We start from the raw sequence: 48,832 nt of genomic DNA on the forward strand, positions 1-48,832 counted from the left end.
GAATAGGGGCGTCAGTCGTCAGAAGAAGAATTCTCAAAGCCAGAATTTAGAAGAAATTCTTCATTCTGTAGGCGCGTAGCGACTTCCGCAGGTATTCTGTATTCTTCTTCAATTACAGCTTGGGCATAATTTCTGATAATAAATGACCAGGAATTTTTGATAAAGCAAGATTTTGTCCTTTAATTCCTAACTCATTATGAAAAGCGCGAATTGTTTTGACAATATAAGTAAATGTAGTTTGATAAGATTCCTGTTGTTTATTAAGTCCATTTAAGGCTTGTAAATGATTTTCTAATGCTGCTTCCAAATGTTGGGAACGAGAGGCTTTGTCTCCATTTAAATACTGATCTGTTGCTAGTTGATAATGAGCTAATCCTAAATTATTGTGAGTGGCAAATATATCAAAACTTAAACTCTCTTCATTCAGTGAATGAGCAAGAGTTGTGCATTCTTCATAAGCTTTGACGCACAGTATTAAGAACTGCTGACGTTCTTCTTTTGTTGTTTGAGGTTGGTTTGCTAACTGCCAATAAGCAGTACCAAGATTATTTTGCGTGGCAGCACAAGCGGCGGGAACATTAGCAGGAGTGCGATATTTTAAAGCTTCTGCGTATGCTTGCACCGCCAGTCGCAAATGTTCTGTTGGATGATCGTACTGTGCTAAATTCCAATGGGCAGTGCCGATGTTGTTTTGAATCATGCCGTATTTCAACGGTTCTTGCTCCGGATGATAGTAATTTAGGGCAAGACTATAAGCTGCGATCGCTTTGTGCAAGTTTTCCGCCGATTGAGTGTGTTGCGCCAAATGCCAATAAGCAGTACCCAAATTATTCTGGGTGGCAGCGTACTTCAATGGTTCCATATTGTTACGCAAGCGCACTACTTCAGTGTAAGCTGCGATCGCTAGTTGCCAGTTTTTGACTGGATTCTTAAAGCGTGCTAAATCACCATAAGCTGTGCCTAAATTATTTTGCACGCGAATGTAAGTTTCTGAGTGTGTTTCGGGCGAAATTAATTTTAAAGCTAACTGATAAAATTCAATTCCCTGCTCGATGTAAGATTGTCCTTCTTCAGAATTGGGTGGTGTGCGGTACAACATCCAGTACAGTGTTCCCAAATCATTTAAGATATCTGGCACATGAGGTGAAGTCTCATCATATGTAATTGCCTCTTGATATGCCAAAATCGCTACCATCATGTTTTCTAAGTTTGCCTGCCCTTGCTCGATCCGCAGGCGATATAAGTTCCCCAAGCGATGATAAGCTGCTGCTATTGTCTCTGGTAAAGCTTGTTTTAAGTGCAATCCATCAATTTCTTCCAAAAGTTGCTGCACTTGCACGCTCTCATCTCGATTTTGAGCGATCGCAGGATCGATATTATTAATTGTGGTTTGGATTAACTCCGTTAATTCCTTACTGATGTGCGTCAATTCTGGCTGCGAACGAGTTTCACTAACACTGACTTGATGTGTTTGTTCTTCCTGCGGTGCTTCTGGCATCAAGATTTCTGATGTACTCACAGGAGTTTCTGGGATTTTTTGTCCGCGATTAACTGGTGATTGTGACTGAAAATCAAAATCTAACTGGGAGAGAGATTCTTCCAACCCAGATTGATCCAAACTACCTAAATCCAAACTTTTATAACTAGATAAACGTTCTTGTGAACTTCTGTTATTGGTAGTTGGTGTTGGTTCTCCAGCAAAAACAAACACACCTGTACGGCAACGCCAAAATTGTGGCGCTGACTGTTGGATCGCATATAACCAAGGGCGCGGTACCCACAACAGTAAACTTGATTCTAAAAAACGGCTTGATTCTGGGCTTGATAAATGCTGTTCGGTTAAACGTAGATAATGTAAAAATAAACGTTGTATTGCGACTGGTTGCCTAGTTAGCTGCTCAACACCCACAATTTGAAAGCCTGGTATGGGTAAAGATTTTCCAGGACTATCTTTTGATGCTCCTACAATTGGTGGTGGATAATTAAGCAGCCATTGATTGATTTGCGCGATGGGGTTAGGATCGCTTAAGTTCAATCGTAAAGTGACTAATCGCGGATAAGCTGGTGTGCTGTCTTCTTGCGCCTCTGAAGGCTGATATAGTACTTGCCCAACCGGATAAGCCAAAGTTGAATGCAAACGTGCCGCCACTTGATTTCTCAAGTTTAAATCATCACATATTGCTAAAAAAAATTGTCGTCGCAAGCCAAGACTGAGGGCAAGTTTTAGGCGATTGTATACTTGCCGATTCCATACAAATTTATCTGAATGTGTTGTTTCATTCACGCTCATGGCGGCTAAAGAGCCAAAATTCAGTGTAATTTCCCTTTAGGGACATATACAAGCGGCTTGTAAATCTGATTTTGACTAAGATTTGTAAATATATTGTGATTTTACTCAGGATAAATCAATTGTTTTAGGTATAAATTCAAAAGTATAAAAATATACTTTTCTATATCTTTAATTGTAACAAATAAAAAACCAGGTTCCGATAGAATTTGGAACCTGACAGGAGATATCTAAAGTCAATTAATTTATTAATACAATTTTTATTAACTGAGATTGGAAACAGAGAAGGCAACGAAAACTAAACCACCCACCAGAACCATTGCGGCAATTCCCAAAAATATATAATTGCGCTTTTGCTGTTGAGTAGGAGGTTCTGCTTGATAAACTTTGGGTTCACGCGCAAAATTATTTAAACGGCCGCCTTCTTCAGTCGTATAGGGCATGAATTATTTCCTTACTCTTCTCGTTTTTTTAATGTTACATAAATGCAATATATGCTCTTACTTATCGAGATAATTCGTTACAAAAGTTTAGGGACTAGAGGCTAGGGGCTAGAAGGGGACAAGGGGACAAGGAGAGGATATGGCTGGAGGCGGCAGCCCACAAAACCTCGTTACCAGGTTGAACGAGAAATCTAAAATCCCCACTACCTAATCCCTAGTCCCTAGTCCCTAGCCTTTAATTCGTGACTGTTCCTGTCATGGGTGAAGAGGGGCTGGCATAGTCTTTTGTTGGCATTCTACCAGCAAGATATGCTAAACGACCTGCGATCGCTGCCATATTCATTGCGCGTGCCATGACGGGTGGGTTTTTGGCTAAGGCGATCGCGCTATTAATCAACAATGCATCTGCGCCCATTTCCATTGCTTGGGCTGCTTCAGATGGCGCTCCAATGCCAGCGTCTACCACTACGGGTACATTTGCATTTTCGATGATGATTTGAATGTTAGCGGCGGTTTTTAGCCCTTGCCCAGAACCGATGGGTGCTGCTAAGGGCATGACGGTAGCGCAACCTACTTCTTCTAAATGCTTTGCCAGTATGGGATCGGCGTTGATGTAGGGTAAAACAGCAAAGCCTTCTTTGACTAGCTGTTCTGCTGCTTGGAGAGTGCCAATCGGATCTGGCAGTAAATATTTAGAATCAGGAATAACCTCTAACTTAACAAAATTATTATCTTCCTGTCCAAGCAGTTTCGCCATTTCCCTTCCCAAACGGGCTACACGAATTGCCTCTTCTGCTGTTTTGCATCCAGCAGTATTAGGTAACATCCAAATTTTAGTCCAATCTAGTGCTTCGGCTAAACCTTCATGTCCGGGAGCATTGGTTTGCACGCGTCTAACGGCAACGGTAACAATTTGACAGCCGCTCTCTACGACACTTTGCTGCATTTCCTCAATACTGCGATATTTGCCCGTTCCTGTCATTAAGCGAGAGGTAAAAGATTTGCCAGCGATGACAAGTGGTGAATCTTGAATGGGGAGTACAGAGGCAACTTGCTGTAATGGTGAGTGAGGAGTAGAGAGTGTAAGCATTTGGCTGGGGGTAGATGACTGAGTCTGAAAGCGCGAATAGTGGAAGTGAGAAAGAAGGGAATCGGATTTTTGTTCCCAAATCAAATCGGCTATCAATGCTGCCGTGATGGGTGCGAGAAGAATACCATTACGATAATGCCCAGTAGCCAGAGTTAAATTTTTACAGTTACTACTCCCCAGTATCGGTAATTCGTCAGGAGTAGCAGGGCGAAATCCCCACCATAATTCCTCAATCGGATAATGCTGAATTTGGGGATATAGCCGAATTGCTTGTTGTAATAAGGTTTGAATTCCTATGGGCGTATTGTAGGGGGTAAAGCCAACATCCTCTACGGTAGCTCCAATCATGATCCGGCGATCGCGTCTGGGCACAATATAAATTTCATTACCAAACAAAATACGTGACAAAGGCAATTCTGTCACAAATTCTGGCACTCGCACGCTCAACATTTGCCCTTTTTTTTGGGCGCACGGGTAGGGGGAATAATTGGTTTGACCAAGCACCTGTGGCTAAGATATAATGTTCGGCACGCAAAACTCCAGCATTAGTTTGTACACCCACAACCTGTCCCTGCTGCTGCTGAAGTCCTTCTACTGTAGTTCCTTCTTTCAACTCAACACCCAAAGATTGTGCTGCACTCAGTAGAGCTTTTGCTAGAGCACGATTATCGACTTGAGCATCTTCGGGATACCACCAACCACCGATTACTTCTTCACCCAATCCTGATTGATATTGGTTAATAGTTTCTTTGTCTAGCCAATAGGCAGGAGAGGAGGAGTGAGGGAATGGGAGAGTAGGGGATGAGGAGAAATTGTTATTTTTCCCCCCCTTTCCCTGTCTCCCTTTCTCCCCCTCTTCTTCCAAGGCTGGTGTTAAAATTCCACAAGGCCAGTAACCAGTATTCAAGCCAGTAATTTGTTCTAGTTTTTGTGTCCAGTTAGCATAAATAGAACGCGATCGCCAACACAACTCCTGCATTGCTGTATTAGTTATCTTTTCGGCATCTGGTGCTAACATTCCAGCAGCAGCATGAGTGGCGGCAGAGTGGAAGTCGCGACTTAAGACGCTGACTGTTGCTCCGCGCAGTTTCATTTCAATAGCGATGGCTAAACCTATAATGCCGCCACCAATAATCAAAACATCTTTATTCATTATTCAATAGTTAATAGTCAAGAGTTAGTAGGGGTGATGAAATTTCTTGTGTCAGTGGTAAGGCAAACATAATTATCTCGTTCAAAGCACCCACAAAAGAGTTAAGTAGTCAAGAATCAATAGTTACGGTTTTTGACTGCTGACTATGGACTGTTGACTAAATAACTCCTAACTCCTAACTCATCACTCATAGCAGGTAACTCATAAGTGCTAACCAATAACTGGCAAGCGTTACCACAAAGCTGGAATTGGTTCGTTGCTTTGATTTGTAGTGTTTGATTGAGTGTCGTCTGTGGTGCTAATTGAGTCAGTTGTGTTTTGAGCAGTTGTAGTTTCAGTTACTGTGTCATCAGCAGTATTATTCTGTAACTCCCTACTCCCAGTGTTGTTTTCAGAAGCAGTACCAGCCGCTGTACTATTAACATTAATATTGGCGGGCAGAACTCGCGAGGTTTTACCTCCATTTCCCGGAGCTTGAGCAGTGTTTTGTCCGCCCATTGGAAAGTTAATACCCAGCAAAGTACCTAGCAATATTGCTAAACCTCCAGCCATCAAAATTAATGGTGTCCATCTACCCATGTTGTTTTTCTCCTTTTAGTATCCAGACTAATTAAGAACCTACGCTCCAAACATCCATCAAACTTTGTAATCAAGTGGCAAATTACTTATAACCTGAGTTTGATAGTCTCAACACAGGTTTATTGTAGGAGAATGAGGAGGTGGGGAGCGCCGCTTTTGCCAGCGCCAATATGTTGTTTTCTTTTGCTTGACTTTTGAGTCAAACTGCGTACAACAACTGCTAATTCCCTGATAGTTAATTACCTTAGCACCGCTATTGTAGAGGTCAATACTATTTTGCAGCAAAATTTTCTTCACATTGGCTCCGCGCAAGCACTCAATTTTATTTCCTTGAGCTAGTATCTTGAGCATCTTGGATGACTAAACTGGCTGTTTTTTAGGTATTGACACATAGTCTTAAAGTTATCTTTCAAGTCACAGTTTTATGACCGGAAATTCTTCGCCCCAACTTTGGATCTACGACACCACTTTACGAGATGGCACTCAGCGTGAAGGCTTATCGGTATCGATTGAAGATAAGTTACGCATCGCCAGAAGGCTGGATCAACTGGGTATTCCTTTCATAGAAGGTGGTTGGCCTGGGGCAAATCCCAAAGATGTACAATTTTTTTGGCAGTTGCAAGAAGAACCACTCCAGCAAGCTGAAGTTGTAGCTTTTTGCTCGACTCGCCGTCCTCATAAAATTGCAGCATCCGAACCAATGCTGCAAGCAATCCTTGCTGCTGGTACCCATTGGGTAACAATATTTGGTAAGTCTTGGGATTTACACGTGACAGAAGGACTCAAGACTACTTTAGCAGAAAATTTGGCGATGATCCGCGATACTATCGAGTATTTACGTGCTCAAGGACGTCGCATTATCTACGATGCAGAACACTGGTTTGATGGTTACAAGCACAACCCCAGTTATGCTCTTCAGACTTTAGAGACAGCGATCGCTGCTGGTGCTGAGTGGTTAGTTTTATGTGATACCAATGGCGGCACATTGCCCCATGAAATTATGCAAATAGTTACAGATGTCATCAAGACTACTTCCAGCGATATTCAAATCGGAATTCACACTCACAATGATTCTGATACGGCTGTTGCCAACGCTCTCGCAGCCGTGATGGCAGGAGCAAACATGGTACAAGGTACGATGAATGGATACGGCGAACGCTGCGGCAATGCCAATCTTTGTTCGTTAATTCCCAACTTACAGGTGAAACTTGGTTATAAATGTATAGAAGATAACCAACTTCTGCAACTAACTGAAACCAGCCGCTTTGTCAGTGAGGTTGTCAATCTTGCCCCTGATGAACACGCGCCATTTGTCGGCAGATCGGCGTTTGCTCACAAAGGTGGCATACACGTATCAGCGGTGGAACGCAACCCCCTGACTTACGAACACATTCAACCAGAACAGGTAGGAAACCGCCGTCGCATTGTCATTTCCGAACAGTCTGGAGTCAGTAATGTTTTAGCGAAAGCCCGCTGTTTTGGAATTCAATTAGACAAGCACAACCCAACGACGCAGCGAATTCTCGAACGTTTAAAGGAATTGGAAAGTGAAGGATACCAATTTGAAGCGGCTGAAGCAAGTTTTGAGTTGTTAATGCGCCAAGCCTTAGGTAACCGTCAGCAATTTTTTGAAATCAAAGGTTTTCAGGTTCACTGTGACTTGGTGCAGGAAGAAGAAACTACAAGTTCTCTTGCCACAGTCAAAGTCGCTGTCAATGGTAAGGATATTTTAGAAGCAGCCGAAGGAAACGGCCCGGTTGCAGCTTTGGATGCAGCTTTACGCAAAGCTTTGGTGAATTTTTATCCCCAAATCGCTAGTTTTGAACTAACAGATTACAAAGTGCGAATTCTCAACGGGCATACGGGCACATCAGCAAAAACCCGCGTTATGGTTGAGTCTGGCAATAGCCACCAACGTTGGACGACTGTTGGGGTTTCCACAAATATTCTGGCGGCTTCCTATCAAGCAGTAGTGGAAGGACTAGAATACGGTTTGTTGCTACATTCACAAGCTGAAGCGATTGTGAGGGCGTCAAGTTAAAATTTAACCTGTAAAGTGCCAATCCCAGATACGTATTATGATTTATACTCCCACACCACAAAGGGTGATTGGCAACTTTTGCTAATTTGGAACTACTTTACGGCACGGTGGCAAAACAATCTTAATCTTGATGCCGTGCCTTAATTAAGCACTTTCAGAGAAACTTTTCCAGGCTTGAGCTACGACTTGACTGAGCCAACGCCGTTGTTGCTGATCCAGCACGCTATCTTCAGCTAATACTTGAGCGGTTAATTCGTCTAAGGATTGCCCTTGAGCGCGGACAATTTTGACTACACCAGCGATCGCCCTGGCAACTAATTCTTCATCTATTGGCTTTTGCCGTAAGGCAATGATTTCTTGAGTGCTATCTGGGATGGGATAATTCATGGCGGAAGTTTATTGAAAAAAAATGAACAGTGATTTTGACAAACTTTTAAAATTTCTTTACTGAATTTTCATTCAAGAATTAGGGCGCATTTTATCGCAAATTGGCTCTCTTTTTAATCTGTCTGAGTGAATATCTTTGTCGGAGATGAGAAAAAAGATGAAAGAGATACTTTACCTAGAAATCCCTGTCCCCGATACATCAGCTGTACGCCAATGGCTGCAAGCTGAATTTGAACCGGGAACTGGGGAAAAAGTCCTGACACCGGATGGCTTTCGTCTGAGAATGATGGGAAATACAGTTAGTCAGGGGAGTATTTCGGAAAACTTACCCCCTGAACTTTCTATTTTTGTCTGGTCAGTGCAGCGAACAACCTATTTAAAAGCGTTTCGTTGGTCAAGTCAACCCTTTCCTCAAGAAAAGCAAATACTCAAACGCCTGACTAATGAAATCAGAAATCGCTTTCCACATCACTATCCTGAACCACCAGCAATTGATTTGTCTAAGCAATCTATTTTTGAGGCGCTAGCTCCCTATTATCCCCTTACTGTCAAGTACTTTCAGAAAATACCGAATGGAGAATACGATCTCAAACGGGCATACTGGTGGGAGCAACGCTGGCGTCAAGGTGTGCGCAATCCCCAGAAGCCGCGACAGGTAGTGTTTTCTCATCGTGGGGATAGGGAGTTAGGGGCAGAGGAGCAGAAGGGCAATCCCCAATACGATCTCATCTATATCGGTGGCGCACTGGGTGTGATCCATGCGGCGGTGATGGCAAAACTGGGTTATAAAGTTTTATTGGTGGAAAGATTACCTTTTGGACGCATGAACCGGGAATGGAATATTTCCCGCGATGAAATTCAAAGCTTGATAAATTTGGGTTTGCTTACTCCTGCCGAAGTTGAATCAATAATCGCGCGGGAGTACAAAGACGGATTTAATAAATTTTTTGATGCTTATGTTCCCCAAAATCTCAAAGCGCCTGTATTGCACACTCCCACAGTATTAAATTTGGCTTTAAATTCCGAAAAATTACTGCATCTGTGTGGACAAAAGCTACGAACAGCAGGTGGTGAAATTTGGGATGAAACAGAGTTTGTAAAAGCTGATATTTATACTTCGGAAGTTGTCGTTACGGTTCAAAATTTAGGCGATCGCACACAGAAGCAAGTTAGTGGAAGATTACTGGTAGATGCGATGGGAACAGCCTCGCCGATCGCTTGGCAATTAAATGGTAGTCGTGCTTTTGACAGTGTATGCCCGACGGTGGGGGCAGTTGTTGAGCGTGGATTTGAACCAGGGGTTTGGGATTCTCAGTACGGAGATGTTTTGAACAGTCACGGTGATATTTCCAGGGGCAGGCAGTTAATTTGGGAATTGTTTCCCGGAGCAGATGAAGAATTGACAATTTATTTATTTCACTACCACCAAGTCAATGCTCAAAATCCCGGTTCTTTATTGGAAATGTACGAAGACTTTTTTACGATTTTGCCAGAATATCGACGCTGCGATCTGGACAAATTGGTGTGGAAGAAGGCGACATTTGGATATATTCCGGGGCATTTTAGTGTTGATAGTCGCGATCGCACAGTTGCATTCGATAGATTGATTGCCATTGGTGATGCGGCATCGCTTCAGTCTCCTCTCGTGTTCACGGGCTTTGGTTCCCTAGTTCGCAATTTAGCACGCCTCACCACTCTTTTAGATGTCGCCCTCAAACATAACCTGCTTTCTGCGCAACACCTGAACCGAATTCGTGCCTTCCAAAATAATATTGCCGTGACTTGGATGTTTTCTAAAGGCATGATGGTGCCAACTGGAAAAAATTTACCACCAGAGCGCATCAATACTATGCTCAATAACTTCTTTGGGTTATTAGCAGACGAATCAAAAGAAGTCGCAGACGATTTTATTAAAGATAGATTTGATTGGTTGACATTTAATCGATTAGCGCTGAAAGCAGCTCGGAAAAATCCCGCTTTACTGCTGTGGATCTGGGAGTTAGCTGGAGCTAAGGATTTACTGCGGTGGACAAGTAACTATTTTGACTTTACCCGTCATTCTCTAGTCAGCACCCTGTTAAGTGGATGGTTGCCAAATTTACTGCGCAGGTTCCGTCCTTGGTTAGAACCCCGTTATCCAGCATTATGGTTGCAACTATTAGCAATTAACTATAGTCTGATTGCAGGTAAAGGTCGCCCTGATAACAAAGTAGTAAAAATTACCACCGAGCAACAACTTCAAAAGTCAATTGTTAATTAGTCAATAGTCTATATATCCAAAAATTTTTAGGCGTTGCTGATTCAAAGTATGAATTTGCCTCACGCAGAGGAGCCAGTGCGTTGGGGAGACAGTGCGTTGCGCGGGTTAAGCGCGTTGTAGCAACTGTCGTCGGCTCTGCTGACTTAAAGCAACTGGCGTTCGCAGAGAGTAAGAGTTTTAAATGCCTGATTTTTAAATTTCATGCCTCAATTCAGCAACGCCGATTTTTACTAATGACAAATGACTATTGACTATTTGGGCTTGGGCGAAAATTCGGCAGTTCCACAGATGCCAAAGACGTTCGCTTTTTGGGTGGACGCTGGGGATAAAGTAGTGGAGAAGGCGAATTAGAATGGGCAGAGTCGTCAGTAACTGGTTGTGTAGGCACAGATGTTGCTGGTAACTGCTGGGGTGATAATTGCAAAGTTTCTACCAAGTCATCCTGATTGTCGTCAGAGTTAGTCTCAGGGTTGGTGATAATGTTATTTACTAATTCCTCGCTATCATCCAAAGCTGTGGCAAAACTTTCTGAACTTTGCACCATAACTTCCTCACCGTCTTCTACATCTATATCATCATCATCTGCTACATCTTTTTCTTGGGTAGGCTGTGGTGATGCAGGTTGAGCAGTAAAAAATGTTTGGAAGAGGTTATTTAGTTGTTCTTCTAAATTTGACTGCTCTGAAGGTGAAACTGGTGTTGATGGGGTGGAGCTATCGATTTCTGGCTGAATGTTTGGTTGGTTTGCTGTGGATTGAGCTTCCTGAATTGATGTATTTATAATCGGTGATTGGATAGGAGGAGTAGAATGTTCCCATCGATGGAGCGGTAGGTTAAATTCCTTCCATACATTGTTAGGTTCATCCTCTAAGGATTCTGATTCTGCTGTCCAAGGTCGAATTGGTCGTTGATTGGAGAAAATAGAGTTAGCTTGCTTAGAGTGCGTAGTGTTTCTATTACCTACACTGCTTTGAGGATTATCCTCTAACGAATCATAGCTGGGGACTGTAGTGTCCAAACATTTTTCCAAAGCTGCTTTAAATTGTAGAGTTTGGCGTTGCTGCCGCATCAGCCGAGAACGTAACTCTCGATTAGAATTTTCTGATTGCAATAGCTGGTGAGATTGTTCGTTGTATTTAGTTTGAAGTAAGGCACATTCCCGCTCTAGCTGGGCGAGGCGATTCTGGCTAATTTCTAGCTGCCCTTTAGAACTTTCAATAAAAATTTCCTGAGTTTGAACGGTAGAGACAGCAGTTTCCAATTGCTCAAACAGCGACTTGATTTGCTCTTGGGCAGCAGCAAGCTCTTGAGCTTGTTGCTTGAGCATTGTTTCTGCAATTGTTGAGCGCTTGCTCTGCAACTGCAAAGCTTCTTCTGACTCAGTTAAGGCTGCTTTTAAATGTTCTACTTGTTCGTATAATTCATTATTGGCAGAACGCAATTCCTCATTTAATGCTAGCAGTTGCTGAAATTCAGCTCCTACTAGTTCTTGTTCTTGTTGATCGGGTTCAGCAACCCAATCTTGCTCAGGTTCAGGCTGCTGTAATGGTGGTTGAGTGAATTCCAGTACGCGATCGCTTGCTACCTGCGTGTTGGCAACTGATAACGAACTAGTGTGTGAAAGTAACTCTTCGGCAGTCGGGGTGCGATCGCAATCTGTTTCATCAATTACCTCTGCTTGAGATTGCCGAGCTTCTGCTGGTGCCAGTAGTGGTAAGTACGATATTGTCTTGTTTGTAGGATGCCCAACAAAATCAAAAGGACAACTGGCTTGTTGTGGTTGTGCCACATTGGCAGAATTAAGGGGTTTAAGGAAATTCCCGTTATTTGGGGTGTCTGCTTCATTCATCACTGTTCACCCACCAGCTTCAAACTAATTGATTGGAGAATCCGAGAGCACGACTGAATTGTCAGTGCTGTATTTTCAAAATTTACTCTAGAAGGCAAGTTCGCCTGCTCCCCAGAAAGAGTTGTCTTAATTAAATTAGTTATAACTTTCTCTCACCACGACCAGCAAAAAAACAAAATTTGACAATCTGCCATTTTTGATGATTTTACGGGTGCTAATTTCAAGATCTGGGTGATTAGGAGAATCAGCGAACAATCACAACCCCTCATTATTAGGGAAGCCAACGGGGATGAAATCCAACTAAAGGAAGTTGTTCTGGTTTTAGTTCTGCAGTCTCCTGAGAATCAATTATGGGCAATAAGGGCATCAACCACAAGCTACTGGTAGCAATCGCTTCTCCATCTTCGGTGGTGAGAACTTGGGCATCTGGTGATGTGACAGGAGTTGTCTGCGATACTACTTGGTCAAATAATAGTCCCAAACCATCAGGAGATAAACTCATTTGTACGTTCCGCTGATCGGGCGGTAGTACTAACAATGGTTTCTGCTTGCCTGTTTTGAGATCGATTGCCACTAGATATGGCTGTTCTTGATAAAATTCTCCTGGTAATAGCTGTGTGAGCAAGCAGTAAAGGGTGGGAGAAGCTGTATCAAACTGGCACTTGACTATGGAACCTTTTGTAGTTAACAGTTTTTTTTGAACACCTTGGTTGGTGACTAAAAATAAGTCTCGCGTATAATCTGTATTAAACTTCACCATTGCAGCTTGAGAACCATCTGGTGAAAAAGCTTGTACTAATCCAAACTGCGGGAAAAAATCTAGGGGTTTTGTACCATCAGCCTGGAGGGGCAAAATAGCTGTTCCCTGCCCTTGGGCAACTGCTACGGCTTTACTGTCTGGCGTAATCATAAAGTCTCCCCCCGGTTGGCTTTGCAGACGTTGTGGGGTATTCCCAGTATCTCGATTTACTGGAATAAACCATAAGCCAAAATCGTTGGGATTAGTTTTATTTCCCCGTTGAATGACGATAGTTTGCCCATCGGGTGATAAGTCAAATTTCAGGTTTTGATAATCTTTATTATCTAAAATTAAATCAATTTTACTGGCAGATTCTGCATTTTGATGATGTGGGGCGGAGAAACCAGTAGTAACCGTGTATAATTGAGCCGACAATATATCCTGGTTGTTGGCAGGGCGAGCAGAAAATAAAATTTTCTCCCCATCTGGAAATGGCTGAAAGTCAAGTACAACTAAATCTTTCGGAGTAAGTATCTTTTTTTGCTCTTGTGTCAAGTTGTAGAGAACTAATCTTCCTTGATCTTCTTGCTCTGCTCCGATGTAAAGAAGAATGCGATCGCGTGTGCTAAAAGTGGTGCTAAAAGGTTGCATTACACCCTTTTTCCCACCTTGAACAGCAAATTTATCCTTTGCATCCTTTAGTTGCACTTTATAAGTTGTTCCATAGGGTGCTGGGGTGATAAAGGTATAACCCATGCGTCGCCCTGCCCAACTGATTGTACCTGCTAAGGGAGGCTCGATTTTCAAATTTTCCTCTACGCTTTTAGTGTCCATTGGGCGACTAAAGGTAAGGATAAAGGTTTTATATTCTGCTCCAATTTTTTTATCTTGGGAGGCATCATTCGTTAATATATCTTTTTCTTCTGTTTGAACGTGCTTCCAAGTAAATTCCCTGACATTTGCTTTAACTGCATTACCTTGGGAGATGAGTAGCCCAATTATCAAAATTAATAGCAACATCAGGGCGATCGCGATCCGATCTAGTGGTTGGAAAATTGCTTTTTTAGTAGTCATTAGTCATTTGTTATTAGTCATTTGTCATTAGTCATTTGTCATTAGTCAAATTACTTTGAATTGTCTACTTTGGACTAATAACTAATAACTATAGGGATTTTTGGGTTGAGGAATTTTTTTAAGTGAGTTAGCAACAATTGTCAGTTGGCGTTTGCCCGCTAGTGTTTCTGTAGCCATTTGCCCTTCTACTTCCAACCATGTATCAGGAGGGTACTGTTCGCGAGTTTCTGACAATTTGACAGGTAATCCTACAGGATAAGCATCTGCTGCACAACAAGTCAGAACAAATCGCGCTAATAATAAATGTTCTTTTCCTAGCTGTGGTGGATGAATCACAAATCCCTGTACCTTGACTTTATTTCCTTGATATCTATCTGGTTCTGGATAGACATTTAGCATCCGTACCCAATCTACTAGCGATCGCTCTTCAGGAGGAACGGCAGCACGAAATGCCTGTGGTTTAACACGCGTTGAACCCAATAACTCACTCAAATCCCGTTGCAGTGCTTTGTCGCTAGCAAAAACTTGGGGTGTGATCATGAAGCCCAAAATCGCTGATGTTAATAGGAAAGTACTACCCCAGCCTGGAGGAAATAAAGTTATATGTTGAACATTGGTATTCGCTTCACGACGAGACAACTGTAATAGTTCTTTGGCTCTGAAAATACTGATAATCAGCAAGCATAAAGCAGCTGCAATTACCAATCCAAAAAAATTTGGATGGATCAACAAATTCAGTTTGTTAGTTAACCAATATTTCAACATCAAAATGCCCCAGGCTGCAATCGCTAAAACATCCAGCCAGGGAAGTAACCTGTTTGTAATTTTATTTCTACGGTTTTGATTATTAGTCATTGGTTATTAGTCATTTGTCATTAGTTATTGGTAAAAACAAAAGACTAGTTAAAAGATGTACAAGTTAAGCGTAAGAGTGAACAAGAATGTCAATAGTGCTGGTAAAGCAAATAAGTAAAAAATCGCTTGGGGTTTAAATATTGCTAACAAAAGACCAACGGCTTTAATATCAATCATTGGGCCAAATACCAGAAATGCTAATAGGGAACCACTCGTAAAGGTTGAAGCAAAAGAGAGAGCAAAAAAAGAATCGACAGTAGAACAAATTGACACTACTGCGGCTAATACCAACATAGCTGTAATAGAACTAACTGGCCCTGCTCCTAGACTCAGAATCAATTCGCGGGGAGCTAGAACTTGAATCGCAGCGGCAATCGCACTGCCAATCACTAATACCCCTCCTAACTCTCGCAATTCCTGGATAGTATTTTCTACTACTAGCCGTAGTTTAGCTGCTAAGGGTTTACCGTAACTAGAAGCCGTGGCTTCAGCGGCAGCAGTTTCTAAACGCATGGTTTGCCCTACTCCCAGTAAATATGTGCCTGATTGTAGTAAGGCAGGTGTACCCGCTTGCTGCTGCATTTGATAATTTTTAGAGCCGCGTTGGGATTGTGTTCTCAAAGCCGGGTTAAATTTTAAATAACGCGCGATCGTTGGTTGAACAAAAGGAGTCAAGTCTTTTTGAAAGCTAAAGACAAAAGCAACAATAGTGGCAATTAATAGGGAAAACACTACACGTAATACTACTATTTCTGGCTGGTCGTGAAATGCTGTCCAAGTTGCCCAGATGACAATTGGGTTAATTGTGGGTGCTGCTAGCAAAAAGCCAATTGCCACTGGTGTCGGTACTCCCTGTATCAATAATCGCCGCGCCACTGGCACGTTACCGCACTCACATACAGGGAATAAAAAGCCTACCATACTGCCGACTAACGCACCCATGAGCGGGTTTTTAGGCATTTTATCTGCTAAGTTGCGCTCATCAACAAAAAATAGCAGCAAACTGGAGAAAAACACTCCTAGCAGTAGAAAAGGCATCGCCTCGACTAGCAGACTCAGAAATAGAGTAAAACCATTGTTAAGTTGATTCATGGGCGTCGCTGTCAAAAGCGGTTTTGAATTTTAAGGTTCTGCCAAGTCATTCTATCGGAATGGGGATCGTAAACAAGTGCAGATAATTAAAGTTCCATTAAACAATCGGTAAATACTCGGTTTGTCAGGTAATTGTTGAAAGCTTGCAAAGCATTACTGATCATGGATACTTTGTTTTACTTGAGTTTGTTTAGAAATGAATCCTATACATAGATAGCGAAACGTCAAAAATGGTTCCTAGTCTAGAACTTCAGTACATCTACTAATTGATTAGCTTTTCTTATGATTATATTAAACTTACTCAATCTAATGCGATCATCTACGTATTTTCATCAATAGTTTACATTCTTTCAAAAAGGCAGAAATCGCTGTCAGTGATTGCTGATTTTGAGTAAATGGTTATTTTTGCAAACTATGTTTTGAGTTTTTACTACAAAAATTTTCATATCGCAATACCAAAACGCAAAATTTCTAGTGAGTGGAATAATTTGTTTATACAAATAGGCAGAATCTGTATACTTAAGTTCCGAAAGCGTAAAACAATATTAAGATTTATTTTTTAACCAGAAAGAGGCGAGCTGAGATCTGACGCCATTCTCAATAACAGTAAGGTGGAGAGAAGACCTGCAGTGAGGCAGTGCGTTGCGGAGCCAGTGCGTTGCGGAGAGAAGTCTGAGCGGCGGCTTCCGCCGATGGTGCGAGCGGGGATAGCTGTGGTTGCTGTGCAACCACAGCGTCGGCTCTGCCGACAGCAGAAAAATCTCCGATTTTTCTGCCCCCGCCGCACCTGCATGGCAATCAGAACTTCGGAGGGTTCCCCCCGTTGTAGCACCTGGTGTCGGGTTAAGAGCGTTGTAGCAACTGCCGAAAGGGTTTCCCACGCCCAGGGAACTTCGGAGCACTGTACATAACCTAAAAATAAGGGTTTGAGGAAAGTTAGGCAGTGCCCACCCTACAAAAATTGCTTTTGTGTAAAGTCTGTGTTAGCTAAGTATAATTACAAGACATTGTCTTAGTAATTGTATTTAATACTACTTTTATTTATAATTCTCTATTTTTCCTTAATATCCAGGCACAAAGGCTAAAATATTAGCTTATTAGTTCTCTGGAAGATAAGAAATAGGGTGCCCAATGTCACAAAAAGTCAGAGCAGATATATCACCGCCATATTTGTCTAGTGGTAGCGATCGCGATCTCAACTTACAATCTACTCTCCAAGAATTACAGCTTTATAACTTCCAAGTAGAAGCTAGCTGTACAGCCGCAGAGGTGGCGAAAGTGTTTGAAAAATATCCGCTGTTGCCAGGAGCAATTTTAGTAGAAGAAGGAAATTACACTGGCATGATTTCGCGACGGAGATTGCTAGAATTATTTATTCGTCCTTACGGGCAAGAGTTGTTTTTTGAGCAATCATTAGCGATTTTCTACAGCTATGCTCGTACACCAATTTTATTGCTTGCTGATCATACTCCGATTTTAACAGCTATGCAATTGGCAATGAGGCGATCGCCTGAATTGATGACAGAACCAGTGGTTGTAAAAACGGAATCTGACACCTACTCTTTGTTAGATGCGCAGGAATTGAATATTGCTTCCTGGCAAATTCGGGGAATAGAAACTCAAGTACGTTATGAACGCAGCCAAATCCAAATGATTCAAAATGATAAAATGGCGAGCCTCGGAAGATTAGTAGATGGAATTGCCCATGAAATTTTAGATCCGGTAGGTTTTATTTGGGGTAATTTAACTTATATCTCCAAGTACAGCCAAGATTTGCTCAAATTAATAGCAGCTTATGAACAAGAATCTCCCCATCCTACTAAAGAAATAATTTATCTTAAAGAGGAAATTGAATTTGATTTTATAGAAGAAGATTTATCACGGGTACTTACTAGCATATACACTGGTGCAGAAAGGTTAAAAAAACTTGTCACCAGTTTACAAAATTTTTGTCATATTGATGAAGTTTATCCTAAACCAGCAGATTTACACAAGTGTATAGATAATATTTTATTATTAATTAATAGTCGGGTTAAAAAAGAAATTCAAGTTATTAGAAATTACGGTAATCTCCCTCCTGTATATTGCTTTGTTGGACAGTTACATCAAGTATTTATGAATATTTTGAGTCAATCTGTAGATGTTTTACTTGATGAAGCAGTGCGGCTCCAGCTTAACCCCGCTCCGGGTGACAAAGTAGAAATTCCTCGAATTGAAATTAACACATCAGTCATTTCCCAAACTGCTAAGAATCCACAAGTTCCCGATTCTCGTTGGGTTTCAATTCGCATTACCGATAATGGCCCTGGTATGTCTAAAGAATTTCAACAGCAAATAATAGAATCTTTTTCAGTAGAAAAAAGAGCTGATAAAGAAACTAGTTTAGCAGTTAGTTATAGAATTATTACTGCAAGACATGGCGGTAAATTTAATTTACGTTCAGAAGTTGGTGTCGGCACTGAATTTGAAATTTTATTACCCTTGGTATGAGTAATTCAAAATAGGGGCTAGGGACTAGGGGCTAGGGGCTAGAGAAAAAGAGTAGAAACCCTCGTTACCAGGTTCAACCTGGTAACGAGAACTGTTCACTGTTCCCTGTTCCCTGTCACTAGTCCCCAATCACCTGTCTCCTTACCTAATTGAAGTGCGCTCAAACCATTCCTGATATTTTTGTCGGCGTTCTTCATCTTCAACAGAAATAGTTACTCTTACTTTCTTGCAACCGTGATTTTTTTCCAAAGCGATCGCATTTAAAAGAAGACTAGCAATCTTAGGTGAATTAAAATCACCACTTACAGTTAAATTGCCGTCAAGAACATCAACAGTAGCTTGCTCTACTTCTGTCAATGCAATATTAGAAATTTCCTCGTGACCTAAATTAATTTCAGCAAGTTGTCTATGTTCTGGACTAACTTGTTCAACAATAAGTTTCTCATATCGAACTGGTACTTGTACTATCCGAGTTTCAACTTCTTTGCGAACAATTACATCCCCAACTTTTCGCTTACTGCGGTCAACGATTACTTTTTCTCCTAGCAAACGAATAATTTCTTCTTCAGCAATACTTTCTGAAACTTTTGAATCTAAGGTTGTATTTTGAGCCTGGAGATTTACAATTTCAGTAGTATTAGTCTGTTCTAACTTCTGAGTACCGTCTGCTATTTCGGGTTGGTAATATTCTGGCATATGCTCTAACTGTGATTTGTCTATTTCTAGAAATACAGATTTAGTTGCTACGTCGATTTTTTTGATGAGCTTGCTAGGTAATAAAAAGTAGTGGTGACTATCTTCTATGGACTGTGTATCTGTGCTTTGATGCTCTATAATTTCAGAAACCATCAAATTGAGTTGATGATGAGAATCGAGAATTAAATCTCTTACCCTACCTATAAGTTTAATGTGCTTATCTAAGACCGAAAAATTTCTGATTCTTCTAATTAAGTTGTCAGCCAGTGTACTAATATGTTCTTTATGGGAAGTATTAGAATGAGGAAACATACTCTATTAAATCTTTTATAAGTTTTTCATTTATTAGGAATTAGTTACAAATTAGCATTCAAAATATTCCGGAATCCTTTCTTTTAAAATTATAACTATATCCTGCAAGAGCGCGTAAAAATTTTAGCTTCTGTATTCTCAATTTTTTCAGTACAGGTAAAGTTGCTGATTAAACTCTACCTGTACTAATTAAAACTAGTGATGAGTTTGCAGTCTAAAGCCCAAAGTAGTCATTTGATAAACTATAGACTATAAAGTAAGCAAACTGTTTACTTCTATCTATCGCGCTCGTCTATCGGCAAATTAGGAGCGTTGATATCCAATTCTTCCCGACGAACTGTTTCTTGAGCCTGAACAGTATCCTGCTCTACTTCTTTTCTAACTCTGACTTCTTCACGTACTACAGCTTCTTTGCGAATTTCAGGAGTTTCTTCATAGATATCTACACGAGCAACTTCACCTTCGCGGAAGTTAGCTTCACCAGGAGCAACTGTTCTGCCTGCATCTTGTGGAGTGACGCGCTCAACAACTACTCGCTCTTTTTCTACCGGAACAGCAACTCGTGCTGTTTCAGTTTCAACGTGCTTGCCAACTGTAACTTCTCCAACTTTGCGACGTTGTTTGTTAGCAACCAACCGCTCTTCGTACAGTCTTAAAGTTTGATGATTTTGCTCATTCATCTCGTACAAAGATGGTTCCCGTTCGTAGTTGTAGGTATTGCGATCATAAGCGGGAGTAGCAGCGGAAGTATAACCTGTAGATGTAGTAGATGTGGCAGCAGCTTCAAGAGGAGCTGATGATTCTAAAGGAGCAGATCTATCTACTGGCACAGGATTGCGATATACACCGCGTACTCGTTCTTCGTAGTCGTAATCAACGGTTTGGAGTTCGTCGTATTCAGGTAAATTATCTGCTTGCTCTCTTGTCATACCAATGGCATAGACGCGATCGCTAGCACGATCTACGCGGGAACGCCCAACTGGTAACAACACCTTCTTACCAAAAATCCAAAAGCCCATATCCACTACTAGATAGCGGAAACGGCCATTTTCATCTACTAAGACATCGCTAACAGTACCAATCTTCTCGTCACTACCTTCTACATAGACACCCATTCCCTTGATGTCATTGCCGCCAAAGCTATCTTTATAGTCAGGATCAAAATCTGTAAGTTTGTAAAGAGCCATGCTGATTCTCCCAAACGGTTTTATCTTTTCACTACTAGACTAGGCAAATATTAAAATTTACCCATCTTTCTAGCGAAAGAGTTAGTTAATTATAAATGTAATCTCTTGGTATATTTTTGATAATTTTTAGGATATGTAATAGGAAATATATAAATTATTTTAGTTTTGATAATCAAGACTATATCTATATATAAAATTATAATAACAATGCAGGCAGGAATAAATACTTTTCCTACCTGCATCAATAAATTCAAAGTAGAATCTATTTACTAATCTTCTACTTAATTAGAATAACTGAGGTTACATTCTGTCAATTTCATTTATACTAGCATCATTTACAGGTAAATCACCCTCAGTTTTAATATCTAATTCTTCCCGACGAATTGTTTCTTGAGTTTCAACAGTTTCTCTGTCCACAACTTTCTTAACGCGGACTTCTTCACGTACAAATGCCTCTTTATGAATTTCGGGTGTTTCTTCGTAGATTTCTATGCGTGCTACTTCTCCTTCTTGGAATTGAAGTTCGCTGGCATTAACTACTGTTTCTCCTTCTGTAGGAGTAACTCTCTCAATTACGACTCGCTCTCTTTCAATAGGTACGGAAACTTGTGCCGTTTCAGTTTCTATGTGCTTGCCAACAGCTACTTCTCCAGTTTTTACACGATTTTTATTAGCAATTAACCGTTCCTCATACAATCTAATAGTTTGATGTTTCTGCTCGCTTAAATTGTATAAATCTGCATCTTGTTGGTAAGTGTAAGAATCGCGATCGTAATTTATATTAGTTCCTAAAGGGCGATAAGCTCTGCGTACCTGTTCTTCATAATCGTAATCAACAGCCATGTTGTCTCTGTATTCAGGCAACTGCAATACTTGCTCTCTGCTCAGACCATCCACAGTTACGCGCCGAGCATTATAATCTATGTGGGAAAGACCGATAGGTAGTAATATTCTTTTGCTAGTAGCGTCTATTTCACTATCAATTACTAAATAACGAAAACGTCCATCTTCATCAACTAGTGTATCGGTGATTGTACCAATTCTAGTTCCTCCTTGAGTATAGAGAGGCAAACCTTTGATATCATCGCCACCAAAAGTTTCGCGGTAGTTAGGGTCAAAGTCTGCAAGTTTGTAGAGAGGCATAGAATTATTACCAAATTTTCTAGATAAGTTTATACCCTAATTAGCTTAAAAACTCATTTGTTTGTTTTCCTCCCGCTTGCGAATGAAATTGCTGATTTACTTAGTATTCCATAGTCTATATATTTCAATGTTCCATATTCTTGAGTTTTAATCTAATAGCTCTCATCAACACGCAATTAATCGCTCGTATACTGATTTTTTTAATTAAAATCATTTTGATTGTAAAAATCTATCTGTAGTCAGAGGTTTTAATTATCTATTACTTACAACCTCTGAGCTTGCCACATCAATTTAATTTAATGTGGAAGTTTAGTCGCTAAATTTTTCAAATTCACACTTAGTAATGTCAAATCACCCTTGGTTAAATCTAGTGCAAAAACACAAAGCGATCGCAGTGATTCGCGCTTCAAATCTAGAAATTGGACGTCAAATGGCTTTGGCTGTAGCATCTGGGGGAATGCAGTTAATTGAAATTACTTGGAATAGCGCCAATGCCGCTGAGTTAATCGCTAGACTGCGCTTGGAATTACCAGGCTGTTTGATTGGCACGGGAACACTGTTAAGTGTGCAACATTTACATCAAGCAATCTCCGCCGGAGCGCAATTTTTGTTTACACCTCACGTTGACAGGGATATGATTCAAGTTGCGCTTGAGCAAAATCTTCCTATTATCCCAGGAGCACTTTCCCCTACAGAAATTGTGAGCGCGTGGAATTATGGAGCAACCTGCGTCAAGGTATTTCCCGTGCAAGCAGTAGGAGGAGCAAAGTATATAAAAAGTTTACAAGGGCCGTTGGGACATATTCCTTTAATTCCTACTGGTGGCGTCACTTTAGCAAATGCAAGGGAATTTTTACAAGCAGGAGCGATCGCTGTGGGTTTAAGCGGTGAGTTATTTCCCAAACAGTCTGTAGAAGCTGGAGATTGGCAGGCAATCTCTAGGCAGGCGAAAACCTTGATGGATTCACTAGGGGTGTAGCTAAAATCCAACACCCTAGAAGGGTGTCGCTATACAAACAAAGGCTGCCTCCGTAGCCTGTAAAGATTTCAGCCCACTGAGGTGGGCTTTGTTTGTCTAGCCCCAGGCTTCTAGCCTGTGGGCGTGTCTATTTACACTACACCCTTTATTTCGTGGAACTTTCAGTGAGTATGTAATTTTTTGAGCTTGAAAATGGGAACTCTATGAATGAAGAGTATTTGATGCATTCATAGAGGGAAAACCATGCTGAGTAGAAGGCAGAAGGTAAGAAAGTTTTTTCACGCATTCTGGTGTATGCAGTTTATAACCGCTACTTAGCGACTTTAAAGATTCCAGACTACGAAGAAAGCAGGGATGATACCAAACTGGCATAGGAAGTCTTTTAATCCAAAATCCAAAATTGGTATGAATGGCTCTGCTGCTCCTGTTTGTCATTCTGTGCATTTTGACAATTATCAATCTGGACAACTGCTATAGGATGAAATGAGAAAAACTCATGCCTGTTGCAGCAATCGAGTCAAAATCCGAGCGTGAAAAGTAAAATTTTCTCAAAAATTTGTCATCTTGGTGTAACAGTCATGAAAAATCTACTTTCCCTGAATTGGGTGCGTTATTCCAAAACACTCCTGGCTAGTGTGGCATTATCTATAAGTATTTTTAGCATCAGTTCAGAGGGGACATTGGCGCAATCTAAACCTCAGGTAATTAAACAAGCGATCGCCAATCTCCAAACCACTGAGAAACGCTGGATACAAATCAACTTATCAGAACAAAAATTAATCGCTTGGGAAGGTAAAAAACCTGTTTTTGCAGTCATTGTCTCCACAGGCAAAAAATCTACTCCCACTCGTACTGGTGTTTTTCAAATCCAAACTAAACTGAGGAAAACTCGGATGCGCGGTAGAGACTACGATGTTCCTAACGTTCCATATACGATGTTTTATCAAGGAAACTATGCCATTCACGGAGCATACTGGCATCGAAGATTTGGCACACCTGTTAGTCATGGCTGTGTAAATGTTGCACCCAATCACGCTAAATGGCTATTTGATTGGGCATCGATAGGCACGCCAGTCGTTGTGCATAAATAATTTAGAATTTTGGTTTGCGATCGCACTCAAGCTAGAAAGTAATACACAAATGGCAAACTTGGTTGGTAGCAGTTGGGTTGGTTGGTTAGGAGCTTTGTTTGCGTCTGCGGGATTGGTGTTGGGAACTTCTTTTACTCTTTTGAATTCCCGCGTCTCTGTTTCTCACTTTTCCCATCGCTCATTCAACCCCGACTACTTCAGCGAATCCGAAATTGTAAAGCCAGTAAAACCCCGCAAGAAAATTGTGATTGATTTATCCGAGCAACGCTTGTATGCATGGCAAGACAATAAACTTGTTCATTCTATAAGAGTTTCGACTGGAAAACGTTCAACTCCCACAAAAAAAGGTAACTTTCTCATTAGCACTAAATACCGCTCTGCCAGAATGCGGGGGCCGGGCTACGATATTCCTAATGTTCCTTATACTATGTATTTTTTTCGGGGCTATGCCATTCATGGTGCTTTTTGGCATAACCGATTTGGTACTCCTGTGAGCCATGGTTGTGTCAATTTACCAGTAAAGGAGGCTCGCAAAATTTTCAATTGGGCTGAGATTGGAACTTTGGTAGTAGTGCGTAAATAAGGAGTGTTGAAATTAATTCAAAAAAGGTTGGCAGTATGGGTATTGACGGCGTGAAATTGTGAAAACATTAGCATCTGTATCCCACATTCTTGATGTCGACTGGGAAGGATACTTTGAGAGGGCAAAGCTGATTTTGGACTATGCTGGTTTTGAGGACGATGCAGCAAAGGATGTATCAGCTGTTCTCCAAGTTATTCCCAAAGCTTTAGAAAAAGTGAAGGCTGAAGGTGCTGGGCTTCTTGCTGTAACTTCGTGGGGTTGTCCTTAACAGCAGCATAAAATTTGAATAGGGAACTACCGATGTGAAAGTGACAAACAAGATCCCCGACTTTTTTGAAAAGTCGGGGATCTGTGTCTTTAATCTTCTAAGCAGCCGTCATGAATGAAAAAACTTTCCTTCTGCTCTCTGCCATCTGCCTTCTCTACTTAACTTAATTGCGCTACCAGTTGATTTTCCAGTAGAGTTTCATTCGTCAATAAATCCTCGACTGTAATTCGCAAAAAGCGCTGATCGTCAACTAAAAACCGAATTTTAATCCGATCGCTTCCCGGAAACCCTGGTGGTATTAACTTAGCAATTGTTCTCGCCCCATCTTTATCATTCAAGGGTTTAACGGTGGTAACACCACTTTCAAGACGGCGAGTAATTAGGCGATCGCCATCAAAATAAACTTCCGTACTACCTGTATCTGCTCCCAATTCGCCCATAATTAATTCAATGCTGGGCTGATTTTCTAAAGAAGCACCCAAGACTAACTCCACTGGCTGAGTCATCGGGTAAGGCTGCCCCTCTCTAATAATTGGATGCCAACTGTGACGGTGATTGCGCCTATCCCAATAGCGGATGCCGTAACTGTGGTAGAGAAAATCTTTGATTTCTACACCTTGAACTATCTGTAAGGCACCTTGGGCGATCGCTTCAAACGGGCGCTCGCAACGAATTTTTTCTTGTTCAAAATATTGCTTAATCCATGTCTGCACTGCTGGTATTTGTACGGTGCCACCGACTAATAGCACAGCATTAATATCTGCTACTTCGATGCCTTGGCGTCGTGCTTGCTGCAACAGCTGAGTCATCGAGTCATCAAGTCGCTCAAAAAACGCGTGTTCTTTGAGGATGCTTTCTAGGGTATCGCGATTTAATTCCAGCTCGTAACTTTCAAACGTCTCATCATTGAAATAAACTTCACTGGCTTGAGTTTGGCTTGATAATTGAATTTTGACTTTTTCTGCCAGTCGCATTGTTAAGGGGCTTACCGTCAAACCTTGAGTTTGAGCAAAGTAATCAACTATCCAATTGTCGATATCAGAACCACCTAAATTTTGTCCGGCTTTTGCTAACACGCGGGCAGTTTTTACCTTTTGCTTGGAGGTTTCAGCTAGAGATTTATTACCAAATTTGAGTAAAAATCCGACTGGTTTACTAGCCACTTGAGTGCTGCGATCCAACCTGACTAGCGATAAATCTAGCGTGCCGCCGCCAAAGTCAACCACCAACAAAACTTCTCGATCTGCCATGCCGTAACCCAAAGCTGCCGCTGTGGGTTCATCCAGTATTCGCACCTGCTCTACAGGTAGTGCTTGGCAAACTTTGCCCAACCAGTAACGATAAGCTTCAAAACTATCTACAGGTACAGTTAGTACCAGAGATTCTACACCGCCTTGCATCGGTGCTAATTCTTCAATCACTCGGTTGAGAAACCATTGCCCGACTTGTTCAAAAGTAACTATTTGCCCATCTAATTCGGGTAAAAAACCTTGAATATCTGTGCCAATACCGCGTTTGAAAGTACGGAAAAATCGCGGATCGTTTTTTAAATCCAAACCGCGATCGCGTACTTGTTGCCCTACCAAAACTTTTGCTTTGGCGGCATCTTCTACATACAGCAAACTGGGAATTAGGGGCGGATTGAGACTTTGTTGAACTGATAAACCAGCTAAATTGAGAGTTTCTGGTTCTTGGGTAACAGGATTCCAACGAGCAATAACTGTGTTGCTTGTACCAAAATCGATTGCGATCGCCATATCTTAAATTTCGCGCTTTTGTTGCTAAAACGCAAACAGCTACTTTATCAAAGATTATTCTGCATCAGCCACCACGATCGCAAATGGTTAATAGCTTCTTCTTTATGCTTGGCTTCCACTTCGATCCAAGGTGCTTGGTGATAGACACTGGGCATGGCAGTAATTAAGTTACTGTGCTTTCTGTCATTAAAAGCTTGTTCGCCGTTGGAAATATGAACCATCTGCCACTGTGGATTAGCCCAAGTTTCTCGCGCCGCAGCAAACATTTCTGCCACACTCGGCTCGTCGTAACTATCCAAATTTTCGTGGCAAATATGGTGATGGGCATCAAATACCATTGGCACACCAGCACTTTTACAGACTGCTAAAATTTCACTGGAACTGTAGGCATATTCATCATTCTCCAGAGTCAAGCGACTTTTGATATTTTCTGGTAGTTCCGAAATTACCCGCACTAATTTTTCGGGGCGTTGAGCTTTGCCACCATGAATATTCATCAAAGACCAAACAGAACGAGGTAAACTCATTAAATCCATCGTGCGGGCGTGGCGCTCCAAAATCTTGATGCTTGTTGCTACCACTTCTTTTGAATCAGAACTCAATACTACATATTGATCTGGATGCAGCACCATTCTGATCGCTAATTTTTCTGCCCGTTGTCCAATCTTAGCTAAATCGGCACTCATTTCCTCTAATATACTTGCGCCGATTTCGTCCTCCATGTCACTCATTGGAAATAAACCTGAGGACATCCGGTAAAGTTGAATTTTGTGCTGTTGACAAAAAGTTAATGCCCCATCCAAACGCTGCAAATTATCCTGATAAAGTTCTCTGAGAGTATTGGCGCGTTGTTCTTCACTCAGTTGCAGATAACGCGTGCGCGTTATTGTCCGAAACCTCACCTCTTTAGAGAAGGTAATGCAGACTAGCCCCAAGTAAGGCGATGTGCCGTGAGGTTTGTGTTCTAAGTATGGAAGATGATCTAATTGAGTACTTAAAGTCATTTACTATATATTTATTAATGTCGGCATCTTTTTGATTTAACAAACTTCTGCTGGGAATAATTAGTATCTAAAGACAGAAGCTTTGTTTAAAGCAGAATTCAGAAGTCAGAAGTCAGAAGACAGAATGCAATATCTCGCAGGATATTTTTTCAGTTAAATGGGTTTTAGCTACCAGCCCAACATCATGATAGCGTTGGCGAATTTAGTGGGGAGTGGGCATTGCTCACCCTACAATTTGCGGTTATCAGTAATTCGTTAACGAACCTCGGCACTTCGTGAATGAGCCTGAGAACCTGATTGATAAGACATCAAGACTGATAAATCAATCCTAGAACCTCGTGAATGAGTCTTAGAACCTCGTTGATGAGTGTTTGAACCTCGTAAATGAGTATCACAACCTCGTGAATAAGTGTTGGAACCTCGTGAATGAGTCTTAAAACCTGATGAATGAGTGTTGGAACCTCGTGAATGAGTCTCTAAAACTTATGAATGAGTCTTAATTGTTCATGCAAAATAAAAGGGAACTCTTAACTCTTAATTTCTCATTACCATGCTCTGCATGGTTATGGAAACAGGAGGCTCTGCCTCATGAAGAGGAGGCGGAGCCTCAATCAATGCTTTCCCAGGCTCTAGCCTGGGAAAGAGACAAAACATTATCATCAGAGTAGATCAAAAATAAATTCTCAATACCTACGCATAAATATTTAGCCATTTTTCAACACGAGCGAAATCGCTGTTCCCTGTAACCTGTTCCCTGATCCCTGTAACCTGTACCCTGTTCCCTTGCCTTTATGACTGCTGTAACTCCCGTTGTCAAACCCGTTAGCCAGATGCAACTAGCTCCCGGTAGCGCAGTTACCATTCCCAATGTCAGCTGGCAGGAATTTGAGTCGATTTTGCAAGAGTTGGGAGAACATCGGAGCGCCAGAGTTGCCTACAGCCAGGGTACTTTAGAAATTATGGTTCCCCTACCCGAACATGAAATTCCCAAAGAATTAATTTCAGACTTTGTCAAAACCTTGCTCAAGGCTATGGGCAAGAGGTATGAACCTTTTGGTTCTACCACCTTCAAACGGGAAGGTACAGCCGGAGTTGAACCCGATGCTTGCTTTTATATTCAAAATTATCAACGAATGATTGGTCGTCGGCGTCTGCAAGCTGACGATCCACCACCAGATTTGGCTATTGAAACAGATGTAACTTCTAAAACCACTCTCGAAGCTTACAGAGCAATTGGCGTTCAAGAAGTATGGATTTATGAAAGTGGCAAGCTTAATATCTATCTACTGAGTGAAGGAATTTATTTAAAATCTGATATTAGTCCTAATTTTGCAAATATACAACTTACACAAATTATTCCTGCTTTGGTAGAACGTGCTTGGCAGGTAGGAAGTTTTCAGGCATTAGAAGAATTTGCAGAGGCGATCGCACAAACAATCAAGTAAAACTGAGTAAAATCTAATATAATTAAGATTTTTTAAATAAAAAATCTCGTCTGCTTTAGCTAACGACTCAATTTATGTCAGATTTTCCTCAAGGAATTAAGTTATTTAAAAATTCTGATTTGAGAGTAGTTAAAATCAAAAATTGCCACTACAATAAAAAGTTCTGGGCCAATTAGTTTTTCCACAACTGAATGAAGAAATGAACAAAAACTGCAACATCTCCTGTCGCAGCAACAATGCTATTGTTCGGACATTGCATACTGCTGTTGAAGGGAGGGCTAGGTATAAAATTAATGGGTTGCAAAGTTCGGAAGGACTTAAAAAATACCTAGAGTTGAGGTTGTCGGAACACAAAGGCATAACGCAAGTTTGCGCCAATCCAATCACAGGCAATGTTCTGGTATATTTTCAGCCAGGACAGAGTTATTTGACGCTGGCTTCGTTAATTGAAAGCCTAGTTTTAGAATATACAAAATACAGCCAGAACTCTATAGTCACACGAGCAGCAAAAAAAGAAAAAAGACCGCAAAAAAAATCTAAAGAATCAAGCAAATCTCTCACTCGGAAAGAGAAAATAACTACGAGTACTGAAGCCCAAACGCAGCAAATAGCAACTTGGCATCTGAAAGAATCGGAAACGGTTATTACTGAGTTAGAGACTTGTAAGGTATCAGGTTTATCTAGCGATTTAGCCCAAAAAAATCTGAAAAAATACGGTTCAAATACTTTACCGGAAGCAATACCTCGTTCCGGACTAAGTATGTTTGTCGATCAATTTAAGTCTTTACCTGTAGGACTTTTAGCTGTAGCAGCTGGAATTTCAGTAGCTACCGGAGGCTTGGTTGATGCTGTAGTGATTATGGGAGTTGTGGTAATCAATGCTGCTATTGGTTATGCCACAGAAAGTAATTCCGAGAAGATCATTCGCTCGTTGAAGAATCTGGTTAACCCAACGGCATTTGTGATCAGAGATGGCAGCATCCAAGAAATCAGCGCCCCAGAAATTGCAATTGGAGATATTTTGATTCTCAAGCCTGGCAGTTATGTACCAGCAGACGCCAGACTAATTGAGGCACATCGCCTGAGTGTAGATGAGTCGGCACTCACGGGTGAGAGTATGCCCGTAACCAAAAGTACTGCTGCCCTTAGTGGCGATAACGTGCCTTTAGGCGATCGCAAAAATATGGTTTACATGGGGACATTAGTCACCGGTGGACAAGGAATTGCGGCAGTAGTAGCAACAGGCAAATACACGGAGATGGGCAAAATCCAAATGATGGTGGGTGAAGCCACAATGCCCGAAACTCCGATGGAAAAACAGCTAGATCAAGCCGGCAGCCAGTTGGTAGTAATTTCAGGGGCAATTTGCGCTTTTGTCTTCGGGATCGGATTGCTGCGCGGCAACGGTGTACTGCAAATGCTCAAGTCAACTATATCTTTAGCAGTAGCAGCAGTTCCTGAAGGCTTGCCTACAGTTGCCACCACAACTCTTGCTCTCGGCATTGCCAACATGAGGAAGCATAATGTCCTCATCCGCCGTTTGGATGCAGTAGAAACTCTTGGTTCCGTCCAAACTATTTGTATGGATAAAACCGGAACCATCACTGCCAATCGCATGAGGGTTGTAGAAGTTTGCACAGACAGCAAATGCATCGAGGTTTCTCATGACAAGTTGCTGTTTGAAGAAGAGACAATTAATCCATATGAACACGAACAGCTCTTAAAACTGATTCATGTCTTAGTGCTGTGCAACGAAAGTGAAGTAGATAAAGAACAAGAAAGCGATGAGTATGTTGTCAGAGGTTCTGCAACCGAAAACGCACTCATTGATTTAGCTATCACTTCTGGAGTGAATGTCACCAGTCTCAGGGCAAATTACCCGCGACTGAAAATCGCTCACCGCTCCCAAGAGCGCAACTACATGACAACACTGCACCTTACCCCTGACGAGCAAAAAAACCTCATTGCCGTCAAAGGTAGTCCGTCAGAAGTCTTAAGTCTGTGCAGCGCTCAGATGAAGAACGGGCAGAAAGTTCCACTCACAGATGCAGACAGACTCGCCATCGAAAACCAAAACGAAGATATGGCAGGTAAGGCACTGCGGGTGTTGGGAGTTGCTTACCAACTAGATGAATCGGAAGATATCCATTCTCGTGAAGATTTAATTTGGTTGGGAATAGTCGGCATGATCGATCCGATCAGAAATGGTGTGCAAGACTTAATGGGAGGTTTCCATCAAGCTGGCATCAATACGGTAATGATCACCGGCGATCAAAGCCCAACTGCCTATGCGATCGGCAAGCAATTGAATTTGAGCAAAGGCGAACAACTGCAAATCCTTGATTCCACCCACCTCAACAACATTGAGCCAGAGGTGATGAAGGGATTGTGCGATCGCGTTCATGTCTTTGCTAGGATTAGTCCTGCCAACAAATTGCAAATCGTCCAAGCCCTACAAAGTAGCGGTAAAGTTGTGGCAATGACAGGCGATGGCATTAATGATGCTCCTGCCTTAAAAGCGGCTGATGTCGGTATTGCGATGGGGCATACCGGCACAGATGTCGCGCGTGAAGTTGCCGACGTCGTACTGGAAGATGACAACCTTGAAACCATGATTATTGCCGTCAGCCACGGGCGGACAATCTATAACAACATCAGAAAATCTGTTCACTTCCTGCTGTCTACCAACACTAGCGAAATCATGGTGATGTTAGCAGCAACAACAGCTGGCATCGGGCATCCTCTCTCAGCCATACAGCTGCTGTGGCTGAACTTAATTACAGACATCTTCCCAGCGCTGGCTTTAGCAATGGAAGCACCGGAACCAGATGTACTGCTGATGGCACCCCGCGATCCGAATGAACCGATTATCAAAAGTTCTGACTTTAAGAGAATTATCATCGAGTCAGGAGCATTGTCTGTAAGTGCTTTAGCAGCCTATTGGTACGGCATTAGACGTTACGGTATTGGGGCGCAGGCAAGCACCATTGGCTTCATGAGTTTGACAATGGCACAACTGCTGCATACTCTCAGCTGTCGTTCGCAGACACACAGCATATTCAGCAAGGAGAAATTGCCGCCTAACAAATACTTGAATATTGCCCTTGGTGGCTCCTTTATCCTTCAGATCCTAGCTGCAACTATGCCAGGACTCAAAGGCTTACTGCAAATTGCACCAATCAATCTCGTTGATGCTGCGGTAATTGGTAGTAGTGCCATACTTCCATTCTTGGTGAATGAAGGTAGAAAAGAAGTAGCTACCAGGTATTTGCAGGGAGACAACAACCTTACTCCTTTACTTCCTGGTGGTAACGACGATTCTGTTACGATTTCACCTTTGGAGATAGAACAGCAGGAAGTGGAACAACAAATTGCTGTTGCAATCTCTGTTTAATTCTTAAACAACACCAGAACCCCGGCTTCTTGAAGAAGCCGGGGTTTTTAGTTTCCCATAAATCAAATAAAATTGTTATATAAAAGTCTGTTTAAAAAAATTCAAATCTTTCGCGTCAAAAATAATATTTAATTTAAAAAATACGCATATTACCCTTAATTTTGTAACAGGTTTATCCCCAAACTCCCGTTGTGAGAGATGATTTATCAAGTCAACCTTGATCTGCGGTGCGTTACGGCTGTCATTCTCTTAAACTCTCAAATCCTTGCATAGCCGTAACACACCCTACTAGACTACTAGACTTTATCCCCCAACTCTCTTTATTAAAGAGACCAAAAATACCTCTGCCTTTATTCTATCAAATAGATTTGCTATATTTTAGCTTTCACAGGGATAATCTACTTTTGATTGCAGCAACAATAAAGTAACCAGCTAATAAGCTTACTTCGCTGAGATTTTGATACTAACAAAATTAGTGTTCTTTCACATTCAAACCCAACAAATTAAATATGAAAAATGATTTCATGTTTAGCTCTGAGTCTGTCACCGAAGGGCATCCTGATAAACTTTGTGACCAAATTAGTGATGCAATTGTAGATAAATTTCTCCAGAAAGATCCTTATTCCAGAGTAATCGCTGAATGTGCTGTAGCTACAGCGATTGTTTTCATTGCTGCTAGGTTTGAATCTGATGCAGTTGTAGATTTTACCAAAACAGCCAGACAGGTAATTAAGCAGGTTGGTTATGATGAACCTGATTTTAATGCTAAAACCTGTAGTATTGTCACTAGCGTTAAAGAATTGCTATCTCATGATTATCGTTATTGGGATGCTAAAAGATTATCAGACGATGAGATGGAGTTAATTCCTGTTAAAGATCAGGTGACAGTCTTTGGTTTTGCTTGCAATCAAACTCCTGCTTTAATACCACTGCCAATTTGGTTGGCACATCAGTTAGCAAGGCGATTAACTGCTGTGCGCCAAGAGAAAATCTTGCCATACATTAGACCAGATGGCAAAACTCAAGTTGGGATTGAATATCGCGATCGCAAACCTTATAGAATCCACAGTATCTCAATTTTGGCCAGTCACAATCAGCAGCCAGAATCATATTTAGGTAATATAAATACACTCCAAGAAGAGATTAAAGAGACTATTATCGACTATGTCTTAAAAGATAATGAATGTAAGCCCGATGAAAAGACTAGAATTTTAATTGATTTTGATGAGCCATTTTCTATTGGTGGCCCTTCAGTACATTCAGGGTTAACTGGCAGGAAGAATGCTATAGATACTTATGGGGGGTATTCCCGTCATAGTGGCGCAGCTTTGAGCGGTAAAGATCCGACACGGATAGATAGGGTTGGTGCTTATGCAGCGCGATATGCAGCTAAAAATGTTGTAGCTGCTGGTTTGGCAGAAGAGTGCGAAGTGCAACTGACCTATTCGATCGGAGTTGCCAGACCTGTTAGCATTCAAGTAGAAACCTTTGGCACAGGCAAAATTTCTGACGAAGAAATCAAAACACTCCTAGAAAAACATTTTGATTTTCGTCTTGCAGGAATTATCAAGAAGTTCAATTTGAGACTGCTCCCCACAATTGTCAAAGGTGGGTTTTACAAAAAACTGGCTGTTTACGGGCACGTTGGTAGACTCGATTTAGAAATTGTACCTTGGGAAGAAATGGATATGGTTCCCGCTTTGTTGGAGTGAATAAGGTTTAATTTTCCCGAAAACGTATGACTGCATCTGGACGGTGTCGCATTTGCTCATTTCTCCTCTGAAACTCGACTAAATATGGTCTACTAAAGCGCTCTAATTCTTGCGTTTCTTTTACTATCCGCTCAATATCTGCATTAAGCTTTTTTCTGTTTTGCTCTAATTTCTGCCTATTTGTTACTGATAGGCGATCGCTTGGCTGCGTTTGTCGTGCTAAAGCAGTAGCAGGTGTAAAAAATAGAACCATTACTAATAATACAGTTGTTAATTCCATACGCTTCCACCTCCTAAACGATGGCTGCCTTGAATTTAGTGTATATTTTTGGATTCTTTTTGAGTATTATTTAGCTCTTGTTTTGTAGAATTTAATACTTCTTTTGTTAAATGTAATTCCTGAGTCACCCTTGCAAGAGTTGAGTTTAAGCGTTCAATTTCATCCTTTAGGTATATGTATTGGGTAACATCAATAAAAGTGAGGTTTGCACCTAGCAGCTTACCCTCTGGATCTAATATTGGTGTAATGTGGATGTCTAAATAAGTTGTGCCATTATCATTTACCCACTTTATATTTTTCAGGCTGAACGGATGGCGATCGCGATTTAGCTGCCTCATCAAAGCCCATGAATTTACAATTTGCCCTATCTCTAGATCTCGCACTAGCGCGCCTATATTACTGTTTGTCAAACCAAACAGAGCGTAGGCTTGTTCGTTAGCAACAATCAAGCAACCACCGTAACTCACTGCCAGCTGGGCAAATGGACTTGTCTTGAAGGCTGCTTGCCAGATGTGGATCTTGGTAGTTAGAGGGTCAACAACTTTGCGGTTGTGAGTCTGAGGTAGAATCAGCAAGTGCTCATCCAAACCGAGTTTTTCCCCTTTAGTATAAATACGATGCTTCAGACTAACAGGGATAAAAATTTGTCTGTCGTTGAGCAAGCTTTCTGAGTTACCCAAAAACAGAAAGCCCTTATCAGTCAATGCAAAATGAAAGCGAACCAAAATACTTGCTTGGGTTTCGCGTTTGAAGTAGATTAGGACATTACGGCACACGAGCAGGTCAATTTTAGACATGGGCGCATCAACAGCCAAGTTATGGCGACCAAAGATGATTGAGCGGCGCAGTTGGGGGCAAAAAACGTAGCCCTGCTCGGTTTGCTCAAAGTACTTAGAAAGTAGCTGAGTTGGAATGTCTGCTACCTCGTTCTCGTTATAAATACCTTGTTGTGCTTGCTTGAGTGCAACTTCATCTATATCCGTGGCAAACAATTGCACTCGCTGCAAATATTGCTCGATGCCTAAGATTTCAACCAGCAACATCACAAGTGTATAAACTTCCTGTCCAGAAGCACAGCCAGCGCTCCAAACTCGGATTCGTTCATATGGCTGCTTGCTTGTAATAATTTGGGGAATGATTGTGTTAGCTAAATAATCCCAAGCATTGCGATCGCGAAAAAAGCCAGAGAAGTTAATCAAAATGGTGTCAAGCAGGGGAGCGCACTCTTGGGGATGAGCCTGTAGGTATTGCAAGTAGCTCGTATAGTTCTCTATTCCTAACTGCTGCATCCGGCGTTGTAACCTACGCATCAAAGAATCAGGTTTGTAACCTGTTAGATCGTAACCACAGTTTTGCTTGAGGTAATGCAACAAAGCATCAAACTCTGGGTTGACCTCTGATGTGCTCATGGTAAAGTCTGGGGTAATTATTAAATACGCTCAATGTGGAATTAGAAGTAGAGACGCGAAATTCACTTCTGGAAAGCCTGGGCTGTACGCATCTCTACAGCACACCAAATCCTTGACATATCATTAGTTTTCATAATGCACACCAGATGTTAAATGATTATTTAAGCGTTAGCTTTTTTACAAAAATTTCTTGCGGGATGTTTAAGGATAAACTGCTTGTTATGATATTTTTCTTGAGATTAAATTATATTTATTGTTATTAAGTCTCTCTTACAGACTAACACCAACGAGCGGTAGCTTGACAGTAAAGGTTGCACCTCGCCCAACTCCAGGACTTTCGGCATAGATCTTGCCACCGTGGAGTTCTACCAGATGATGAGCGATCGCGAGTCCCAGTCCTAATCCGTTTTTTGAATGTGAGCTTTCAGACTGACGAAAAATATCAAAAACATGGGGTAGAAACTCGGCACTGATACCTTTGCCATTGTCTTTTACCACGATCTGGGCTTGATTTTCAGTTATGTCCAGACGAACTTTAATTCTTCCTCCTTGAGGAGTAAATTTAATGGCATTAGTAAGTAAATTCAAGACAATTTGCTGCAAACGCTCCGGATCGCCTTCGACTGTTATTGATAAAGGGTCAACTATATACTCTAGGCAAATATCTTTTGTTTCCAGGGATTGACGCACTGTGGCGATCGCAGTATCTATTATAGATTTTAGATCCACAGACTGGTAATTAAGACTGATTTTGCCCGCAGCGATCCGCGAGATATCCAGTAAATCTTGGACAAGTTTGGCTTGCAGGGTGGCATTGCGCTCAATCGTCTCTAAGGCTTTCGCGAGCATGGCTGGATTGGGAGGACTGCTGCGGAGTAATCGCGCCCAACCAAGAATGGCGACCAAGGGAGTATTTAGTTCGTGAGAAACTGTTGATAGTACCTCATCTTTCCTGCGGCTAATTGTTCTTTCCTGGCGGAGGGCTTCAGAGCGTAAGTGTGCCATTTGCAGATGAACATTGACACGGGTGACAAGTTCGGTGGCAGAGAAGGGTTTAATCAGATAATCGTCAGCCCCAGCTTGGAGTCCTTCAATTACGGATTCTTCTCCGGCACGGGCAGACAGCAGAATAATCGGTACTTCTTTTGTGCGTGCATCAGCCCGCAATGCTTTGATTAACTCAAAACCGTCCATCTGTGGCATCATCACATCAGAAAGAACCAGATCCGGCACTCGCTCAGTAGCTGCCGCCAGCGCTGCTGCTCCATCCGCAACGGCTTGAACTTCAACGTGTTCGCTTAATATCCGTTTGAGGTAATCGCGCATATCGGCATTGTCATCGACAATAAGGACATGGGCAGAAAAAGGTGACAGGTGACAGGTGACAGGTGACAGGCAAGACTCCTCCCTGTTCCCTGTTCCCCCAACCCTGTTCTCTTCTTCCGGCAACCAGCGCTCTGCCTCATGAACATAAGATGCTGTACCTAATGCAGTTGATGTCAGCGTGTGTGTTGCTTCGATACGCTCGCTTGGCAGGTGTGCTGTGCCTAATGGAATTGTGACGGTGAAGCAGCTTCCCACTCCTACGGTACTGCTTACATCTACAGTTCCACCATGCATTTTGATCAACTCATGCACTAAAGCTAGACCAATTCCAGATCCTTCATGAGTTCTGGCTGTAGGTTTGCGGACTTGGTAAAATCGCTCAAACACATGGGGCAGTTCTTCTGGCTCAATCCCGGTGCCTGTATCTTCTATCTGTAAAGTTACATAACGGTCATCAGCAAGATGCAGCCTGACGGCGATTTCACCTTCTAGGGTAAACTTAAAGGCGTTGGAGAGCAAATTCAGGACGATTTTCTCCCACATTTCTCGGTCTACATAGACTGGCTCGCCGATAGGTGGGCAATCGACAATTAACTGTAGCCCAGCCCGTTCAATGGCGGAACGAAACACACTGGCTAACTCAGTTGTGTACAGTGCCAAGTCGGTTGGTTCATAAACTGCTGACCTGCGTCCGGCTTCGATGCGGGAGAAGTCAAGCAGGGTATTAACCAGTTTCAGTAAACGCAAACTGTTGCGGTGGGCGAGTTCTAGCCGTTCTTGTTGTGCTTGAGGTAAGGGATTAGCAGAATCGCTCAGGGCATCTTGCAACGGAGCCAATGATAGCGTCAGCGGTGTGCGAAACTCATGGCTGACGTTGCTAAAGAAAAGGGTTTTGGCGCGATCGAGTTCTGCCAGAGATTCGGCGCGTTGGCGTTCTTGTTCGCGCTCAGATTGTTCTCGCACTCGCTGAAGTTCCGATTCGCGCATGGCTACTTCGGCTTTTGCGCGTTCGACCGCCGCCCAAGTGCGTTCGGCGGTTTCCTGCATAAGGGCGACCTCTGTCATCGTCCACTGGCGCGGTGTTCTGGAATGGGCGACGAGGGTGGCTACCCAGTGATTCCCTTTGACGAGCGGCACGGCGATGGTGGCAACCACGTCAATTCTGGTATAGGCTGCTTTTTCCGATTCGGTAAATTCGTCCGTGGTTACATCCGTCAGAACGACGGTTTCCCCATTTCTCAATTGCACAGCAGCGTCGCCAACATCCGTAACGTAAACGCTGCCGAGCAATTTCGGCACGCCCTCACGCACGTAGTTGTCGTGGATCGCGGTGGTGACATTGTCCGGCATCATCGTGGTGTAAAACACGCGGTCAGCCGCTAGATGCTCACCGATGACGTGCATCGCTGCTCGTTGAATTTCAATTGGGTCAGCCAGCGATCGCAACACATCCGACAACTTGACTCGAAAGGCATCCATGTCAGCCGCGCGGCGCAATTGTTCTTCCGTGCGTTTGCGATCGCTGATGTCGTTGAACACCACGGCAACTTGACGGCTCCCTTCACCGCCAATCCATGAGGCATAGGCGGTAAACCAACGGTCAACGGAGGCTGTGTAGTATTCGGTACGCCTGCCTCTGCCGGAAATCAAGACATCACTGTAGAAGTCAAGCCACTCTTGTTCAAAATTGGGGGCGATTTCCAACAGCGTCTTGCCGACTGCATCGGTTAAGCCAGTTTGTTGCTCCCAGGCTGGATTCGTTTCCACAATCCGAAAGTCACAGGGATGACCTGATTCGTCAGGAATCATTTCCAGCAGGTTAAAGCCTTCGTCAATCGATGTGAATAGCGATCGATATTTTGCTTCTGATTCGCGCAATGCTTCTTCGGCGCGGGCACGTTCGAGGGGTGTCCAAATCCGCTCCGCCGTCTCGCGGATTAAATCCATTTCCAGGTCTGTCCAGGGGTGCGGGTGAACATCGTGAATGGCGAGTATGGCGACCAGCTTCCCTCCCCTGATCAACGGCACGCCAGCCCCTGCCCCGATCTGGTAGGTGCGATAGGCATCGCGTTCTTCGGCACTGATCCGCGGATCAACAGTTAGGTCGTCGCTCCTGTAGGGGCGTCCGGCGGCAAAATCCTCGTTAACAAAGGTGCCGAAAGCGTCTATCCGGTACTTCAAATCCAGCAGCGGCAAGCCGTTTGCATAGCCCACCCCGTCGGCACTATAGTATTCGCCGCTGCTGTCGCACTCGTGATACTGGGCGCGGCTCACGCCGAGATGCTCGCCAAGTAAGCGCATAGCAGCCGCTTTGATGTCATTCGGCTGCACGAATCGTTGCAGAATATCGTTGAGCTTCAGCAGAAACGCCTGCCGCTCCTGGTTCTCCCGCTCCGCCTCCTCAGCGAGGTGCAGCTTGGTCACCCTGGTGACCTGGTGAATGATGGCGGTGACCTGACCGGAGGCGTTGAGCAACGGCGCGTTGATCGCCAGCCACCAATGCGGCTCTAACCCGCCGTCAGGAGTCACAATGTCATATCGCGTGCGAGCCATCGCGTCCGGTCGTCGTGAGGTCAGGACGCGATCCAGGGAGAGTGCGAGTGCCTCCGAACCAAGGGTGCCTGGGCGGTTCGGGTCGTCGGTGAAGACATCAAAAAGCCTGCGTCCGATGAGTCCTTCCGGCGTGGTCAGGGTGGCGGCGAAATAGGCTTCGTTCGCGGCGGTGATGGTAAAATCCGGTGGGTTCGGTTCCAGCACCATGAACGGAACTGGCGATGCCGCAAACAGCGCGGCGTATTTTTCCTCGCTCTCGCGCAACGCTGCTTCGGCACGGGCGCGTTCGATGCGCGGGAAAACGCGGCTCGCAATTTCCTGCAAAAGCTCGATTTCGTCCGATCGCCAATCACGCGGTTCTCTGCTCGTTACGGTGATGTTTGCCACCCAGCGTCCGTGCTGCTGAAATGGAACAGTGACGAAGCTGCCGATTTTCAGCCGGGCGTAAGCCTCCGCGTTCGCGCGTTCGTCGCGTGCGGTGTTGCGGACGATGACCGTTTCGCCAGCGCGACCGGCGCGGGCGAATTCTTCGCCAAAATAATCCGCCAGCCGGAAGGTTTGCTTGAGACTCGAAACGTCTGCTGTGTTCCAGCCGTGATGTATAGTGGCTTCGTTTTTGGCTTCGTCAACGTCTGCAAAAATGCAGCCCGAAATTTGCAGGAATTCGCCGAGGCGCGTATCGACCGTTTGGATAATCTCGTCCGGCGCGGACAGCACAGATAAATCCTTGCCGATTTCGTTGAGAAAAGCGATGTTCGCTTCGCGGCGTTTGCGATCGGTAATATCCTCAAAAAGATTGGCAACCACCCTGCTTTCAGAGCCTCCCACCCGTGAGGTATGGGTTCGATACCATTGCTGAATACCTGCATGATAATTTTCATAACGGATGGGTTTGCCTGTTTTTACTACGCGGTCATAAGTTTCCAGCCAGTAGTCCTCGGAAGGAACAAACTCGCTGGTGAGCCTGCCTGCCACATTCTTTAAACCGGTTATTTTTTCAAATGCTGGGTTCGCCTCTAGCCAACGCATGTCAACAGGTTTGCCGCTATCGTCGTAGATCAACTCCAACACAGAAAGACCTTCCTCCATCGTCTCGAACAGCGATCGATATTTGGCTTCCGATTCACGCAACGCGACTTCGGCTTCAATGGCATCCGTATTGTCGATCGTCACGCCCACATGACCGAGATAAACGCCATTGGCATTAAAGAGCGGTTGGGCATAATTGTCGTGCCATCGCCACACCCCGTCATGCCGCCGAATGCGGTTGCGGTTGTGCCACAATCGCTGCTCGCGGACTGCTGCCAGATAATCAGCAATGTAAGATTCAGCATCGTCCGGATGAACTAAATTATGCCAACCCTCTCCGCGAATCTGCTCTGCACTCTTGCCCGTGAAATCTAGGAAATATTGATTGATGAAACGATTATTGCCCTGCGCGTCGTTATACCAAATCAGGGCAGGTGCCGTGTTCGCCAGCGTGCGAAACCGTTCCTCAGACTCACGCAATGCTTCTTCACTACGTTTGCGTTCCGTAATATCATAAGAGACCGCAAGCACAGCATATATTTCCCCATTTTCAGCCCGAAGCGGCGTTCCCCGTGAGATGTAAGTGCGATCGTGGGCATGGTGTTCATGCTCAAACGCCTCACCTGCAAGGGCTGCACGGTACATCGGCTCATAATTCGCGGCTAATTCGGGCGGCAGCACCTCGAAAATCGTATGCCCAACGAAATCTTCCGGTTTGAATCCGGCGATCGCTAATGCTTCTCCTTCCGCCAGCAAATAGCGGAGATTGCGATCGACTACAAACGCCGCCCCACCCGGAAGATTCGAGATCAGGGCGTGCGATCGCTCCTCCGCCTGTCTGCGTTCCACTATTTCTGCCTCTAAAGCCGCATTAGCCGCCAGCAATTCTCCTTTTTGGCGCTGCTTCAACAGCAAGACCGTGGCTGTAAAGTCTGCCAAACTCGTCATGATCCGCACGTCTTCAGAGTCAAAATGCCGTTGCTCATCATGAGACATAATCCAGATGGTGCCAAGGGCATGGTTATCCGCAATCAACGGCAACACCAACCCTTCTACAATCGGCGTGTTTGCTGCCTGTAAATCAGTAAAATACCGTTCGGGATGGGAATAAAGCTGAGGAGAACCGCGATCAAGACAGACTCCACAGGGGCTAAATTTACGGGGATTAGTGCCACCTACGTATCGTGCTAACGCTCCTGCTAATACATTCCAGCGAAAAACTTCTTCACCTGTTGGGGTTGTTTCTATTAAACTAACCCCTGCGGTTCCTGCATTGCACAAATCGAGTGCTATGTCAACTAAAGTTTGAAGCATTGTTTGGGGCTGATTTACCAACTGCCGCGCCAATGCGTGCAATGCCTGATTTTCTTTTAGTAAGTTTGCCGAACGAGGATTTCGCCGGGATAACTCCTCGGTGATGACAATATCTTTTAGTGTCACTGTATCTCTTTGAGGTCGTTGCATAGCGCTTATGGCTTCGGCTATATGGCAATAATTTTATTCGTCGGCAATTGAAACGATTTTAATTTCTGTAACACGATGCATGGGTTTTGTAGTTTTTTCAGTGGTCACAAATTCCTCTGCATCAACAGAGAGCGCAGCCGCGATGTGAAGCCCGTCCATTGCAGCTAGACCATAGGTGCAGGAAATGCGATTTCCGGTTTGGACAATTTGCTCTAGTTTGGTTGCCCAGAGGGTAATGCTGCTAAAAAAACACTCATAGAACTCTGCTTCTGCCTGTTGTTGGTTATAGATTGCTTTTGGTAGGGTTTCTAGCTGGATGAAGGCGCTGGAAGCAAATTCGCGATCGCGAGCGTTGAGGATGTGAAGTGCAGCTAGTGACCGGATTGTATTGGCACGAGCCGCCGCAATCAGTACACCAGAATCGATAAAAGTTCGAGTCATCTAATCTACTTCGCGCCAGCCGCCGCGACGCTCTCTTAGTTCCTGTTCAAGTTCTTCATCACTCAACAGGGGAGCGCCTGATGCAACGATACGTTGACGAATTTCCCATAGCTTTTTGCCAAGGGGAGTTTGTGGAACAAATTCCGGCTGGGGTTTTAACGATTGTGCGAATTGAATCACTTGATCTTGCGCTTCAGGGGAGAGTTCGCGCCAATATTCTAGTAACTGTTCTTCTTTACTCATAATAAGCTTATTCGAGTGAGCGCAAACTTAAAATCGAAATTCGACATTAGTTCTCACACCTATATCTCTAATTTAAAGCGTAGCTTGATAATCAATACTATTAAGCCAAACTTTTGCTGCTCCTCCTTTAATGTAACTTTAAAATCATTTAACAAAATGCCTGTTTGCTTTCTCGTTTTGTCTAAATGCTTTCTCAAAATGCCATTTTGCTTTCTCATTTTGGTGTTTTCCGCAGGCAAAAAGGCATATTGCTTACTCAAAATGCTTAAATGAGTTCTCATTTCGGTAAATCACGCACTCCTAAAGGTATTTTCCGCAAGCAAAAAGGCATATTGCTTACTCAAAATGCTTAAATGAGTTCTCATTTCGGTAAAACGCGCACTCCTAAAGGTATTTTCCGCAATGAAAAAGCCTAAATGCTTTCTTAATCTGCTTGAATGCTTTTTGATTCGGGAAATTTAAGGACTCTCTACTGATATCATCAACGGTAATTTGACGGTAAACTTTGCGCCTCGTCCAATTCCATCACTTGCTGCCTCAATTGTACCTCCGTGCAGTTGGACGAGTTGACGAGCGATCGCCAGCCCAATACCCAGCCCTCCTGGAGAATGACGGCTGGGTACCTCTGCTTGAGTGAAGCGATCAAAGACATAAGGGAGAAAATCAGGGCTAATGCCAACACCCGTATCACTCACGGTGATGTGAACTTCAGAGTCAAAGCGTTCCAGTCGAACGTTGACCCGTCCCCCTTCGGATGTAAACTTAATGGCATTTTCCAGCAGGTTGGCAATAATTTGTCGAATGCGATCGCCGTCTGCTATAACATCACCGAGTGCAACATTGGATATCGTCTCGGTCAGGTGAATGCCCTTTGCCTGGGCTGCTTTTTGGAATGCGAGCATCACATTCTGTACCAACGAAACCAAATCAACGAGTTGAGATTTTAATTGAAACTTTCCAGAGAGAATGCTAGAAACATCCAGCAAATCTTTCACTAGTTTTGCCTCAATCATGGCATTGCGCTCAATCGTTGCCAAAGCACGAGCCGTTGTGGTTTGGTCAAAGGATTTGGTTTGCAACAACCGTGCCCAACCGAGAATCGTCGCTAGTGGGGCTTGCAGTTCATGGGTGACGGTCATGAGAAACTCATCCTTAAAGCGGTTCGCAGATCGCTCAAAGCGCAGCCGTGCCAATTGGAGATGAGTTTCAACCCGTGCCATCAGTTCACGCGCCGAGAAGGGTTTGATTAAGTAATCATCTGCTCCCGTTGCCAAACCTTCGACCGTTGCCTCTTCTGTTGCTCGTGCCGACAGCAGAATAATCGGAATACTTTTTGTTTGAGGGTCAGCCCGTAGTGCTTGCAGCAATTGCAACCCATCCATCTCTGGCATCATGACATCGGTTAGCACTAAATCAGGAGGATTTTGCTGGATCAAACTGAGGGCGATCGCACCATTAGCAGCTGTCTCCACCTGCCATCGTTGGTTCAATAGCCGCTTCAGGTAACCACGCATATCCGCGTTGTCTTCCACCAGGAGAATGCGAGCAGAAGAAGGTGACAGGTGACAGGTGACAGGTGACAGGTTAAGATTCCTCCCTATTCCCCCAACCCTTTTCCCTTCTTGCGGTAGCCACCCCAACGCTTCCTCCACATAGGCAGTTGCATCTGTTGCCATTGAGGGTAGGGGCGGGTTTTGCAAGCCATCTTCTGATTGCCTTGAAGCATCTTTACTAAATCCGCCCGTACGAGATGAGCCAATCTGTTGAGGGGGGAGATGAGCAAACCCGGCTGGGATGGACACCTTAAAGCAACTGCCTTCTCCTTCAACGCTGCTAACTTGAATCGTGCCGCCATGCAGTTTGACCAATTCCTGCACCAGAGACAAGCCAATCCCCGATCCTTCAAAGCTCCGACCTTTAGCTTCTTTCACCTGATAGAACCGTTCAAACAAGTGAGGCAGTTCTGTGGCGGAAATACCAATGCCTGTGTCTTTTATGGTTAACTCAACTTGATTGTCAGCCAGCCTCAAGCGGACTGCGATCTTGCCTGCAAAGGTAAACTTAAACGCATTTGAGAGCAAATTGAGGACAATTTTCTCCCACATAGAGCGATCAACATAAACGGGCTGCGGTAGGGGTGGGCAATCCATCACCAGTTGCAAACCTGCCTGCTTGATGGCTGACTCGAATGAACTCGCTAGTTCTGTCGTTAAGGTTGCCAGATCGGTCGGTTCATACACTGCCTGAATGTGACCTGCTTCGATGCGGGAAACGTCAAGCAGAGTATTAACGAGCTTCAGCAGCCGAATTGCGTTGCGATGTGCCAGTTGCAGTTGCGATCGTTGGGCAGAACTCAGAGGGTGGGCAAGATCGCTCAAGGTCTCTTGAATCGAACTCAGCAACAGGGTCAGGGGGGTACGAAACTCATGACTCACATTACTGAAAAATATCTGCATTGCTTCTTGGGCGCGTTTGCGATCATCTTCGGTGCGCTTCCGTTCCGTGATGTCGGTGAACAGCACCGCGACGCGGCGGCTTCCCGAATCGCCTAGCCGGAAGATATTGAGGTCGAAGACCCGGTTTAGGTTGTCCTCCGTCATCTCAATGCGTAACGCTTCGCCCGTCTGAGCCACCTGACCATACATCTTCGCCCACTGCGGGTTTGGCGTGCCGAGGATCTGGGTCGCCGTTCGGCCGACCGGGTACTCCATCCCGGTGTGCTTCATGAAAGCGGGGTTCACCTCTAGGAAGAGGAAGTCGCTCCAAGATCCCTCCTTGTCGCGGATGACCTCGACGACCGCGTAAGCCTCGTCCATTGAGTTGAACAGCGCGCGGTACTTCTCCTCCGAGACGCGCAGGGTTTCTTCGGCGCGGGCGCGTTCGATGCGGATGTAAATTCGCTCGGCGAGTTCCCGAATCAGTTCGACTTCATCTTCGCGCCACTCGCCCGCTTCGGAGCGTGCGATGGTTAACAAAAATTTCCAACGCCCGTCTTTGAGGAAAGGCGCGTCAACAATTGAACCGAAGCCAAGCTCGTCCCACATTTCAAACGTCGGGTTGAGCATCGGATTAGTCCGCGTATCGTTGATGGCCGAGAGCTTACCCGCCGCGTAATGTCGCCTGCCTTCTTCGTTCAGGAAAGCCGAGATGCGGTGTGTGCCGAATAAGTTGGGCATTGAGTCGTCGCGCCGCCAGGCATAGATGCACTCGATGCGGTTGGCTTCCTCGTCAACGACGGAAAAATTGCAGCGCGAGGGATTGAGAAAATCGGCCAGCCGTTTGCCGACCCGCTCCATAATCTCCTCGATGCTCAACAGGGGTGTAAAATCCGCGCTCATCTCGGCTAAAAAGGCGAGGTTCGCTTCCGTGTGTTTGCGATCGGTGATGTCCCGGAAAAGAACTGCGACACGGCGCAGCGTTTCGTCGCCGAGACGCAAAATTTCAATGTCGAACCAACGGTCAAACGCGGGCGAGTGCTGCTCAAGTCGCTCCGATTCGCCTATGGCAACGATTCGTGCCAAAAGGTCGTTCCAGGATTGTTCGACTTCCAGGAGCAACTCGCTTGCCAATCTACCCCGCGCATCGGTTAAGCCAGTGTGTTTTTCCAACGCCGGATTCGCTTCAAGGATTTGATGGTCAACAGGCTGTCCGTCTTCGTCATACAACACTTCGATGCTGCAAAAGGCTTCGTCCATCGAATTTAACAGCGTGTGGTATTTTTCTTCAGATTCGCGCCAAGCAATCTCCGCCCGCTTGCGCTCAATGATCTCAGCCTCCAATCTGGAATTTGCTGCCAGCAATTGGTGGGTTTGTCGCCCCTCTAGCAGCAGTGCGGCGGCTGTAAAGTCTGCCAGACTGGACATCACCCGCACATCTTCACAGTCAAAGTGCCGCTGCTCATCGTGGGATAGAATCCAAATCGTGCCGAGGGCATGGTTATCTGCAATCAACGGTAGTATTAATGCTTCAACGATGGGAATGTTTGCTGCCTGTAAATCAGTAAAATACCGTTCAGGATAGGAATAAAGCACAGGAGTACCGCGTTCAAGGCAAACTCCACAGGGACTAAAGTCACGCTTTGTAGTGCCGCCTACGTACTGTTCTAATGCTCCTGCCAACACATGAGCGCAAAAGACTTCTTCACCAGTTGGTGTCATTTCTAGTAAACTGACCCCTGCACTTTGGGCACAGCATAAGTCGAGCGCCATGCCAACGATGCTCTGGAGCATCGTTTGGGGCTGATTTACCAACTGCCGAGCCAATGCGTGCAATGCCTGATTTTCTTTTAGTAAGTTTTCAGCACGAGGATTTCGACGGGACAACTCTTCGGTGATGAGAATATCCTCTAGCGTGACTGTATCTGTTTGAGGTAGTTGCATAGCGCTTATAACTTCGGCTATTTGGCAATAATTTTATTGCTAAAAAAACTCATAAAACTCTGCTTCTGGCTGTTGTTGGTTGTAAATTGTTTTTGGTAGGGGTTTTTAGCTGGATGAAGGCACTGGAAGCAAATTCGCGATCGCGATCATTGAGGATGTGCCCACCTTTTACTACTTTCTCTTTAATGTAACTTTAAAATCATTTAGCAAAATGCCTGTTTGCTTTTTCATTTTGTTTAAATGCTTTCTCAAAATGCCTGTTTGCTTTCTCGTTTTGTTTAAATGCTTTCTCAAAATGCCATTTTGCTTTCTCATTTTGGTGTTTTCCGCAGGCAAATTGTCTTATTGCTTACTCAAAATGCTTAAATGAGTTCTCATTTTGGTAAATCGCGCACTAATTTTGGTGTTTTCCGCAAATCAAAAGCCTAAATGCTTTCTCAATCTGCTTGAATGCTTTTTGATTCGGAAAATTTACGGACTCTCTACTGATATGATCAACGGTAATTTGACGGTAAACTTTGCGCCTCGTCCAATTCCGGCACTTGTTGCCTCAATAGTACCACCGTGTAGTTGGACGAGTTAACGAGCGATCGCGGCTTTCTTGCTTTCGGTACAACTATCCATCTTTCCTGGGAAAATCTACTAAAGTTCTCATAACAGTTATCAGTAAACAGTTATCAGTTATCAATACATCTGACAACTATATAACTGTTCTCTCTTGCCTCCTGCCTCCTGTCTTATCCTCGTCCAGCCAGCTGTGCCACCATTGCTACTAACTCTGTTGGTTCAGCAAGTTTGTGTAAATGCGATTGAAAACCTGCTTTTATTGCTTTTGCTCTGTCTTCTGCAAGATAAGCAGTCAAGGCAGCAGTGGGAATTTGCCATCCTTTCTCTGCTTCTAGTGCTTTAACTTTGCGAATTAAAGCATAGCCATCCTCATCGGGCATCCTGATATCACTGATGATGACATCGGGGCGCGATCGCTCCAAAACTTCGAGTGCCTCGGCAACAGAGTTGACTGCTGTTACTAAAATTCCATGTTGCTCCAACACTGTAGTAATAAATTCGCGGGCGTCGGCTTCATCATCTACAAACAGTACCTGCAAGCCATCGAGCGAACGAGGAGTTTCTACAGCTGCTGCCTCTGGCAGCAGCTGACTCGCTATTGCCTGGAGTTGTAAATTTGCCTGCTTGTACTTAGTAACATCGCGTATGCTAATCTGTAGCGAAATTATTGGCCCAGCAGTATTGCGGATCGGTGCTACCATCAGCGCTGCATCAAAAGGTTGACCGCCACGCGGACAAATAACCATTTCCCACTCTTGTACAGAGTCTAATTGGGACAACTGATTTAGTTTGGTACGAAAGAGCGATCGCTCTGCTTCAGCGACAAAATTGGCTAATGGTTTGCCAATCAGGAAGTTGGGCAAGACGTTAAATAATGCGCCAGCAGTGCGGTTAGCTTTCAGAATCATTCCTTGGGCATTTATGAGCAAATAGGCATCAGGTGCAAAATTAAACAGCTCGTAATAATACTGACGTTCTATTGCCAAATACTCATTTTGCTGGAGCAGTTCGTCCTGAATATCTTCCAGTGCTTCTAAGCTTGTCTGCATTTCTTCTTGCTGTAATTGGAGGTTCCCTAAAGAGGCGACGATCTCCTCCATTGCTTCAGCTACTTGTTGCTGCTGTGTTGGTGTTAGGTCAATATATTTTTGCAGCGCCTCTATCTGCTGACGGATAATTTTGATATGCCGAGTAAATTCTTCTTCGCTCACAACTAGGTTGAAAATAGGGG

At 43.7% G+C, this 48,832-nt stretch carries 35 protein-coding genes; 11 read left to right on the forward strand and 24 right to left on the reverse strand.

Annotated features, from left to right (window positions below; all coding sequences use genetic code 11):
- Positions 1-112 precede the first annotated feature (112 nt).
- The 6 genes from UYC_RS0113015 to UYC_RS0113035 all read right to left on the reverse strand — a co-directional run bounded on the left by UYC_RS0113015 (position 113) and on the right by UYC_RS0113035 (position 5,903).
- Complete coding sequence (locus tag UYC_RS0113015) at positions 113-2,290, reverse strand: tetratricopeptide repeat protein (RefSeq protein ID WP_016876269.1); 2,178 nt, start codon at positions 2,288-2,290, stop codon at positions 113-115.
- A 260-nt stretch (positions 2,291-2,550) separates the two neighbouring features.
- Positions 2,551-2,730, reverse strand: a complete 180-nt coding sequence (psb34, locus tag UYC_RS0113020; protein ID WP_016876270.1) for a photosystem II assembly protein Psb34 — start codon at positions 2,728-2,730, stop codon at positions 2,551-2,553.
- Between the two features lie 235 nt (positions 2,731-2,965).
- The gene (locus UYC_RS40330) at positions 2,966-4,270 is read right to left on the reverse strand and encodes a thiazole synthase (protein ID WP_157171242.1); all 1,305 of its coding nucleotides are present in this window, start codon (positions 4,268-4,270) and stop codon (positions 2,966-2,968) included.
- Entirely contained in the window at positions 4,206-4,973 is a 768-nt protein-coding gene (locus UYC_RS40335; protein ID WP_157171243.1) for an FAD-dependent oxidoreductase, read from the reverse strand. Before UYC_RS40335 ends, UYC_RS40330 begins: the two co-directional genes overlap by 65 nt.
- A gap of 231 nt (positions 4,974-5,204) precedes the next feature.
- Positions 5,205-5,552: a hypothetical protein gene (locus tag UYC_RS0113030; RefSeq protein ID WP_016876272.1), complete on the reverse strand. Its 348-nt coding sequence runs from the start codon at positions 5,550-5,552 to the stop codon at positions 5,205-5,207.
- A 108-nt stretch (positions 5,553-5,660) separates the two neighbouring features.
- The gene (locus UYC_RS0113035) at positions 5,661-5,903 is read right to left on the reverse strand and encodes a hypothetical protein (RefSeq protein WP_016876273.1); all 243 of its coding nucleotides are present in this window, start codon (positions 5,901-5,903) and stop codon (positions 5,661-5,663) included.
- Between the two features lie 73 nt (positions 5,904-5,976).
- Here UYC_RS0113035 and cimA point away from each other — a divergent pair, with 73 nt between their 5' ends.
- Positions 5,977-7,593, forward strand: coding sequence for a citramalate synthase (gene cimA / locus UYC_RS0113040; protein WP_016876274.1), 1,617 nt, complete (start codon positions 5,977-5,979; stop codon positions 7,591-7,593).
- A 144-nt stretch (positions 7,594-7,737) separates the two neighbouring features.
- Here the strand turns inward: cimA and UYC_RS0113045 are convergent, their stop codons facing one another.
- On the reverse strand, positions 7,738-7,980 hold the full coding sequence (locus tag UYC_RS0113045; protein WP_016876275.1) for a hypothetical protein: 243 nt from the start codon (positions 7,978-7,980) through the stop codon (positions 7,738-7,740).
- A gap of 157 nt (positions 7,981-8,137) precedes the next feature.
- Between UYC_RS0113045 and UYC_RS0113050 the strand changes: the two genes are divergently transcribed.
- The gene (locus tag UYC_RS0113050) at positions 8,138-10,240 is read left to right on the forward strand and encodes an NAD(P)/FAD-dependent oxidoreductase (RefSeq protein WP_016876276.1); all 2,103 of its coding nucleotides are present in this window, start codon (positions 8,138-8,140) and stop codon (positions 10,238-10,240) included.
- A gap of 244 nt (positions 10,241-10,484) precedes the next feature.
- Here UYC_RS0113050 and UYC_RS0113055 read toward each other — a convergent pair whose 3' ends face one another.
- The 4 genes from UYC_RS0113055 to UYC_RS0113070 form a co-directional block, all read right to left on the reverse strand.
- Positions 10,485-12,089 (reverse strand): hypothetical protein, encoded by a 1,605-nt coding sequence (locus tag UYC_RS0113055; RefSeq protein ID WP_016876277.1) that lies wholly within the window; start codon positions 12,087-12,089, stop codon positions 10,485-10,487.
- A 271-nt stretch (positions 12,090-12,360) separates the two neighbouring features.
- Positions 12,361-13,902 carry a WD40 repeat domain-containing protein gene (locus tag UYC_RS0113060; protein WP_016876278.1) on the reverse strand — a complete coding sequence of 514 codons (1,542 nt, stop codon included), beginning with the start codon at positions 13,900-13,902 and terminating at the stop codon, positions 12,361-12,363.
- 81 nt (positions 13,903-13,983) lie between these two features.
- On the reverse strand, positions 13,984-14,757 hold the full coding sequence (locus UYC_RS0113065) for a TIGR03943 family putative permease subunit (RefSeq protein ID WP_016876279.1): 774 nt from the start codon (positions 14,755-14,757) through the stop codon (positions 13,984-13,986).
- A 48-nt stretch (positions 14,758-14,805) separates the two neighbouring features.
- On the reverse strand, positions 14,806-15,849 hold the full coding sequence (locus UYC_RS0113070; RefSeq protein WP_016876280.1) for a permease: 1,044 nt from the start codon (positions 15,847-15,849) through the stop codon (positions 14,806-14,808).
- Between the two features lie 629 nt (positions 15,850-16,478).
- Between UYC_RS0113070 and UYC_RS37800 the strand changes: the two genes are divergently transcribed.
- Both UYC_RS37800 and UYC_RS0113075 read left to right on the forward strand, forming a co-directional pair.
- Complete coding sequence (locus tag UYC_RS37800; RefSeq protein WP_127011421.1) at positions 16,479-16,760, forward strand: hypothetical protein; 282 nt, start codon at positions 16,479-16,481, stop codon at positions 16,758-16,760.
- A 220-nt stretch (positions 16,761-16,980) separates the two neighbouring features.
- Positions 16,981-18,339, forward strand: a complete 1,359-nt coding sequence (locus tag UYC_RS0113075) for a sensor histidine kinase (RefSeq protein WP_016876281.1) — start codon at positions 16,981-16,983, stop codon at positions 18,337-18,339.
- Between the two features lie 141 nt (positions 18,340-18,480).
- On the opposite strand, the gene UYC_RS0113080 is transcribed toward UYC_RS0113075, so the two are convergent.
- The 3 genes from UYC_RS0113080 to UYC_RS0113090 form a co-directional block, all read right to left on the reverse strand.
- Positions 18,481-19,347 carry a DUF2382 domain-containing protein gene (locus UYC_RS0113080; protein ID WP_016876282.1) on the reverse strand — a complete coding sequence of 289 codons (867 nt, stop codon included), beginning with the start codon at positions 19,345-19,347 and terminating at the stop codon, positions 18,481-18,483.
- A gap of 275 nt (positions 19,348-19,622) precedes the next feature.
- Complete coding sequence (locus UYC_RS0113085; RefSeq protein ID WP_016876283.1) at positions 19,623-20,534, reverse strand: DUF2382 domain-containing protein; 912 nt, start codon at positions 20,532-20,534, stop codon at positions 19,623-19,625.
- A 300-nt stretch (positions 20,535-20,834) separates the two neighbouring features.
- The gene (locus tag UYC_RS0113090) at positions 20,835-21,677 is read right to left on the reverse strand and encodes a DUF2382 domain-containing protein (protein ID WP_016876284.1); all 843 of its coding nucleotides are present in this window, start codon (positions 21,675-21,677) and stop codon (positions 20,835-20,837) included.
- Positions 21,678-22,020: 343 nt separating this feature from the next.
- Between UYC_RS0113090 and UYC_RS0113095 the strand changes: the two genes are divergently transcribed.
- The 4 genes from UYC_RS0113095 (at position 22,021) to UYC_RS0113110 (ending at position 24,598) form a co-directional block, all read left to right on the forward strand.
- Entirely contained in the window at positions 22,021-22,656 is a 636-nt protein-coding gene (locus UYC_RS0113095) for a bifunctional 4-hydroxy-2-oxoglutarate aldolase/2-dehydro-3-deoxy-phosphogluconate aldolase (RefSeq protein WP_016876285.1), read from the forward strand.
- A gap of 578 nt (positions 22,657-23,234) precedes the next feature.
- Positions 23,235-23,747, forward strand: a complete 513-nt coding sequence (locus UYC_RS0113100; protein WP_016876286.1) for a L,D-transpeptidase — start codon at positions 23,235-23,237, stop codon at positions 23,745-23,747.
- Between the two features lie 49 nt (positions 23,748-23,796).
- On the forward strand, positions 23,797-24,330 hold the full coding sequence (locus tag UYC_RS0113105) for a L,D-transpeptidase (protein ID WP_026087574.1): 534 nt from the start codon (positions 23,797-23,799) through the stop codon (positions 24,328-24,330).
- Positions 24,331-24,388: 58 nt separating this feature from the next.
- The gene (locus tag UYC_RS0113110; RefSeq protein ID WP_016876288.1) at positions 24,389-24,598 is read left to right on the forward strand and encodes a hypothetical protein; all 210 of its coding nucleotides are present in this window, start codon (positions 24,389-24,391) and stop codon (positions 24,596-24,598) included.
- 158 nt (positions 24,599-24,756) lie between these two features.
- Here UYC_RS0113110 and UYC_RS0113115 read toward each other — a convergent pair whose 3' ends face one another.
- A complete protein-coding gene (locus UYC_RS0113115; RefSeq protein WP_016876289.1) occupies positions 24,757-26,355 on the reverse strand; it encodes an Hsp70 family protein in 1,599 nt (532 codons plus the stop codon).
- A 47-nt stretch (positions 26,356-26,402) separates the two neighbouring features.
- Positions 26,403-27,359 (reverse strand): UV DNA damage repair endonuclease UvsE, encoded by a 957-nt coding sequence (gene uvsE / locus UYC_RS0113120; RefSeq protein ID WP_016876290.1) that lies wholly within the window; start codon positions 27,357-27,359, stop codon positions 26,403-26,405.
- 791 nt (positions 27,360-28,150) lie between these two features.
- On the opposite strand from uvsE, the gene UYC_RS0113130 reads away from it, so the two are divergent.
- The 3 genes from UYC_RS0113130 to metK all read left to right on the forward strand — a co-directional run bounded on the left by UYC_RS0113130 (position 28,151) and on the right by metK (position 33,910).
- A complete protein-coding gene (locus UYC_RS0113130) occupies positions 28,151-28,804 on the forward strand; it encodes a Uma2 family endonuclease (protein WP_016876292.1) in 654 nt (217 codons plus the stop codon).
- A gap of 199 nt (positions 28,805-29,003) precedes the next feature.
- A complete protein-coding gene (locus tag UYC_RS0113140; RefSeq protein ID WP_016876293.1) occupies positions 29,004-32,198 on the forward strand; it encodes a cation-translocating P-type ATPase in 3,195 nt (1,064 codons plus the stop codon).
- Positions 32,199-32,707: 509 nt separating this feature from the next.
- On the forward strand, positions 32,708-33,910 hold the full coding sequence (gene metK, locus UYC_RS0113145; RefSeq protein WP_016879532.1) for a methionine adenosyltransferase: 1,203 nt from the start codon (positions 32,708-32,710) through the stop codon (positions 33,908-33,910).
- Positions 33,911-33,917: 7 nt separating this feature from the next.
- Here metK and UYC_RS0113150 read toward each other — a convergent pair whose 3' ends face one another.
- The 8 genes from UYC_RS0113150 to UYC_RS0113190 form a co-directional block, all read right to left on the reverse strand.
- Complete coding sequence (locus UYC_RS0113150) at positions 33,918-34,190, reverse strand: hypothetical protein (protein ID WP_016876295.1); 273 nt, start codon at positions 34,188-34,190, stop codon at positions 33,918-33,920.
- A gap of 35 nt (positions 34,191-34,225) precedes the next feature.
- Positions 34,226-35,599 (reverse strand): CheR family methyltransferase, encoded by a 1,374-nt coding sequence (locus UYC_RS0113155; protein ID WP_016876296.1) that lies wholly within the window; start codon positions 35,597-35,599, stop codon positions 34,226-34,228.
- A gap of 270 nt (positions 35,600-35,869) precedes the next feature.
- A complete protein-coding gene (locus tag UYC_RS0113160) occupies positions 35,870-41,971 on the reverse strand; it encodes an ATP-binding protein (RefSeq protein ID WP_016876297.1) in 6,102 nt (2,033 codons plus the stop codon).
- A gap of 33 nt (positions 41,972-42,004) precedes the next feature.
- Positions 42,005-42,412, reverse strand: coding sequence for a type II toxin-antitoxin system VapC family toxin (locus tag UYC_RS0113165; protein WP_016876298.1), 408 nt, complete (start codon positions 42,410-42,412; stop codon positions 42,005-42,007).
- Positions 42,413-42,655, reverse strand: a complete 243-nt coding sequence (locus tag UYC_RS0113170) for a hypothetical protein (RefSeq protein WP_016876299.1) — start codon at positions 42,653-42,655, stop codon at positions 42,413-42,415.
- 59 nt (positions 42,656-42,714) lie between these two features.
- Positions 42,715-42,936 carry a hypothetical protein gene (locus UYC_RS0113175; protein ID WP_016876300.1) on the reverse strand — a complete coding sequence of 74 codons (222 nt, stop codon included), beginning with the start codon at positions 42,934-42,936 and terminating at the stop codon, positions 42,715-42,717.
- Between the two features lie 177 nt (positions 42,937-43,113).
- On the reverse strand, positions 43,114-47,034 hold the full coding sequence (locus tag UYC_RS0113180; RefSeq protein WP_016876301.1) for an ATP-binding protein: 3,921 nt from the start codon (positions 47,032-47,034) through the stop codon (positions 43,114-43,116).
- A gap of 737 nt (positions 47,035-47,771) precedes the next feature.
- Positions 47,772-48,701 carry a response regulator gene (locus UYC_RS0113190; RefSeq protein ID WP_081588152.1) on the reverse strand — a complete coding sequence of 310 codons (930 nt, stop codon included), beginning with the start codon at positions 48,699-48,701 and terminating at the stop codon, positions 47,772-47,774.
- Positions 48,702-48,832 lie beyond the last annotated feature (131 nt).

Source organism: Chlorogloeopsis fritschii PCC 6912, assembly GCF_000317285.1.
Classification (GTDB): Bacteria; Cyanobacteriota; Cyanobacteriia; order Cyanobacteriales; family Nostocaceae; genus Chlorogloeopsis; species Chlorogloeopsis fritschii.

Excerpts from the sequence above, each read along its gene's own strand:
- UYC_RS0113105 (WP_026087574.1), top strand. The coding sequence starts at position 23,797 with ATGGCAAACTTGGTTGGTAGCAGTTGGGTTGGTTGGTTAGGAGCTTTG.
- UYC_RS0113085 (WP_016876283.1), bottom strand. The coding sequence starts at position 20,534 with ATGGCTCTTTACAAACTTACAGATTTTGATCCTGACTATAAAGATAGC.
- UYC_RS0113175 (WP_016876300.1), bottom strand. The coding sequence starts at position 42,936 with ATGAGAACTCATTTAAGCATTTTGAGTAAGCAATATGCCTTTTTGCCT.
- UYC_RS0113115 (WP_016876289.1), bottom strand. The coding sequence starts at position 26,355 with ATGGCGATCGCAATCGATTTTGGTACAAGCAACACAGTTATTGCTCGT.
- UYC_RS0113100 (WP_016876286.1), top strand. The coding sequence starts at position 23,235 with ATGAAAAATCTACTTTCCCTGAATTGGGTGCGTTATTCCAAAACACTC.
- UYC_RS0113055 (WP_016876277.1), bottom strand. The coding sequence starts at position 12,089 with ATGAATGAAGCAGACACCCCAAATAACGGGAATTTCCTTAAACCCCTT.
- UYC_RS0113030 (WP_016876272.1), bottom strand. The coding sequence starts at position 5,552 with ATGGGTAGATGGACACCATTAATTTTGATGGCTGGAGGTTTAGCAATA.
- UYC_RS0113080 (WP_016876282.1), bottom strand. The coding sequence starts at position 19,347 with ATGTTTCCTCATTCTAATACTTCCCATAAAGAACATATTAGTACACTG.
- UYC_RS0113060 (WP_016876278.1), bottom strand. The coding sequence starts at position 13,902 with ATGACTACTAAAAAAGCAATTTTCCAACCACTAGATCGGATCGCGATC.
- UYC_RS0113015 (WP_016876269.1), bottom strand. The coding sequence starts at position 2,290 with ATGAGCGTGAATGAAACAACACATTCAGATAAATTTGTATGGAATCGG.
- UYC_RS0113180 (WP_016876301.1), bottom strand. The coding sequence starts at position 47,034 with ATGCAACTACCTCAAACAGATACAGTCACGCTAGAGGATATTCTCATC.
- UYC_RS0113095 (WP_016876285.1), top strand. The coding sequence starts at position 22,021 with ATGTCAAATCACCCTTGGTTAAATCTAGTGCAAAAACACAAAGCGATC.
- UYC_RS0113045 (WP_016876275.1), bottom strand. The coding sequence starts at position 7,980 with ATGAATTATCCCATCCCAGATAGCACTCAAGAAATCATTGCCTTACGG.
- UYC_RS0113070 (WP_016876280.1), bottom strand. The coding sequence starts at position 15,849 with ATGAATCAACTTAACAATGGTTTTACTCTATTTCTGAGTCTGCTAGTC.
- cimA (WP_016876274.1), top strand. The coding sequence starts at position 5,977 with ATGACCGGAAATTCTTCGCCCCAACTTTGGATCTACGACACCACTTTA.
- UYC_RS0113150 (WP_016876295.1), bottom strand. The coding sequence starts at position 34,190 with ATGGAATTAACAACTGTATTATTAGTAATGGTTCTATTTTTTACACCT.
- UYC_RS0113065 (WP_016876279.1), bottom strand. The coding sequence starts at position 14,757 with ATGACTAATAATCAAAACCGTAGAAATAAAATTACAAACAGGTTACTT.
- UYC_RS40335 (WP_157171243.1), bottom strand. The coding sequence starts at position 4,973 with ATGAATAAAGATGTTTTGATTATTGGTGGCGGCATTATAGGTTTAGCC.
- UYC_RS0113190 (WP_081588152.1), bottom strand. The coding sequence starts at position 48,701 with ATGGAGGAGATCGTCGCCTCTTTAGGGAACCTCCAATTACAGCAAGAA.
- UYC_RS0113160 (WP_016876297.1), bottom strand. The coding sequence starts at position 41,971 with ATGCAACGACCTCAAAGAGATACAGTGACACTAAAAGATATTGTCATC.
- UYC_RS0113155 (WP_016876296.1), bottom strand. The coding sequence starts at position 35,599 with ATGAGCACATCAGAGGTCAACCCAGAGTTTGATGCTTTGTTGCATTAC.
- UYC_RS40330 (WP_157171242.1), bottom strand. The coding sequence starts at position 4,270 with ATGTTGAGCGTGCGAGTGCCAGAATTTGTGACAGAATTGCCTTTGTCA.
- UYC_RS0113165 (WP_016876298.1), bottom strand. The coding sequence starts at position 42,412 with ATGACTCGAACTTTTATCGATTCTGGTGTACTGATTGCGGCGGCTCGT.
- UYC_RS0113035 (WP_016876273.1), bottom strand. The coding sequence starts at position 5,903 with ATGCTCAAGATACTAGCTCAAGGAAATAAAATTGAGTGCTTGCGCGGA.
- UYC_RS0113075 (WP_016876281.1), top strand. The coding sequence starts at position 16,981 with ATGTCACAAAAAGTCAGAGCAGATATATCACCGCCATATTTGTCTAGT.
- UYC_RS0113050 (WP_016876276.1), top strand. The coding sequence starts at position 8,138 with ATGAAAGAGATACTTTACCTAGAAATCCCTGTCCCCGATACATCAGCT.
- UYC_RS0113090 (WP_016876284.1), bottom strand. The coding sequence starts at position 21,677 with ATGCCTCTCTACAAACTTGCAGACTTTGACCCTAACTACCGCGAAACT.
- UYC_RS0113170 (WP_016876299.1), bottom strand. The coding sequence starts at position 42,655 with ATGAGTAAAGAAGAACAGTTACTAGAATATTGGCGCGAACTCTCCCCT.
- metK (WP_016879532.1), top strand. The coding sequence starts at position 32,708 with ATGAAAAATGATTTCATGTTTAGCTCTGAGTCTGTCACCGAAGGGCAT.
- UYC_RS0113140 (WP_016876293.1), top strand. The coding sequence starts at position 29,004 with ATGAACAAAAACTGCAACATCTCCTGTCGCAGCAACAATGCTATTGTT.
- uvsE (WP_016876290.1), bottom strand. The coding sequence starts at position 27,359 with ATGACTTTAAGTACTCAATTAGATCATCTTCCATACTTAGAACACAAA.
- UYC_RS0113130 (WP_016876292.1), top strand. The coding sequence starts at position 28,151 with ATGACTGCTGTAACTCCCGTTGTCAAACCCGTTAGCCAGATGCAACTA.
- psb34 (WP_016876270.1), bottom strand. The coding sequence starts at position 2,730 with ATGCCCTATACGACTGAAGAAGGCGGCCGTTTAAATAATTTTGCGCGT.